This is a genomic window from Bradyrhizobium diazoefficiens (assembly GCF_016612535.1).
Taxonomy (GTDB): Bacteria; Pseudomonadota; Alphaproteobacteria; order Rhizobiales; family Xanthobacteraceae; genus Bradyrhizobium; species Bradyrhizobium diazoefficiens_C.
This window is the reverse complement of sequence record NZ_JAENXS010000001.1, coordinates 1,179,032-1,235,791: the sequence shown is the minus strand read 5'-3', so window position 1 is coordinate 1,235,791 and position 56,760 is coordinate 1,179,032. Positions and strand designations below refer to the sequence as shown.

General features: G+C 63.2%; 51 protein-coding genes, 1 tRNA gene and 1 pseudogene (1 of these 53 running past the window's edge). 24 read left to right on the top strand and 29 right to left on the bottom strand.

Annotated elements, in window-relative coordinates; genetic code table 11:
- From JJE66_RS05895 to JJE66_RS05885, 3 genes are all read right to left on the bottom strand, one after another.
- Window positions 1–101, bottom strand: the 5' end (the start) of a protein-coding gene (locus tag JJE66_RS05895) for a tripartite tricarboxylate transporter substrate binding protein (RefSeq protein ID WP_200513145.1). It extends 865 nt beyond the left edge of the window; the window shows 101 of its 966 coding nt (coding positions 1–101); it begins with the start codon at window positions 99–101; its stop codon lies beyond the left edge, outside the window.
- Between the two features lie 77 nt (window positions 102–178).
- Window positions 179–961: a histidinol-phosphatase gene (hisN, locus tag JJE66_RS05890; protein WP_200513144.1), complete on the bottom strand. Its 783-nt coding sequence runs from the start codon at window positions 959–961 to the stop codon at window positions 179–181.
- Between the two features lie 530 nt (window positions 962–1,491).
- Window positions 1,492–2,382: an N-formylglutamate amidohydrolase gene (locus JJE66_RS05885; protein ID WP_200513143.1), complete on the bottom strand. Its 891-nt coding sequence runs from the start codon at window positions 2,380–2,382 to the stop codon at window positions 1,492–1,494.
- Window positions 2,383–2,766: 384 nt separating this feature from the next.
- Between JJE66_RS05885 and cpdR the strand changes: the two genes are divergently transcribed.
- The 3 genes from cpdR (at window position 2,767) to JJE66_RS05870 (ending at window position 3,863) form a co-directional block, all read left to right on the top strand.
- Complete coding sequence (gene cpdR / locus JJE66_RS05880; RefSeq protein WP_007597092.1) at window positions 2,767–3,126, top strand: cell cycle two-component system response regulator CpdR; 360 nt, start codon at window positions 2,767–2,769, stop codon at window positions 3,124–3,126.
- Window positions 3,127–3,200: 74 nt separating this feature from the next.
- Window positions 3,201–3,275, top strand: a tRNA-Val gene (locus JJE66_RS05875).
- A 450-nt stretch (window positions 3,276–3,725) separates the two neighbouring features.
- Window positions 3,726–3,863, top strand: coding sequence for a hypothetical protein (locus JJE66_RS05870; protein WP_200513142.1), 138 nt, complete (start codon window positions 3,726–3,728; stop codon window positions 3,861–3,863).
- A 160-nt stretch (window positions 3,864–4,023) separates the two neighbouring features.
- Here JJE66_RS05870 and JJE66_RS05865 read toward each other — a convergent pair whose 3' ends face one another.
- The 6 genes from JJE66_RS05865 to JJE66_RS38590 form a co-directional block, all read right to left on the bottom strand.
- Window positions 4,024–4,608 carry a hypothetical protein gene (locus tag JJE66_RS05865; protein WP_200513141.1) on the bottom strand — a complete coding sequence of 195 codons (585 nt, stop codon included), beginning with the start codon at window positions 4,606–4,608 and terminating at the stop codon, window positions 4,024–4,026.
- Window positions 4,609–5,287: 679 nt separating this feature from the next.
- Window positions 5,288–6,094 (bottom strand): shikimate dehydrogenase, encoded by an 807-nt coding sequence (locus JJE66_RS05860; protein WP_200513140.1) that lies wholly within the window; start codon window positions 6,092–6,094, stop codon window positions 5,288–5,290.
- A gap of 4 nt (window positions 6,095–6,098) precedes the next feature.
- Window positions 6,099–6,926, bottom strand: a complete 828-nt coding sequence (locus tag JJE66_RS05855) for a carbohydrate ABC transporter permease (RefSeq protein WP_200513139.1) — start codon at window positions 6,924–6,926, stop codon at window positions 6,099–6,101.
- The gene (locus JJE66_RS05850; RefSeq protein ID WP_200513138.1) at window positions 6,923–7,819 is read right to left on the bottom strand and encodes a carbohydrate ABC transporter permease; all 897 of its coding nucleotides are present in this window, start codon (window positions 7,817–7,819) and stop codon (window positions 6,923–6,925) included. Before JJE66_RS05850 ends, JJE66_RS05855 begins: the two co-directional genes overlap by 4 nt.
- A complete protein-coding gene (locus tag JJE66_RS05845) occupies window positions 7,816–9,180 on the bottom strand; it encodes an ABC transporter substrate-binding protein (protein WP_200513137.1) in 1,365 nt (454 codons plus the stop codon). The genes JJE66_RS05850 and JJE66_RS05845 overlap by 4 nt, the downstream gene beginning before the upstream one ends.
- A 28-nt stretch (window positions 9,181–9,208) precedes the next feature.
- Window positions 9,209–9,964, bottom strand: coding sequence for a FadR/GntR family transcriptional regulator (locus JJE66_RS38590; protein WP_200513136.1), 756 nt, complete (start codon window positions 9,962–9,964; stop codon window positions 9,209–9,211).
- Window positions 9,965–10,124: 160 nt separating this feature from the next.
- Between JJE66_RS38590 and JJE66_RS05835 the strand changes: the two genes are divergently transcribed.
- Window positions 10,125–11,552, top strand: coding sequence for a sulfatase-like hydrolase/transferase (locus JJE66_RS05835; RefSeq protein WP_311979828.1), 1,428 nt, complete (start codon window positions 10,125–10,127; stop codon window positions 11,550–11,552).
- Between the two features lie 161 nt (window positions 11,553–11,713).
- Here the strand turns inward: JJE66_RS05835 and JJE66_RS05830 are convergent, their stop codons facing one another.
- The 4 genes from JJE66_RS05830 to JJE66_RS05815 all read right to left on the bottom strand — a co-directional run bounded on the left by JJE66_RS05830 (window position 11,714) and on the right by JJE66_RS05815 (window position 16,071).
- Complete coding sequence (locus JJE66_RS05830) at window positions 11,714–12,805, bottom strand: enolase C-terminal domain-like protein (protein ID WP_200513135.1); 1,092 nt, start codon at window positions 12,803–12,805, stop codon at window positions 11,714–11,716.
- A 140-nt stretch (window positions 12,806–12,945) separates the two neighbouring features.
- Entirely contained in the window at window positions 12,946–14,169 is a 1,224-nt protein-coding gene (locus JJE66_RS05825; RefSeq protein WP_200515278.1) for an ABC transporter substrate-binding protein, read from the bottom strand.
- A 319-nt stretch (window positions 14,170–14,488) separates the two neighbouring features.
- Complete coding sequence (locus tag JJE66_RS05820; protein ID WP_200513134.1) at window positions 14,489–15,424, bottom strand: alpha/beta hydrolase; 936 nt, start codon at window positions 15,422–15,424, stop codon at window positions 14,489–14,491.
- 149 nt (window positions 15,425–15,573) lie between these two features.
- Window positions 15,574–16,071 (bottom strand): hypothetical protein, encoded by a 498-nt coding sequence (locus tag JJE66_RS05815; protein WP_200513133.1) that lies wholly within the window; start codon window positions 16,069–16,071, stop codon window positions 15,574–15,576.
- A 328-nt stretch (window positions 16,072–16,399) separates the two neighbouring features.
- On the opposite strand from JJE66_RS05815, the gene JJE66_RS05810 reads away from it, so the two are divergent.
- From JJE66_RS05810 to JJE66_RS05800, 3 genes are all read left to right on the top strand, one after another.
- On the top strand, window positions 16,400–21,082 hold the full coding sequence (locus JJE66_RS05810; RefSeq protein ID WP_200513132.1) for a GAF domain-containing protein: 4,683 nt from the start codon (window positions 16,400–16,402) through the stop codon (window positions 21,080–21,082).
- Between the two features lie 297 nt (window positions 21,083–21,379).
- A complete protein-coding gene (locus JJE66_RS37895) occupies window positions 21,380–21,556 on the top strand; it encodes an ABC transporter substrate binding protein (RefSeq protein WP_246756104.1) in 177 nt (58 codons plus the stop codon).
- 276 nt (window positions 21,557–21,832) lie between these two features.
- The gene (locus tag JJE66_RS05800; protein WP_200513131.1) at window positions 21,833–21,973 is read left to right on the top strand and encodes a hypothetical protein; all 141 of its coding nucleotides are present in this window, start codon (window positions 21,833–21,835) and stop codon (window positions 21,971–21,973) included.
- Here JJE66_RS05800 and JJE66_RS05795 read toward each other — a convergent pair.
- A pseudogene (locus tag JJE66_RS05795) lies at window positions 21,970–22,143 on the bottom strand (ATP-binding protein); the annotation flags it as partial. The gene JJE66_RS05800 and the pseudogene JJE66_RS05795 sit on opposite strands and share 4 nt — an antisense overlap.
- Before the next feature lie 89 nt (window positions 22,144–22,232).
- The gene (locus tag JJE66_RS05790) at window positions 22,233–23,060 is read right to left on the bottom strand and encodes a LysR substrate-binding domain-containing protein (protein WP_200513130.1); all 828 of its coding nucleotides are present in this window, start codon (window positions 23,058–23,060) and stop codon (window positions 22,233–22,235) included.
- A gap of 170 nt (window positions 23,061–23,230) precedes the next feature.
- Between JJE66_RS05790 and JJE66_RS05785 the strand changes: the two genes are divergently transcribed.
- The 4 genes from JJE66_RS05785 (at window position 23,231) to JJE66_RS05770 (ending at window position 26,120) form a co-directional block, all read left to right on the top strand.
- The gene (locus JJE66_RS05785) at window positions 23,231–24,292 is read left to right on the top strand and encodes an amidohydrolase family protein (RefSeq protein ID WP_200513129.1); all 1,062 of its coding nucleotides are present in this window, start codon (window positions 23,231–23,233) and stop codon (window positions 24,290–24,292) included.
- Between the two features lie 15 nt (window positions 24,293–24,307).
- Complete coding sequence (locus tag JJE66_RS05780; protein WP_200513128.1) at window positions 24,308–25,420, top strand: amidohydrolase family protein; 1,113 nt, start codon at window positions 24,308–24,310, stop codon at window positions 25,418–25,420.
- Between the two features lie 7 nt (window positions 25,421–25,427).
- A complete protein-coding gene (locus JJE66_RS05775) occupies window positions 25,428–25,841 on the top strand; it encodes a Rieske (2Fe-2S) protein (RefSeq protein ID WP_200513127.1) in 414 nt (137 codons plus the stop codon).
- A 72-nt stretch (window positions 25,842–25,913) separates the two neighbouring features.
- Window positions 25,914–26,120, top strand: coding sequence for a hypothetical protein (locus tag JJE66_RS05770; RefSeq protein WP_014491844.1), 207 nt, complete (start codon window positions 25,914–25,916; stop codon window positions 26,118–26,120).
- A 9-nt stretch (window positions 26,121–26,129) separates the two neighbouring features.
- Here JJE66_RS05770 and JJE66_RS05765 read toward each other — a convergent pair whose 3' ends face one another.
- Entirely contained in the window at window positions 26,130–26,975 is an 846-nt protein-coding gene (locus tag JJE66_RS05765; protein ID WP_200513126.1) for an SDR family NAD(P)-dependent oxidoreductase, read from the bottom strand.
- Window positions 26,976–27,161: 186 nt separating this feature from the next.
- Between JJE66_RS05765 and JJE66_RS05760 the strand changes: the two genes are divergently transcribed.
- The 3 genes from JJE66_RS05760 to JJE66_RS05750 all read left to right on the top strand — a co-directional run bounded on the left by JJE66_RS05760 (window position 27,162) and on the right by JJE66_RS05750 (window position 30,543).
- Window positions 27,162–28,658: an aldehyde dehydrogenase family protein gene (locus tag JJE66_RS05760; protein WP_200513125.1), complete on the top strand. Its 1,497-nt coding sequence runs from the start codon at window positions 27,162–27,164 to the stop codon at window positions 28,656–28,658.
- 119 nt (window positions 28,659–28,777) lie between these two features.
- Entirely contained in the window at window positions 28,778–29,905 is a 1,128-nt protein-coding gene (locus JJE66_RS05755) for an alkene reductase (protein ID WP_200513124.1), read from the top strand.
- Between the two features lie 131 nt (window positions 29,906–30,036).
- Window positions 30,037–30,543, top strand: a complete 507-nt coding sequence (locus JJE66_RS05750; RefSeq protein ID WP_200513123.1) for a GFA family protein — start codon at window positions 30,037–30,039, stop codon at window positions 30,541–30,543.
- Here the strand turns inward: JJE66_RS05750 and JJE66_RS05745 are convergent.
- Complete coding sequence (locus tag JJE66_RS05745; RefSeq protein ID WP_246756102.1) at window positions 30,497–30,919, bottom strand: TfoX/Sxy family protein; 423 nt, start codon at window positions 30,917–30,919, stop codon at window positions 30,497–30,499. The two genes, JJE66_RS05750 and JJE66_RS05745, sit on opposite strands and share 47 nt — an antisense overlap.
- A 145-nt stretch (window positions 30,920–31,064) precedes the next feature.
- Between JJE66_RS05745 and JJE66_RS05740 the strand changes: the two genes are divergently transcribed.
- Window positions 31,065–32,726 (top strand): thiamine pyrophosphate-binding protein, encoded by a 1,662-nt coding sequence (locus JJE66_RS05740; RefSeq protein ID WP_200513121.1) that lies wholly within the window; start codon window positions 31,065–31,067, stop codon window positions 32,724–32,726.
- A gap of 196 nt (window positions 32,727–32,922) precedes the next feature.
- Here JJE66_RS05740 and JJE66_RS05735 read toward each other — a convergent pair whose 3' ends face one another.
- Entirely contained in the window at window positions 32,923–34,302 is a 1,380-nt protein-coding gene (locus JJE66_RS05735) for an LLM class flavin-dependent oxidoreductase (RefSeq protein ID WP_200513120.1), read from the bottom strand.
- Between the two features lie 282 nt (window positions 34,303–34,584).
- Here JJE66_RS05735 and JJE66_RS05730 point away from each other — a divergent pair, with 282 nt between their 5' ends.
- The 6 genes from JJE66_RS05730 (at window position 34,585) to JJE66_RS05705 (ending at window position 40,315) form a co-directional block, all read left to right on the top strand.
- Window positions 34,585–35,970 carry a M20 family metallopeptidase gene (locus JJE66_RS05730; RefSeq protein ID WP_200513119.1) on the top strand — a complete coding sequence of 462 codons (1,386 nt, stop codon included), beginning with the start codon at window positions 34,585–34,587 and terminating at the stop codon, window positions 35,968–35,970.
- Window positions 35,971–36,067: 97 nt separating this feature from the next.
- Window positions 36,068–36,979: an amino acid ABC transporter substrate-binding protein gene (locus JJE66_RS05725; RefSeq protein ID WP_200513118.1), complete on the top strand. Its 912-nt coding sequence runs from the start codon at window positions 36,068–36,070 to the stop codon at window positions 36,977–36,979.
- A gap of 130 nt (window positions 36,980–37,109) precedes the next feature.
- The gene (locus JJE66_RS05720; protein ID WP_200513117.1) at window positions 37,110–37,841 is read left to right on the top strand and encodes an amino acid ABC transporter permease; all 732 of its coding nucleotides are present in this window, start codon (window positions 37,110–37,112) and stop codon (window positions 37,839–37,841) included.
- Window positions 37,842–37,845: 4 nt separating this feature from the next.
- Window positions 37,846–38,538, top strand: a complete 693-nt coding sequence (locus JJE66_RS05715; RefSeq protein WP_200513116.1) for an amino acid ABC transporter permease — start codon at window positions 37,846–37,848, stop codon at window positions 38,536–38,538.
- A gap of 8 nt (window positions 38,539–38,546) precedes the next feature.
- Window positions 38,547–39,278: an amino acid ABC transporter ATP-binding protein gene (locus tag JJE66_RS05710; protein ID WP_200513115.1), complete on the top strand. Its 732-nt coding sequence runs from the start codon at window positions 38,547–38,549 to the stop codon at window positions 39,276–39,278.
- 176 nt (window positions 39,279–39,454) lie between these two features.
- Complete coding sequence (locus JJE66_RS05705; RefSeq protein WP_200513114.1) at window positions 39,455–40,315, top strand: D-amino-acid transaminase; 861 nt, start codon at window positions 39,455–39,457, stop codon at window positions 40,313–40,315.
- 127 nt (window positions 40,316–40,442) lie between these two features.
- On the opposite strand, the gene JJE66_RS05700 is transcribed toward JJE66_RS05705, so the two are convergent.
- The 3 genes from JJE66_RS05700 to JJE66_RS05690 form a co-directional block, all read right to left on the bottom strand.
- Complete coding sequence (locus JJE66_RS05700; RefSeq protein WP_200513113.1) at window positions 40,443–40,904, bottom strand: carboxymuconolactone decarboxylase family protein; 462 nt, start codon at window positions 40,902–40,904, stop codon at window positions 40,443–40,445.
- Window positions 40,905–40,932: 28 nt separating this feature from the next.
- Entirely contained in the window at window positions 40,933–42,552 is a 1,620-nt protein-coding gene (locus tag JJE66_RS05695) for an MDR family MFS transporter (RefSeq protein WP_200513112.1), read from the bottom strand.
- Window positions 42,553–42,668: 116 nt separating this feature from the next.
- The gene (locus JJE66_RS05690; protein WP_200513111.1) at window positions 42,669–43,820 is read right to left on the bottom strand and encodes an HlyD family secretion protein; all 1,152 of its coding nucleotides are present in this window, start codon (window positions 43,818–43,820) and stop codon (window positions 42,669–42,671) included.
- Window positions 43,821–43,960: 140 nt separating this feature from the next.
- Between JJE66_RS05690 and JJE66_RS05685 the strand changes: the two genes are divergently transcribed.
- The gene (locus tag JJE66_RS05685) at window positions 43,961–44,872 is read left to right on the top strand and encodes a LysR family transcriptional regulator (RefSeq protein ID WP_200513110.1); all 912 of its coding nucleotides are present in this window, start codon (window positions 43,961–43,963) and stop codon (window positions 44,870–44,872) included.
- Here the strand turns inward: JJE66_RS05685 and iaaH are convergent.
- Both iaaH and JJE66_RS05675 read right to left on the bottom strand, forming a co-directional pair.
- Window positions 44,856–46,298, bottom strand: coding sequence for an indoleacetamide hydrolase (iaaH, locus tag JJE66_RS05680; RefSeq protein WP_200513109.1), 1,443 nt, complete (start codon window positions 46,296–46,298; stop codon window positions 44,856–44,858). The two genes, JJE66_RS05685 and iaaH, sit on opposite strands and share 17 nt — an antisense overlap.
- Window positions 46,299–46,374: 76 nt before the next feature.
- On the bottom strand, window positions 46,375–49,824 hold the full coding sequence (locus JJE66_RS05675; protein WP_200513108.1) for an indolepyruvate ferredoxin oxidoreductase family protein: 3,450 nt from the start codon (window positions 49,822–49,824) through the stop codon (window positions 46,375–46,377).
- Window positions 49,825–49,976: 152 nt separating this feature from the next.
- Here JJE66_RS05675 and JJE66_RS05670 point away from each other — a divergent pair, with 152 nt between their 5' ends.
- Window positions 49,977–50,432, top strand: coding sequence for an Lrp/AsnC family transcriptional regulator (locus tag JJE66_RS05670; RefSeq protein WP_200513107.1), 456 nt, complete (start codon window positions 49,977–49,979; stop codon window positions 50,430–50,432).
- A gap of 22 nt (window positions 50,433–50,454) precedes the next feature.
- Here JJE66_RS05670 and JJE66_RS05665 read toward each other — a convergent pair whose 3' ends face one another.
- The 3 genes from JJE66_RS05665 to JJE66_RS05655 all read right to left on the bottom strand — a co-directional run bounded on the left by JJE66_RS05665 (window position 50,455) and on the right by JJE66_RS05655 (window position 52,330).
- Window positions 50,455–51,294, bottom strand: coding sequence for an MFS transporter (locus tag JJE66_RS05665; protein WP_200513106.1), 840 nt, complete (start codon window positions 51,292–51,294; stop codon window positions 50,455–50,457).
- A gap of 73 nt (window positions 51,295–51,367) precedes the next feature.
- Window positions 51,368–51,871: a hypothetical protein gene (locus JJE66_RS05660; protein WP_200513105.1), complete on the bottom strand. Its 504-nt coding sequence runs from the start codon at window positions 51,869–51,871 to the stop codon at window positions 51,368–51,370.
- A gap of 57 nt (window positions 51,872–51,928) precedes the next feature.
- Window positions 51,929–52,330, bottom strand: a complete 402-nt coding sequence (locus tag JJE66_RS05655) for a hypothetical protein (RefSeq protein ID WP_246756100.1) — start codon at window positions 52,328–52,330, stop codon at window positions 51,929–51,931.
- Window positions 52,331–52,417: 87 nt separating this feature from the next.
- On the opposite strand from JJE66_RS05655, the gene JJE66_RS05650 reads away from it, so the two are divergent.
- Window positions 52,418–53,338 (top strand): LysR family transcriptional regulator, encoded by a 921-nt coding sequence (locus tag JJE66_RS05650; protein WP_200513104.1) that lies wholly within the window; start codon window positions 52,418–52,420, stop codon window positions 53,336–53,338.
- 1 nt (window position 53,339) lies between these two features.
- Here JJE66_RS05650 and JJE66_RS05645 read toward each other — a convergent pair whose 3' ends face one another.
- From JJE66_RS05645 to JJE66_RS05635, 3 genes are read right to left on the bottom strand one after another with little or no spacing between them, the layout of a single operon-like run.
- The gene (locus tag JJE66_RS05645; RefSeq protein WP_200513103.1) at window positions 53,340–54,125 is read right to left on the bottom strand and encodes a fumarylacetoacetate hydrolase family protein; all 786 of its coding nucleotides are present in this window, start codon (window positions 54,123–54,125) and stop codon (window positions 53,340–53,342) included.
- Between the two features lie 15 nt (window positions 54,126–54,140).
- Entirely contained in the window at window positions 54,141–55,508 is a 1,368-nt protein-coding gene (locus JJE66_RS05640) for an LLM class flavin-dependent oxidoreductase (RefSeq protein ID WP_200513102.1), read from the bottom strand.
- 21 nt (window positions 55,509–55,529) lie between these two features.
- A complete protein-coding gene (locus tag JJE66_RS05635) occupies window positions 55,530–56,582 on the bottom strand; it encodes an Ldh family oxidoreductase (protein ID WP_200513101.1) in 1,053 nt (350 codons plus the stop codon).
- Between the last annotated feature and the right edge of the window lie 178 nt (window positions 56,583–56,760).

The window sequence follows — 56,760 nt, the reverse complement described above, 5'->3', positions numbered from 1 at the left end:
GGCACGATCAGCTTGATCGGCTTGGCCGGGAAATTCTGCGCGGAGGCGATGGTGGGAAACAGAAGTAGGTTTGCGAGGAAGAGCTTACGCCAGTTTTTCATACAAGCTCCCTGAAGCATGATCCGGAAAAGTGTGCAGCGGTTTTCCGATAGGATCATGCGCGAACAAATAAGTCGGCCTATCCGTTGAGCAGTTTCAGTGCTTCTTCGTGAACTCTTGCGTCGCCGGCCGCGACGATACGGCCGCCGCCCTGGGCCGGCTTGCCTTCCCAGGTCGTGACGACGCCGCCGGCGCCGGTCACGATCGGGATCAGCGCTGCGATGTCGTAAGGCTTCAGCTCGGTCTCGACCACGAGATCGACATGGCCGGCCGCCAGCATGCAATAGGAGTAGCAGTCGCCGCCGTAGCGCGACAGCCGCGCACCCTTTTCGATGCGGCCGAAAATGGCGCGATCGTGCTCGTTCATCAGCAGCGGGCTGGTGGTGTAGGTGGTTGCTTCCGACAGCGAGGCGCAGCGGCGGACCTGGAGCCGGCGCTCGCCGGAGGGACCTTTATAGTTGGCCGAGCCGTTGTCGCCGGAGAAGCGCTCGCCGATGAAGGGCTGGTGCATCATGCCGTACACCGGCGCGCCCTTGTGCAGGAGCGCGATCAGCGTGCCCCAGATCGGAAAGCCGCCGATGAAGGATTTCGTGCCGTCGATGGGATCGAGCACCCAGACATAATCTGAGTCCTCACGCTCATTGCCGAATTCCTCGCCGACGATGCCGTGCTGGGGGAAGTTGGCCTTGATCAGCCGCCGCATCACGGCCTCCGCGGCGCGGTCGGCTTCAGTGACGGGATCGAAATCCTTGGTCTTGCTCTTGTCGTCGATCGACAGCGAGGTACGGAAGAACGGCAGGATTGTTTCGCCGGAGGCAGTGGCGAGCCGTCCGATGAAGGCGGAGAAATCGATCACCGTCACGGCGTATCCTCAAAACGAAAGTCGGGTGAAGCTCACATCTGCCTAGCTCAAATCGCCTCACGCGTGCAGCGCTGTGTTGGATTTGCGCCCTGGTATTTTGCATGCGGATGCCGGCTGCCTCATCCAAGCCATATGCTGGCCAAATATCGATCATTGAGTTGAATACTTAGTTCCGAGGATGCCTCGTTGGTATGCAAATGACTATCAACCCATTGAATTTCCTTATCAAAGAAACTGAATCTGGGTTTCTCTATAAGCAAATGAGCCATGTGCGTTTTGCATGGGAAACGGCTCAAAAGCCCTTGCACTTTGTGCGGCGCGGCCGCATATTGTTGCGGTGCGGTAGCGCTTCTCGCGTTACCGCTGCCCTCCTTGGGCGTTTCCTCCCTAGACTTGGGCCGCTTCTTCATCAGAAGCGGCCCTTTTTTCTTATGTCGCCTGTTTTCAGTTTTGCGCGCGATACGTCGCGAAGCGAAAACGCATTCGCGCCAATCGCAGACGACGCGATCGTTCGAAGAAAAAGCTTTCGTCTATTCCGCCGCAGCCTGGAACGGGCCGAGATCGCCGAACGGGATCGTGGTCGCCAGCACGTCGGCGAGGATGCCGAAGTCGCTTGCCACTTGCGCAAAGCGTGGGCCGCGCTCGCGCCGCCGTTCGTCCATGTAGATCGCGCGGTTGAGCTCGAGCTGGACCGCGTGCAGGCCGCTCGCCGGGTTACCGTAATGTTCGGTGATGAAACCGCCGGCGTAGGGCTTGTTGCGGCCGACCGAATAGCCGAGCGCGGTCATGGTTTCCTCGACCCTGTCAGGGAGGAGCGGTGTGCAGCTCGTGCCGTAGCGGTCGCCGATCACGATGTCCGGCCGGCGCGGCTCGTCGCGCGAGACCCCGACCGATGGCATCGAATGGCAGTCGACCAGCACCACGGTGCCGAACATCTGGTGCACCTTGTTGATCAGCCGGCGCAGCGCGCGATGATAGGGCTTGTACAGCGTCTCGATCCGCGCCAGCGCGTCGTCGACCAGGATGCGGTCGCGGTAGATCTCCTGGCCGTCACCGACCACGCGCGGAATGGTACCAAGGCCACCCGCGACCCGCATTGAGCGGGTGTTGGCAAAGCTCGGCAGCCGGCCGGTGAACATGCGGGGGTCGAGCTCATAGGGCTCGCGGTTGACGTCGACATAGGAGCGGGGAAAGTTGACCCGCACGGTCGGAAAGCCGCGTTCGCTCAAATGGCCGATCAGCTCGTCCATGAAGGAATCTTCCGACCGCCGCAGTTGCGGCAGGTCGATCCGCGAGGCGCTCAGGAATTCGTCCGGATAGGTCGAGCCGGAATGGGGCGAGTTGAAGATAACAGGCGCGCGCCACTCGGCGGGCTCCACGATCTCGAAGGCTGGCGACATGGCGCCGTCAAACCGGGTCATCTTCTCAGGCTTCGTCCCATCTTCTCAGGCTTCGTCCCATTACGCCCCGAGATCCGGCGCCGCGAGATCCAGAAAGGGTCCGGCAAAAGCCCGTGCCGATTGATTCGGCCGATCGAGCGGCTCTTATGTGTCGTCATTGTCCGGAATCGCAACCATTCTGCCAAGCGAAAAAGTGCGATCGTCGCTGGAACATGTCTTAACCCTGCGGGCATCGAGATGGGGACCGGTCCGCGTGACTTGATTGATTCGAGCCGCGTTCGGGTTCACAAGGGGACCGCGCCGGTCGGGCGAGGGTAAAGATTTTCACCCGAAATTTACCCTCTGTCGGGCTTAGTGACCTCTGCTGATGCCTTGTGACTGCCTTGGGGATTCGACGTTCCAGCCATGCCAAAAATCCTGCTCGCCGAAGACGACAACGACATGCGCCGTTTCCTGGTCAAGGCGCTGGAAAACGCCGGTTTTCAGGTTTCGTCCCATGACAACGGCATGGCCGCCTATCAGCGGTTGCGCGAGGAGCCGTTCGAGATGCTGCTCACCGACATCGTGATGCCGGAGATGGACGGTATCGAGCTCGCCCGCCGGGCCTCGGAACTCGATCCCGACATCAAGATCATGTTCATCACGGGCTTCGCCGCGGTCGCCCTGAACTCGGATTCGGACGCTCCCAAGAACGCCAAGGTGCTGTCGAAGCCCGTTCACCTGCGCGAATTGGTAAGCGAAGTGAACAAGATGCTGGCTGCCTAAATCGGCCCCCATCCGTCCTTGCACCGGCTCTCCTGAGCCGTTATAGGGACCCGACCCGATCTAGACGACATCTAGGGCGCGTAGCTCAGCGGGAGAGCACTACCTTGACATGGTAGGGGTCACAGGTTCGATCCCTGTCGCGCCCACCATCCTTCGGTCGCGAAGCGAGTGAAGGATGCGCTCCATCCTGACTACGCTTCTCCATAGTGCCACTCACGTCAGCGGCAACAAATGCTCCGGGATCGGCACGGGGGCTGCTGGCACACAGCGAGGCGACAGAGACGTGCGGCCAGGTCAGGCCGTTGAAATCCAGCATCACCTTCTGCGAATACTGGATCTGTGTCGTCGCCACCCGGACCCGGCCGCCGGCAAAACCCTTGTTGGGCACGAACGGAAGCGTGGCGACGAAGCTCGGCACCAGCGGCACCGCGCCACTCTGCAACGGCTGAAGGATGATCGGAGGCTCCCCGGTCGCGATGCGCGGCACGTCGATGTCGTAGATCACCGTCTCGATCCAGAACACGGCATCCATCTGGAACGCGTTGGAGTTGGAGCCTGCACCGCCCGGTGGCGGAGCGGGCACGCCCTGGAGGAACGCGATGTTTGCGGTGCCGCCGGCGAAGTTCGGCGCCTTCGGATGCGGCCCGGCGGCAGGCACGGCCGGCAAGGGTCCGCCGGAGAGCGGCGAGCCGGGCTTGGTCGAGGTCTCGATGATGATGGTCTGGCTGATGGTCTGATGCGCGATCTGGTTGCGAAGCACCGTGTTCGGATCGGTGATCATGGCCTGGGTCAGCTTGCCGGAAGCGATCAGCGCGGTCAGATCCTGCGGCAGCCTGCGTGTCGTCTTGTTGGCAGCGGTCTGGTTCTGGAAGGTGAATTTGTTGGCCGGATTGCCGTTCAGGAACGGCGTGATGTCGACCGCCGCGATGGTCGGTTTGCCGGGGACGGGCGGCAGCGCGGTGCCTTGCGCCGTGATCGTCGTGCCATGCGGGATCGAGGCCATGCGCGCGGATTGGTGGAGGCCGGCACCGCCAGCCAGATGCCCGGCTCGAAGTGAATGCCGACCGGCGTCCCCGTGGTGACGTCGTTGATGGTCTGGAGATACGGCACGCCATTGAGGAACGCGTCCGCCTGCGGCCCCGAGCCGCGATTGGGGATCGAGCCGAGATTGTTCGAGAACGACATCGTCTCGTCGGTGAGGTTCAGCTCCAGCACGTTGTCGGCTGGGTCGGTGGTGTTGATCGGACCCGGCAGCTGTGTCGGCGTCGCCGCGCTGTCGGGACGGAAGATCGTGTTGAATCCCTGTCCGGTGAATGTGCCGGCGAAGGCCGACAGCGGCCCGAGCGTGGGCGGCAGGGTGAGCGGCACGGCAGTCGGGACGGCCGCGGCATGCGCGGCGGCCCTGAACACGCTGTCGACCTGGTGGATGGAGAAGTTCGCGGTCTTGTTGAAAGCGCTGGAGAGCGGCTTGGGTTCGTCCACGGGGCGTTCCTTTCGATGGCTGCAAGCGCAATCGTCGATGCCGGCGCTGTTCCGGGCCGGCACTCCGGGCTGATCAAATGCATGTCCCCGTCAGGCCGTGCCGGGCGCAATCGCGCGAACGCGCGAGGCGACCGTCGCATCGCCCGGTTCGGCGAGTCGTCGGAATTTTCGAATCCGATCGCGATCTCTTAAGTGGTCTTCTTGGCCCGTCGTCCGTCGCAGAGGGGCGTCCGCCTCACTCCGCGCGAAACGACGCTCTCAAGGGGCAGCACTTGGGATGAGGAGCAAATCTGCGATCGATGCGCGACGGCAAAAGGCGAGCACCGAGGATTGAGCAAAGCATTGCCTACTCCAACTCTGTGTTCGAGAATGAAATGATCGAAATATGAAGACGGGTCGTACGCCCCGTCCGCCTTGGTTACATCGCCGACACGATACAACTTAAGCGGTGCTTCAAGTGTGTTCCAGTTCACAAGGCGAAAGAGTCGCAGTGCATGGCGGTACGCAAGAAAATCCCCGGCGCGGAGGCGTGGTAGCCGCTAGCCGGTCAGGCCTCGCTGTCGCTCCATATTCCGTCATTGCGAGCGTAGCGAAGCAATCCAGAAATCTCGCCGCAGAGAGATTCTGGATTGCTTCGTCGCAAGAGCTCCTCGCAATGACAACGTGGGAGCACTCAGGATCACGGGGCTGAGACCGACGTCGTCGCATTCCAAAACGCCGTTTGCAGCGGCAGCTGATGCCGGATCATCGCGACACCATCGAGGACCTTCAAGCCGCGCGCGGCGCAGGCTTCCATGAAGCCGGTGCGCCGGGCGGCGATGATGTCGAACATCGCGCAATCCTTCGGCAGCTTCTTCGGATCCATCGGCAGTGCATCTGTCGCATGCAGGCCGAGCGATGTCGCATTCACGCAGAGGCCGGCATCGTCGAAGCGCTCATCCAGGCTGATGTCGAGATCCGGAAATTGCCCGCGCAGCTTGGCGCTGAGCGCCTCGACCGGGCCAGGCACCTCGTTGAGGATGCGCAGGCGCCTCACACCGGCCGCGGCCAGCGCGTGGCAGATCGCGCGGCCGGCGCCACCGGCGCCGATCACGACGGCGCGGCGCTCGGGATCGAAGATGCCGGCCTCGCGCGCGGCGTTCAGGAAGCCGCCGCCGTCGAAGGACTCACCGACGAGTTTTCCATCGGTCTCGATCCGGATGGTATTGACCACGCCCTCGAACTTCGCGGCAGGCCCGACCGCGTCGCAGAGCTCGAACGCAGCCGGCTTGTGCGGCATGGTCAGGTTGAAGCCAGCCGTGCTCGGCGACTTCGCCAGCGCGCGGATCGTCTCGGCGAGATTGTCAGGATGCACGTCCATCGCCACCATGTGCCAGTTCAGGCCCTGCTCCCAAAAATAGGGTGTGTAGTAGCGGGGGGCAGCGACATGGCCGGCGGGATGGGCGAAGATGAAGACGGTGCGCGCTGCGCCGGCGGGAAGCCCCATGATGTCAGCCCTTGACCGCCCCTGCGGTGAGCCCGGAGACGAGATAGCGGCGTACCGCCAGCGAGAAGATCAGCACTGGCGCCATCACCAGCGAGCCCCCGGCGGCGATCTTGCCCCATTCCCAGCCTTCGTAGTTCATGAAGTTGACGACGGCGACCGGTGCGGTGCGCGCATTGGTACGGGTCAGGATCAGCGCGAAAAAGAAATCGTTCCAGGCGTAGAGGAAGCAGAGGATCGCGGTCGCCGCGATGCCGGGCGTCACCATCGGCAGCACGATCTTGGTGAATACCGTGCGCGTGCGCGCGCCGTCGACGAGGGCGGCCTCCTCCAGCGACGCCGGGATGGTGTCGAAGAACGGCTGCATCATCCAGATCACCAGCGGCAGGTTGAAGCTGGTGTAGACCAGCACCAGGCCGGTGATGGTGTCGAGCAGCCCGATCCAGCGGTAGAACAGGAAGAAGGGAATCGTGAACGCGATCGGCGGCGCCATGCGCGTCACCAGGATCGCGAACGAGAGCGCGTGCTTGCCGCGCCCGGCCCAGCGCGACAGCGCGTAAGCCGCCGGCACCCCGAGCAGCAGCGCCAGCGCAGTCGACAGCGAGGCGCTCAAGAGGCTGTTGACGAAGGAGGCCGAGAACGCGCTGTGCCAGAGCGAAATGTAGTTCTCCAGCGTCGGCGTGAAGATCAGCGGCGGCGGGAATTGCAGGATCTGGTCGTTGGACTTGAAGCTCATCTGCAACAGCCAGAGAAATGGCGAGAGCAGGATCAGCAGCGTCACCGAGATCGCGACCAGCCGGCCCGGCGTCGCCTTGCGCAGGGACGACTCGCTCATGCCAGTGCTTCCCGGCGGCGCCCCATCCAGACCAGGCCCAGGCTGATGCCGCAGACCAACAGCAGCATCACCACCGTCACCGCGCTGGAATAGCCGATCTCGTTGGTGTCGAAGGCGAGAAGATACGCATAGTAGTTCGTGACCTCAGTGAGCGTGCCCGGGCCGCCGCTGGTCAGCAGGAAGATCAGCGGAAACGCCTTCACGCTGTCGATCAGGCGAAACATGCCGGAGATGACCAGGATCGGCATGATGAAGGGCAGGGTGACATACCAGAAGATCTGCAGCTTGCTGGCGCCGTCAACGAGGGCTGCTTCCGAATATTCGTCGGGAATCGTCTGCAGCGCCGCCAGCACCATCAGGAAGGTGAAGGGCAGCCATTCCCAGGTGTCGGCGATGACGATCGCGGTCAGCGCGAAATCGACGCTGGAGGTCAACGCCGGCATGGTGAAGTGCAGGGCTTGTGCGGCGTAATAGAGCGGGCTGATGTCGGGCGTGTAGATCAGCTTCCAGATCACCGCGACCACGATCGGCGGCAGCACCATCGGGATCAGAAAGAAGGTGCGGGCGAATTCGACGAAGCGCGAGGGCACGTTGAGGAGCAATGCGAGCCCCATGCCGATCAGCACCTGGAACAGCACGCTCCAGAACGAGAGCTTGGCCTGCACGAGGAGCGAGTTGACGAAGCGCGGATCGCCCGGCAACAGGCCGTAATTGCGCAATGGCGAACTGAAATCAGTCGCCGAGCCCGGATTCGTCAGCTGGAACGGCGTCAGGCTCGTCACGACGAGATAGATCGCCGGCAGCACGGCGATCGCAAACAGCACGATCAGGCTCGGCGTCAGCGCCCAGACATTGAAGCTGCGGCGCTCCGCGTCAATTCCGCTCTCGCTCAAAGCTGCGTCCCGGCGCGGCGAAGCGCGGCGACGGCCTGGTCCTGCGCTGCGTTCATCGCGTCCTTTACCGGCAGTTGGCCGGTCGCGACCTGCTCGAACGCCTTGTTGAGGACGTCGCCGACGATCGGGAACTCCTTCACGGTGCGATAGGCCATGTAGTTCTCGCCCTTGCCCGGCAACTCCAGCACTTCGAGATAAAGCGCGCCGAGGTCCTGGCCGTTGACCGTGTTGAGCTTGCGATAGGCCTCGCTGGTGATGATCGAGCGGCGGCAGATTGAGGAATGACCGTGCTCCTTGACGAGCCGCATCGAGATGTCAGGCGAAAGCGCCCATTTGATGAATTCCCATGCCGCCTTCTTGTTCTTGGCGTTCTTGGGAATGCCGAGGCCCTGGCTGTTCGAGGCCGGATAATCGTGCACGGGGCCCGCCGGAGAGCGCACCACGCGCGAGGTGTCCTTCACCTTGCTCTCGTCGGAGAGCAGGATCGGCGTCACCCAGGAGCTGGAATGGATGAAGATGTTCGAGCGTCCCGTCAGCAGCGATTGCCGTGCCTGGTCCTCGGTGTAGGTGAGTACGCCCTTCGGCGCGCTCTTGAGCAGGTTGGCGTAGAACTCGATGCCTTGAATCGTCTCCGGCGTGTTCAGCGTCGGCATGATGTCGCCGGGCGGCTTGCGGAAGATGTTGCCGCCAAAGCCCTGGATGTAGGGCGGCAGGTTCCAGTGATGCAGCTGGAACGAGGTGATGCCGCTGACCCCGTCGGTGCCGTTGATCTCGGCGCAGACCTGCTGGAGCTCGGCGAAGGTCTTGGGGATCTTCAGCCCCTTCTTCTCCATCAGGTCCATGCGCGACAGCCCCATCAGCATCGCGCCGCCTTCCCAGGAGTAGCCGTAGGTCGCCCCCTTGGCGTCGCGATAGGGCACCTGCGCGCCATCGACGAAGTCCTTGGGATTCCATTCGGCCGGCGTCAGGTTCGCATCGCCGGTGAACTCGTCGAGATTGGCGAGCAGGCCGGCGGCGACCCAGCGCGCGGCGAGAATGAAGGTGACGTTGACGAAATCATAGGCCGAGCCGCCCGAGGACAGTTCGAGATTGGCCTGCTGGTTGTAGACCGGGAAAGACGAGAGCTGGAGGTCGACCTTCATGCCGGTCTGGTCCTCGAACTCGGGAATGTATTTCTGCAGCAGCGTGAAGAAGCGGTGCTGGAACGAGGCGCCGTGCAGCGTCACGCCGGCAAACGGCTTTGTCTGCGCGATCAGGGGTGCGGGGAATGCGGCGAGTGCCGCGCTCGCGGCGCTGGCCTTCAGCAGTTTGCGGCGGGTGATCGAGCTGGTGATCGAGCTCTTGCGCGATGCGTTCTTCATCTTGTCCTCCCTCAATATTGTTTGGGCTTCAACGCGTCCGTCTGGTGCGGACGTTCTCGTCCTCGGCGTCTTTCCGTTTTTGGCGCGACATGGCCGTGACGATGTTCTGTTCGGTGAGATCCATCAGCTTGTGCATGGCCTGGCGCGCGCCATCGGCGTTGCGCGCCCAGATCTCGTCGAGCACGGCGCGGTGATAGGGCAGGCTTTTCCGCGGCGCGCCGGGATTGGTGCTCGAGAGATTGAACGACATCCGCAAGGCGGCCGCGACCGTCGCGCCAAAGGCGATCAGGAAATCATTGCCGGTGGCGATGAGAATGCCGCGGTGGAACTGCAGATCTGGCTCGGCATAGGCGACGCGGTCCATGCCGGCCGCGTCCATGCCGCGATAGGCGCGTTCGATCCTGGCAAAATCCTCGTCCGTGCCGCGCGCCGCGCAGAGCGCGCAGGCCTCGGGCTCAACGATTCTGCGGACCTCCATGATCTGCTTGGCGAACTCCTGCGTCGGCAATGCCGCCAGGGTCCAGTTCAGCAGCTCCTCATCGAGCATGTTCCAGTCGAACCGCGCCCGGACATGCGTGCCGGCCTTCTGCTTCGAGGCGATCAGCCCCTTGGCCTTGAGCAGCGACAGCGCCTCGCGGATCGAGGCGCGGCTGACATCGAAGCGGGACGCAAGCTCGATCTCGCGCGGCAGGGTCGTGCCCTCGCGCCAGACGCCCGTGAGGATCAGCCGCGCCACTTCGCGGGCGATCGACTGCGTGCTGTCGTTGCTGTCCGTCTTGGCCACGTCGATCCGGATCGTTGCAGTTAAATGTCTGGTTTATTGGAGGTGCGAACGTAAAATATTACTTCCTACATGAAGGATAATCAGATCACTTGCGGTTTGACAAGAATTATTATGTCAGACATATTTTCTCCCAGCCAACGCCGCGCAGGACAAATCAATCGTGACAAAGCCCCATATCGTCCTGGTCATGACCGACCAGCAACGCTTCGACACGATCGCGGCCACCGGCCATCCCTATATGAAGACGCCGAACCTCGATCGTCTCGTGAGCGAGGGGGTCTATTTCGACAATTGCTTCATCAACGCGCCGAGCTGCGTGCCCTCGCGCGCGGCGCTGTTCTCCGGCCTCTATCCGCACGCCTCGGGCGTGCTGAAGAACGGGCAGCACTGGCAGAAGACGTGGGTCAGCAATCTCGCCGAAGCCGGCTATCACTGCGTCAATGTCGGCAAGATGCACACGATCCCCTATGACGCCAAGGCCGGCTTCCACGAGCGCTTCGTGGTCGAGAACAAGGATCGCTTCCTGGAGGGACGATGGTTCGCTGACGAGCTCGACAAGGCTTTTGCCGCGCACAAGCTGACAAAACCGTCGCGCGCCGGCTATCGCAGCCTGCCGGATTACGGCGACCGCATGGGCGCGTTCACCTGGGAGATGCCGAAATCGCTGCATCCGGACATCTTCGTCGCCGAGACCGCGATGTGGTGGCTTCAGACCCGTCCGAAGCCCGACGCGCTGTTCATGCAGATCGGCCTGCCCGGGCCGCATCCGCCTTATGATCCCTTGCCGGAATATCTGGAGCACTATCTCGCGCGCAACGATCTCCCGGTGCCGCAGCCGACCGAGGCCGAGATCGAGGGCCTGCCGGCGTACCTGAAAGAGAAGCGCCGCCACGACACCGAGGTCGACCACGACGCAGTGTCCTGGAAGCTCGCACCGACGCACGAAGAAATGCGCCGCCTGCGCGCGCATTACTATGCCAACGTCACCATGATCGACGAGCAGATCGGCCGCCTGCTGCAAACGCTGGAAGACAAGGGCTATCTCGACAATTGCGTCGTGATCTTCATGTCCGACCACGGCGACAATCTCGGCGAGCATGGCCTCAGCCAGAAATGGTCGATGTACGAGCCCGTCACCCGCGTTCCGCTGCTGTTCTGGTCGCCCAGCCTGTTTTCCGGCGGCCGCCGCATCCGCGAAAAGTGCCAGCTGTTCGATCTTGCGCCCACCATTCTGGATCTCGCCGGCGCAGAGCATCCAAAGCCGTTTCAGGCCCGCAGTCTGCTTCCAGCGCTGAAGGGCGAGGACTGGTCCGGCCGCGATTTCGTGTTCTCCGAGCAGGCCGGCGACGTCGCCATGACCGGCGCGCGGCTGATCACCATGGTGCGCGATAGCAGGTGGAAGGTCGTCTTCATTCACGGCGCCGAGGACGGGCAATTGTTCGATCTCGCGAGCGATCCACTCGAGCAGCACAATCTCTGGGGCGTGCCCGAGCACGCCGGTGAGATCAACCGCCTCAAGGACGCCTTCATCGACTGGCGCCAGAACAGTTTGCTTGAGACGATGGATCTGAACGCCGCGGCGCGGTGATGGCTGCTCTTCACCTCGCCCCGCTTGCGGGGAGAGGTCGAATTTGCGCGAAGCGCAATTCGGGTGAGGGGGAGCCTCCGCGAGTCCAGCTGTCAGCGCATCTGCGGAAGCGGCCCCTCACCCCAACCCTCGCCCCGTAAGAACGGGGCGAGGGAGCGCACCTACCCCACCAAATACTTCCTCACCGCCGCCTCGTCCCACGCAAGCCCGTTGCCCGGCTCCTCGCTCGGCAGCACAAAGCCGTCCTTGATCTTCAATCGCGTCGCCAGCACCGCATCGGCCCAGTCGACATACTCCAGCCAATGCGCGGTCGGCGTCACGCAGAGCAGATGCGCGCTGACCTCCGAGAACAGATGCGTCGACATCTCGACGCCGGCGGCATGCGCGAGCGCGGCGGCGCGGAGCCAGCCGGTGACGCCGCCGATGCGCTGCACGTCGGGCATCAAATAGTCGCACGCCTCCGCCGACAGCGCAGCCTGCATCGAAAAGGCGCTGTCGAAATTCTCGCCGATCTGGACCGGCGTCCGCAGCGCATCCGCAATGCGGGCGCAGCCGTCGTAATCGTCGTGACGGATCGGCTCCTCGATCCAGGTCAGCCCTTCGTCGTCGAGCATCTCGCCGCGGCGGATCGCTTCAGTGACCGTCAGCGCCTGATTGTAATCGCACATCAGCGCCACCTCATCGCCGACGGCCTTCCTCACCGCGCGCACGACGGCGAGATCCTCCCGCGCCTCGGGTCGGCCGACGCGGATTTTTGCGGCGTGAAAGCCCTCGGCCAGCAGCTTGTGGGCTTCCTCAACCGTGGCACCCACAGACATGATGCCGAGCCCCTTCGAATTGTAGGCCTTGACCGGCTTCGGCGCGCCGCCGAGCAGCCGGGCCAGCGGCAGGCCTCGACTGCGCGCCAGCGCGTCCCACGCCGCCATATCGATGCCGGATTGCGCCAGCCGTTGCAGGCCGGCGAGCCCCAGCAGCGTGAAGCGCTGGGTCAACTTGCGTTCGATCTCGAACGGCAGCAGTTCGTCGCCTGCGATCAGCTCTGACATTTCCGCGACCGTCGCAGTCAGCGGCTTCAAGGCCGACGGCGTGATCGCGAACAGATAGGCATGCCCGACCGCGCCCTGGTCGGTCTCGCAGTCAATCAGCACCAGCGGCGCTTTCGTGATGGCCGCGGTCGCGGTCTGGAGCGGCAAACTCATCGGCACGATCACAGGGCGTGCGACAAAGCGTTTGATGCGGATGGTCTCGGTCATGCGGAGGATCCTCCCGGCAGAGTGAATGCAGGCTCATGCCGATCTTAAACATTTGCCATGAAACGAAAAGACGCGTTCCCGCGCCCGCTGTAAAATGGGATGGAGAGCGCGCTGGCCTGCTCAAGCCGGCGTGAGTTTCCTCACCGCGCCGCGCCTTCCGTAAATGCAGTTTCGATCACGGCGCCGAACGGTTGCCAGGAACGGCCGTCGAACTGGACCAACCGCATCTGCTTGATCGGCAGATAGCTATCGGGCGAGGTATTCATCCTGATATTGGGCAGCGCCACAGAGGGCTGAAAATTCTTGAGTGAAGCGGCTTGACGCATGATGTTCTCGCGCGACAAATCGTCGCCGCACTGCCTCAGCACCTTGGTCAGCGCCTCCGCCGCGGCGTAGCCGTAGAGCGCCGCGCTATTGTTGGTGCTTTCGACCTGATGATACTTGTCCATGAAAGCGAACCAGGCCTTCATGGCGGGATCGTCCTTCCAGGCGGGATCGCTCGGATCCTTCAGAAACGCCGCCGAGATGACGCCGGATGAATTCTCCAGGCCCGCGGGCGCCATCGCATTGGCGATCGAGGCGGAGGCATCGTTGACGATGATGACCGGGTGCCAATTCAGCGATGCCGCCAGCTGGATCACCCTGGACGCCGTCGACGGCACGCCGAGAAAGACGAAGATGTCGGCGCCCGCGCGTTTGAGAATCGAGACGTGCCCTTCGAGATGCTCGTCGGTGAGATCGAAGGCGACGTCGACGAGGACGTTACGGTTCAGATCGCCGAGGCCTTCCTGGATGCCCTTGTAGAGCATGCGGCCGAACTGGTCGTTCTGCCAGAGCACAACGATCTTCTTGCGGGGATAATAAGCCTGGAGGTAGTTGGCGTAGATGCGTCCCTCCGATCGGAACGGCGGCTGCCAGCCCATGGTCCACGGAAACGCCTTGGCCTGGCTCAACTCCTCGTCGCCGGAGGCGACAAACAGCTGCGGGATTTTCTTCTGGTTCAGATACCAGCGCGTGGCGAGATTGCCGGGCGTGCCGAACGAGCCGAACATCAGGAGCACGTCGTCCTTCTCGACCAGATTGCGGGTCAGCTCCAGCGCTGCGGTGGGATCGGAATTGTCGTCACGCGTGATGAAGCGGATTTTGCGGCCGTTGATGCCGCCGCGATCGTTGACCATGTCGAAATAGGCGGCCTCCGCCGTGCCGATCGCGCCGAATTCCGAGAGCGGCCCCGAATAGGGCACGATATTGCCGATGCGGATTTCGTTGTTGCTTGTGGGTTGGTCTGCGCGTTGCTCGGACATCGCGCCCAGTGACGCGAAGGCGACGATCGAAGCGAACAGCAGTCTGCCCGTGACGCGCATGCTCGACACCTTGTTGTTGGCCCCCAACGAGGTCGTCTCATTCTGCACCGAGGCTGCTTGATTTAGGTCAAGCGTTTGTCAATCCTGTGGCTGAGTGGCCCGGTTCAATGCGGCGCATGGCAGCCCGAACGAAACGGCAGCCGTATTGACCCGCCACAAGAGGCCGTCATGCCCGGGCTTGTCCCGCCTGCGCGGCCGAAGCCGCTTCGGCGAGGCGAAGGCCCGGGCATCCACGTTCTTTGTGTCTCGGGGAAAGGCGTGGATGGCCGGGACAAGCCGGCCATGACGACGGAGCGCTGGCGTGTCCAACGCGCACCGGCTACGGCAGCCCCCGCGCCTCGAGCTGATGCACCAGCAGCAGCGTCGGCTCGGCGAGGCTGTTGCCGGAGCCGTCGAGGCCGAAGGCGCTCGCGATGCCGTCGTGGCTGCGCAGCACCGTCGTGCGCGGGCAATGGCCGGCGCCGCACAGCGTCTTCTTCAGGGTCTCGCCTTGCGCGACCAGGTTCGCGGAGTCGTTCGCGGCCCAGGCCAACAGGATCGGCTCGTCGACGTTGAGGATGCCGGGAAACACCGACCGCTTGTCATATTGAGCGGCGTCAGTGCCGAGATAGGCCTTCACGCTGTCGCTGGCGTCCTTGCCGGCGCGATAGATGCCGGATACCAGCACCACGGCCGCGACATCGGCGCGGTCGGTCTGGAGTTCGGGATGCGCCAGCAGGGTCGCGACATGGAAGGCGCCGGCACCATAGCCGACTGCGACGATCTCGCGGGCGTCGCCGTTGAACAGGTCGATATTGCCGTGGATCCAGGACAGCGCCGCCGCGACGTCGGTTGCGCCCATCGGCCAGGTCGCTGCCGGCGCCAGGCGGTAGTTCACGCGCACCCCGATCATCCCGTTGCGCGCGGCAAAGCACATCGCCGCGTCCTGGATCTCGCGGGACAGGTCGGGCGCCCCGCGGTCGCCGGTGAAGGTGTCGCCCGCCACGAACAGCAGCACCGGCCGCGGCGTGTCCGCCCTGGTGGCCTCGCTGGTCGCGACGTCGAGCACATTGGCTTCGCTGTCGCCATAGCGCAGGCCGCGCGAGAACGTGACCTGCTCGCACAGCCGTGCAACACCGCCAGCGGTGGTGTCGTTGCCGGTGAGGCCGACGGGAATGAGATCGGACGGCGCTGTGAGCCGCGCGGGCAACGGACCATGCGCGAAGGCCGTCGTCGCGGTCAGAAGCAGGAAAACAGCGAGATAATTTTTCGTCATTTTGGTGCCGGCCTTGCTCGCCCAGACTTGCTCGCCCAGATATGGGAGCGCCGGCTTGGCCTGTCTTTTCAATTCGCCTTATTGGTTGGTCTTGTCGGTCCATCTTGCGGCGATTTCGCGGCACCTCGGGTCCGCGTTTCAACCCCGGCTCAATTCCCCGGCTGGAACATGCAATCCGCCCCGCTGCCGTCCTTCTGCCTGATCGCATTGGGGTCGATCGTGCAGCTCAGTCTGCTCAGGCTCTCGAAATTCGATCCCGCCGCGCCGTCTGGGGGAATGCCGGCCAGCGCCTCCGTCGCGAAGATCTCGTTGGCCGTGGGCCCGTTCACGTTTCTGACTTTCTTGCCGAAGGTGACCTCGCAATTGCGCAAGGTGATGTCGACATTGCTGGTGCGGCAGACGATTCTATCAGCGGTCACCGCGATCGGCTTCTTGTAGGGAATGTCGGCGTTGGCGGCGAACAGCGTCGCTACCGCCTTCTTTTCGGCGCCCGACAGGAGCGGCGACAGCGGCGCGATCACGCCCGCGAGCGCCAGCGCCGTGGAGCCAGAGATTTTTGCGGGCGTGGCGCCCGACGCGCCCACGACCTGGGAGGCGCCGGCCACGAGCATTGCACTGGCGAGGCAGGCCGGTATCGTGAGTTTCATCGGCGTCTCTCCTCGAAGGTCACGGCTTCGCCGCTACAGGGCGCGCCGAGCCTATGACAGATGTCCCGTCTTGGGGAAGGCTCTGGATGCGGCCGGACGAACGCGGCCTGCGTGGTTCGCCCGGCGAGGCAGAGCATCGTCCGGAGACGCCCGCCTTGGCGGGCTCCTCATCCCGAGGGTCCAATATCTCGGACATGGCATTTCGGAAGCCATTGACCCATCAGCGACGACATCAGTCGGCCAGTCCGCGACGAGCGACAGAGGCCAATCCGCCCTTCCAGAACGATACCGTCACCCGATAAGATGCCCCTTCTGATCAGGGGTGGATATGGCGCGGATATCGAAGGCGGGCGGTGAGAAGACCAAGGCGAAAGCCCGCAAGGCGAGTCCGGCAAACGGCCGGAAGACCGCCAAGACCAAAGGTCGGAAGACCCAGGTCGCCGCGCCGCGCAAGGGTCGGTCGATCGTCGAACTGACCAAAGAGCTGGACAAGGCGCTCGCCCGTCAAGACGCGACGGCGGAAATCCTGAAGGTCATCAGCGCTTCGCCCACGGACGTAAAATCGGTATTCGACGCCATCTGCGCTACAGCGGCGCGATTGTTCAACTGCGACCTGACGGGCGTGTTCTGGATCGAAGGCGCCACGCTGACAGCTATCACCGGGGCGTTTGCCGACAGGCTGTTTGAACAACACGAACACGCACCCGATATGCCGCTGGCAGCGGATCACAACTTTCCGGCCATGGCGGCCGTCGAAAAGCGGACAGTGCATGTCCCCAACTATCTGGCTACCCAACTGCCCGCTCACGAGCAATACATCTCGGATCGCTACGGCATCAAATGCGGCCTCTATCTGCCCTTGCTGCGCAACAGCGAATGCATTGGCGTCTTCGTGCTGACGGCGAGCAAGCCCGATCATTTCAGCGGGCAAGACATCGCGGTCGCGGAGTCGTTCCGCGATCAGGCTTTGATCGCGATCCAGAACGCGCGGCTGTTCAACGAGACCAAGGAGGCGCTGGAGCAGCAGACCGCTACTGCCGAGATCCTCAGCGTCATGAGCAGTTCGCCGACAGACGTCACGCCTGTCTTCGAGGCGATTGCCGAGCGCGCCCGAGAGCTGAGCGGCTCGCGCATCGGCTCCGCCGTTCGCTTCGACGGCGAGTTGCTGCACATGATCGCGTTTCGCGGCTCTTCGCCGGAAGCCGAAGCGGCGATGCACGCGGCTTTTCCGATGAAGCCGGGGAATGGTTCGCTCAACGCGCGCGTCATCGCTGGACTTGTCCCGCTACAAATCCCGGACATTGATCTTGACCCGGCCTATCAACTTGGCGACGTCGCCAAGAAGGGGGACTATCGCGCGCTTCTTGCCGTTCCCATGATTCACGAGGGGCGTGCGATCGGCGCTATCGGCATTGGTCGTGACGAACCAGGGCTCTTTCCGGAAAAGATCGTGACGCTGCTGCAGACTTTTGCGAGCCAGGCCGTGATCGCCATCGAGAACGTGCGGCTGTTCAACGAGACCAGGGAGGCGCTAGAGCAGCAGACTGCGACCGCGGACGTGTTGAAGGTGATCAGCCGCTCCGCTTTCGATCTCGATTCCGTGATGCATGCGCTCGCACGCTCCGCCGCGGAACTGTGCGCGGCCGGACTGTGCGGATTGTATATCCGGGAGGGGGATTTCCTGGTCTGTCGGGGTTACACCACGATCAGCAAAGAGCAGGAAGACTTCGTCCGACAGGCACGAATTCCGGCTCATGATCCCAATTTTGCCACGACCCGGGTCCTGTCGTCGGGTGAAATTGCCAATATCGGCGATTTCAAAAACGATCGCTCGGTGGCAATGCAGGCCTTTCGAGAGAAACTTGGCTTCAAGTCGCTCCTCATCGTTCCCTTGATGAGGGAGGGCCAAGGCATCGGCCTGTTCATTCTGGGGCGCGACCGCGTCGGGCAATTTTCGCCGCGGCATGTCGAACTGGTGCAGACCTTCGCCGACCAGGCGGTGATCGCGATCGAAAACTCGCGGCTGTTTGATGAGGTGCAGGCCAGGACTCGCGACCTCAGCGAGGCGCTCACCTACCAGACCGGCAGCGCCAACATCCTGAACGTGATCGCCTCGTCGCCGACCGACGCGGCCCCGGTGCTGAAAGCGATCGTCGAGAGCGCCTGCGAGGTCTGCGAGGCCTATGACGCGGCGGTGCTGCTGCGCGACGGCGACGACCTGCGCTTCAGCGCCCATCACGGGCCGATCCCGATCGGGCTGGAGAAATGGCCAATCAACCGCCGCTGGACCGCGGGACGCGCCTTCGTCGACCAGCAGCCGGTCCATGTCGAGGACCTCCGTGACGAAAAGCACGCGGACTTCACCGATGGCCGCGAACTGTCGCTGAAGATGGGTCATCGCACCATCGCCAGCGTTCCGTTGCTGCGCGACAAGGAGAGCGTCGGGGCCATCGTGCTGCGCCGTGTCGAGGTGCATCCGTTCAGCGGCAAGCAGATCGCCCAGTTGCAAACCTTCGCCGACCAGGCGGTGATCGCGATCGAAAATGTCCGTCTGTTCGACGAGGTTCAGGCAAAGACCAGCGACCTCGAGGAATCTCTACAGCAGCAGATCGCGACCGCTGACGTTCTCAAGGTCATTAGCCGGTCAGCCTTCGATCTGCAGACGGTGCTCGAGACCCTGACGCGCTCCGCCGTGGAATTGTGTAGTGCCAATCGCGGCATCGTCCTGCTGCGTGACGGGGATATGTTCCACTTTCGGGCGCATTCTCACCCTCACGAGAACCCGGACTGGATACAATTCCTAAGGCAGCATCCGCAGAAGGCCGGACGAAATTCAGCCAGCGCCCGATCCATCCAGAGCGGGCAAACGGTGTGCGTACCTGACGTGTTAGCCGACCCGGAAATCGACATGCCGGCCACTGCTCTTGCAGGTATTAGGGCGGTTCTCGCCGTACCACTACTCCGAGAAAGCAAGGTTGAAGGCCTCATGGTGCTGTCGCGCCGAGTCCCTGGGCCGTTCAATTCCCGGCAGATCGATCTGGTCCAGACTTTCGCCGACCAGGCCGTGATCGCCATCGAGAACACGAGACTGTTCAACGAGACCAAACAGGCACTGGCTTACCAGACCGGGAGCAGCAACGTTCTGAGAGTAATCGCCTCTTCGCCCACCGATGTCGAACCGGTTCTCAAAGAGATCGTCGAGAGCGCGCGAGAGCTTTGCGAAGCCAATGATGCAGTCGTCTTGTTGAAAGACGCAGAACATCTGCGCTTCAGCGCGCATTCCGGGCCCATCCCCGTCACGCTCGACAAATGGCCGATCAGCCGCAATTGGACCGCTGGACGCGCCTTTGTGGACCAGAAGCCTGTGCATGTTCACGACATGCTATCAGGGGAAGGCGCCGAGTTTCCGGATGCCAGATCCATGGGCCAAAGCACAGGCGCGACCATTCATACCGTTCTGTCCGTGCCCCTGCTGCGTGGCAACGAGAGTATCGGTGCGATCCTGCTGCGCCGTACCGAAGTGCGTCCGTTCAACGACAAGCAAATCAATCTGCTGTCGACCTTCGCGGATCAGGCGGTGATCGCAATCCAGAACGCGCGGCTGTTCAATGAAACCAGAGAGGCGCTGGAGCGCCAAACGGCGACAGCCGACATCCTCAAGGTGATCGCCAGCTCACCATCTGATTTGCAGCCTGTGTTCGAAGCGATCGCCGAGCGCTCGAACCGGCTGGTCAGTGGCCTGTCGACCACCGTGCTCAGTATCGTTGATGATACCATACACTTGTCGGCGTTTACACGGACCAATCCGAAGGCTGACGCGGCGCTCACGGCTTCGTTCCCGAGACAACTCTCCGCGATGCCCTTTGGCGAACCTATTCGTCAGGGTGCGATCTACAGCCTTACGGACACGGAGACTGAACCAGTGCTGAGAGACCTGGCACGGATGCGCGGCTACCGCAGCATGCTGTTCGTTCCGCTGCTGCGAGATGGGACGCCGATTGGCATGATCGGCCAAACGCGGGTTGAGCCCGGCCCATTCGCAGTTAATCACATCCAACTGCTCAAGACCTTCGCCGACCAAGCGGTCATTGCCATTTCAAATGTCCGACTATTCCAGGAGGTTCGGGAACGCACCCGCGAACTATCCCAGTCGCTCGACGACCTCAGAACCGCGCAAGATCGTCTGGTGCAGACGGAAAAGCTGGCATCGCTCGGTCAGCTCACCGCCGGCATTGCCCACGAGATCAAGAACCCGCTCAATTTCGTCAATAATTTCTCGGCGCTGTCGGTCGAACTCATCGACGAGATGACCGACATATTTGAAAGTCCGACGCTCGACGAGGCCGGCAGGCGGAAGGAACTGGATGAAATCCGCGAACTGCTGAAAAGCAACCTCGAAAAGGTCGTTCAGCACGGCAAGCGCGCCGATTCCATCGTCAAGAACATGCTGTTGCATTCCCGGGAGGGCTCGGGCGAGCAGCGGGCGGTCGATATCAATGCGCTGTTGGAGGAGAGCCTCAATCTCGCCTATCACGGCGCCCGCGCCGAGAAACCGGATTTCAATATCACGCTGCAGCGCGACCTGGATCCGGACGCCGGCGTGGTAGAGCTGTTCCCGCAGGAGATCACCCGCGCCTTGCTCAATCTGATCTCGAACGGATTTTATGCCGCGAGCAAGCGTGAAGCCGACAACGATGAGGCGGATTTCGAGCCGGTGCTCGGCGCTGCCACCAGAAATCTCGGCAACCACATCGAGATACGCATACGCGACAATGGTACCGGCATCCCGCCCGACGTGAAGGAAAAAATGTTCAATCCGTTCTTCACGACCAAACCGGCCGGAGAGGGCACCGGGCTTGGTCTTTCGATGAGCCACGACATCATCGTGAAGCAACACGGCGGCTGGATAGAGGTGGATACGCAGCCTGGGCAATTCACCGAGTTCACGATTGTGTTGCCGCGGGCGGTCGCCCCTGCAAACGACAGACCTGCAAACAACAGAAAAGCCTAGAGGTCGATGCGGCGGTATTAACGCGCTCATTGATCCGCTTGGACTTGTGTCGATATTTGCCCACTCTCTGCTTCTAAGGAAAGCGATTAAGATCGGCCATGAAGCGACGCGAATTCGCGCTCTCCGTCGTGGACTCCACCGCCATGGACGGCCTCGTGATCACGGACGCCAATGCATTTGTTACCAACTCGTCGCTGGTCGCGGCGCTTGTTGACAAGTGCCGCGTGCCATCCATTGCCGCGCCATTGTCGCTTCCCGCGGCGGCGCCCTGGCAGGCTACGGGTGGACTTCACCGCAATGTTTCGTCGCGCCGGTGTTTTCGTCGACAGAATATTAAAGGGTGCCAACCCGGCCGACCTTCCGATCGAGCAGCCGACGCAATTCAAGACGGTCATCAACTTGAAGACCGCCAAGGCGCTCGGCGTCGAGATACCGCAGTCGTTATTGCTGCGCGCGGACGAGGTCATCGAATAGCAGCGGCTAATATGCTTATATCGCATGAATCCACTTCTAGGATGCAATCGGATTTTGCGACGCAAGATGCCGCATGCGTGGCGATTGCGCGGTGCGGCGGCTTTGCCGCGTCGGCTCAAATGGTTGCGGAGCGCGACCCCGCCTCTTCCTTGCGAGGTCGTTCTACTGTGCATGGGGTTGTTTTCGACTTTTTTGCTGTTCCGCGCGTCCGTGACGGAACCTTATGGCGGCTGATGCGACTTACCTATGACACGGGGAAACACGTGTGAGGCAGTCATGGCACAGAAGCATACCGCCGATCCGGCAGAGATCATGCGGGCGACCGGTCATCCCGAGCTGGAATACGCCGCCGGCTGGACCATCGCCGGCCTGATCACCATCGGCACCATCGTCGCCGCCTGGGTGTTCGCGATCTAGGCGACGGGGAATTGGAGTTCGAAGGCTGCGCCCTCCTCGGAGAGCTTGAGCCTGATCGAGCCGCCATGGCTCGCCATCACCGCGCGCGCGATCGCGAGCACCGTGCCGGTGCCGCCCTGGTCGCGGCGGGTCGTGAAGAACGCGTCAAAGATCCTGTCGCGGTTCGGCGCGAATTGGCGGTAGTCCAGTTCGCGGTGCAACCAGAATTCGTAACCCGCGACCTCTTCTGCAAGGCGACGTCGGATGCTGTGCGCGTCGGCTAGCTCAACTCCGCAGCCAGGAAGTTGATCAACGCGCGGACCTTGGTCGATGGTCGGGGGCCTGCCGGAAACACGGCGTAGACATCGACCGGCGCGAGCTCGTAGCTCTTCAGCACCGGCACCAGAGTGCCGGACTCGATCTCTGCGCCGGCCATGATCGGCGACATCATCGCGATGCCCAGCCCCGCCAGCACGCTCGCGAACACGCCGGGGCCGGAATCGGTGGTGATGCGGCCGCGGACATCGACGGAGGTCTCTGCACTGTTGCGGGTGAACGACCATGTAGTGCGGCCGAACAGGCCGGGACCGAAGATGCAATCATGCGAGGCGAGATCGGCCGGTGTTTTCGGTGTGCCGCGTTCGGCCAGATAGGATGGTGCGGCGACGAGAAAGCGCGACAGGGTCGCGAGCTTCCGCGCGCCGAAGCCGGAGTCGTTGAGCGGACCGAGGCGGATGGCGACGTCGGTACCTTCCACAACGAGGTTCTGCCGTTCGTCGGCGACGGACAGTTCTACGCGCAAGAGGGGATGCAACCCAAGGAATCTGGGCAGGCGCGGGATGATGTTTCGCGTGCCGTAGACGATCGGGATCGTGATGCGGAGCGTTCCGCGCAAGGAATCGACGCCGCGCGCGGCGTCTTCGGCATCCTCGATGTCGGCCAGCACGTCGCGCGCACGGGTGAGGAATAGCGCTCCGGCGTTGGTCATTGTGATGCGCCGCGTGGTCCGCAGCAGCAGCTTGACGCCGAGTCGTGTTTCGAGCTCGCCGATGACGCATTGGGCGGTGGATGCCGAAGCATCCGCCGCCAGCGCCGTATGATTCACCATCGAGGCGTCACCGCGCGTGATGACCGCAGAGACTCATATCGCGCCTGCGAAATGCAACCGAGCCATGACGGATCGCGCAGGCCTGCGCTCTTGCGCCACGGCATCGGTCGGAGCAGTCTACGCAGGCGGTGCAAAGAACGCCGCCAATAAGATTGCCCGAGGAAGCATCCATGGCGGTGACGCGGATCGACTGCGACATCCACCCGGCGGTTACCGGCACGCGCACGACGCTGTTGCCGTATCTGAGTGATCACTGGAAAGAGCAGGTGGTGAGCCGCGCAATCGATGGCCTCGATCTCACCTCCTATCCGCCGAGCATGCCGTTCTCGGCCCGGGCCGACTGGCGGCCGGTCAACGGCACCAAGCCGGGCTCGGATCTCGCCATGGTGCAGAAGGGCGCCTTCGATCAGTTGGGCGCGAGCCACGCCATCCTCAACGTGCTCTACGGTGCCCAGGCTGTGTTCGATTCCTACATGGCCGCAGACTTCTGCAAGGCGATCAACGACTGGATTGCCGCCGAATGGCTGGCGCGCGATCCACGCCTGCGTGCCTCGATCGTGGTGCCGATGCAGGCGCCTGATTTGGCAATCGAGGAGATCGAGCGCCGCGCCGGCGACAACCGCTTCGTCTCCATCCTCGTGCTGGCGCAGGGCGAGACGCTGCTCGGCCGGCGGCATTTTTGGCCGGTCTATCAGCTCGCCGAGAAGTGCAAGCTGCCGCTTGCGATCCACGCCGGCACGCAATATCGGCAGGCGCCGAGCTCGGCTGGCTGGCCGTCGCACCGCTACGAATATTACTTCGTCGAGGCACAGGCGTTTCAGGCGCAGATTTTGAGCCTGATCTACGAGGGCGTATTCGGCAAATACCCCGATCTCAAGATCGTGCTGATGGAGTCGGGCGTGAGCTGGCTGCCGGCCTTTATGTGGCGGGCCAACAAGACCTGGCGCGGCGTCCGTGTCGAGGTGCCCTGGGTCGAGCGCGAGCCGGCCGCCATCATTCGCGACAATTTTCGCGTTACCATGCAGCCGTTCGACGCTCCAGGCGACGCGAGAAGCGTCGAGGAGATCATCGACCAGATCGGCTCTGAAAAGATGTTCCTGTTCGCGTCCGACTATCCGCATTGGCAGTTCGACGGCGACGATCCGATCCCGCCGAACCTGCCGAAGAGCATCATCGCAAAAATGTGCGTCGACAATCCGCTGGAGACGTTTCCGCGGCTGTCGATGAATTGATCATTGGAGGTTGGCATGAGTGAAATCATCGACCGTCCGCTGCATGACGACGAGAAACCTGCTGCGAGCCGGCTCCGTATCGTCGATTGCGATGTGCATCCGAGCCTGCACTCGACGGACGATCTCAACGAGTTCCTGCCGAAGCGCTGGCAACAGCACCTGAGGGAATATGGCAGCCATCTGCGCACGCCCTATCTGTTCACGACGCCCTATCCGCGCTCCTCGCCGCTGATCGCGCGCCGCGATGCCTGGCCGCCGACCGGCGGGCCGCCCGGTTCCGATCTCGCTTTCATGCAGAAGCAGCATCTCGATCCGCTCGACGTCGAGTTCGGGATCCTGCAGGTGCTGGATCTCTTCATCTTCTCGCAGCAGAACCTCGAATTCGGCGCCGCGATTCAGCGCGCCATCAACGACTGGCAGCTAGCGTTCTGGTCGCACCGCGATCCACGCCTGAAGGCTTCGATCCTGGTCGGGCAGGACGGCATCGATCTTGCGATTGCCGAGATCGAGCGCTGCGCCAAAATCGGCGAATACATCCAGATCAACGTGTCGCCGCGCGCCAACGAGCCGCTCGGCCGCCGCCGTTACTGGCCGATCTACGAGCGCGCGCAGGCGCTCGACCTGCCGCTCGGCATCCATGTTGGCGGCTATGGCGGCCACGCACCAACCGGCGGCGGCTGGCCGTCCTATTATGTCGAGGAGCATCAGTCCAACGCCCACACCATCGCCGCGCAGCTTGCGAGCCTCGTGATCGAGGGTGTGCTGGAGCGCTTTCCGAAGCTCAAGATCGTCTTCATCGAGGGCGGTTTCGGCTGGATCCCCTCGGCGGTGTGGCGCATGGACCAGCATTTCGCGCGCTTCCGCAGCGAGGTACCGCATCTCAAGCGCAAACCGTCGGAATATGTCCGCGAGCATTTCTGGTTCACGACCCAGCCGATCGACGAGCCGGACGAGGCGCGGCATCTGCGGTCGCTGATCGAATGGGTCGGCATCGACCGGTTGTTGTTCTCGTCGGACTACCCGCATTGGGATTTCGACGATCCACGCTTCGCCATCAAAACCCCGCTCACGGAGGCCGAGCGGAAGAAGATCTTCAGCACCAATGCGCGAGCAGTCTACAAGTTCTGAGACCAGCATGACCCGCCACATCGTCGCCCGCACCACAGAGATCCCGCCCGGCGGCAACAAGGTCGTCGATATCGCGGGCCGCGATATCGTCGTGTTCCATGTCAATGGCGAGTTCTTCGCGCTGTTGAACCGCTGCCCGCACGAGGGCGCGCCGCTGGAGAAGGCGGCCTGCGTGGCGCGGCTGACCTCGCCGGAGCCCGGAATCTATCAGCGCTCGCGCGTCGGCGAGATGTTGCGTTGCCCCTGGCATGGCTGGGAATTCGACATGCGGAACGGCCAGTCCTGGTTCGACCCGAAACGGGTCAAGATCCGGTCATATCCCGTTGCGGTGGAGCGCGGCGACGAATTGCAGAAGGGACCGTATGTCGCCGAGACCTTTCCGGTACACGTCGAGGACAGTTATGTGATTGTCGAGGTTTGAGCCGGTATTGCCGATTGAGATTCGAAGGCAGGTGCGATATGGCTCTCGCGCTTTCAGAGGCGGAGACGAGCTTTGTCGAAACAATCCCTGCGTGAAGAGGCCGAGCGCCTGATCCGCGAATCGATGGAAAAGAAGACCATCGTCGTGAAGCAGGGCTCGACCCGCATCGAGGCCGTCTGCGGCAAATGCGGTGCGCCGAACCGGGTTCAGGCGGAAAAGGGCCAGAGCCGCGTCAAATTCGCCTGCAAGAATTGCGGGCACCAGCAAGAGACGCTGTAGGCGTTTCGCCTACTTCTCCTTCACGAATTTCGTGAACGCATCCGCATAGTCCGGATGCCAGCGCGACAGCGGCGGGCGGTTCTCGACGATATCGCCGGCGGCCCACAGCATGCGCTTCTCGTCGAGCGCTCGCGGCACGTCATTGTCCGAGCACAGGATGTAGAAATCGCCAGCCTCCAGCCGCGCGATCATGAAATCCACGGTCTGCTCCGGCGTCCACGCGCCGGCTGGCTTCTCGGTGCGGCCCTTGGCCGTGAGCCCGGTGAAGACGAAGCCGGGAATCAGCAGGTGCGCGGTGATGTGGCAATCGCTGATATTGCGCAGCTCGTGCTGAAGCGCCTCGGTGAATGCCTTCACGCCGGCCTTGGAGACGTTGTAGGCGGGATCACCGGGCGGCGTGGTGATGCCCTGCTTGGAGCCGGTGTTGATGATCAGACCGGCCTTGCCGCGCGCGATCATGCCGGGGGCGAAGATGCGCGCGCCGTTGATGATGCCCCACATGTTGACGCCGATGATGCGCTGCCAATTGTCCGGCTCGCCGAACAGCGTGCTGCCCGGCTGGATGCCGGCATTGTTCATGAGCAGGTCGGTGCCGCCGAAATGCGCGCCCACGGCGCGTTCCAGTTCCGTCACGTTTTCTGCTAGGCTGACATCGACCACGGACGTCATCACATTCGCCGCGCCCGCGACAGATGACAGTTTTGTTGCGGCCTGCGTCAGCCCGCCTTCGTCAACGTCGACGACGCACACCTTCATTCCGGCGCTCGCGAAAGCCATTGCGGCGGCAAGACCAATGCCGGATGCGCCTCCAGTGATCACGGCGACATTGCCCTTGGCGATGACAGGATGCGACATGGCTATTCTCCGGTAGAGGGGCTCTATCGAGCTATAACATGGCGCTCGCGCGACCCTGCACAAGTCGGCATGGGAGGTCCTCGTTTGACGCCGACTTTACGCCCTTCCGGCGCCGCTGTATTCTGTTTGACCTAACGATCCCGCCCAGATCGAACCCAATCAATGACCTACCTAGGGAGTGCAGCCATGGCTGTGTCGCAGGCTATTCCAATCACGCGCCATCCGTTCGCCAACGGGGCCTACAAGCAGATGCTGATCGACGGGAAGTGGGTCGATGCTGCTTCCGGCAAGCGCTTCGAGACGCATAACCCCGCCACCGGCGAACTGCTCGCAACCGTCGCCGAAGGTGACAAGGAAGACATCGATCGGGCGGTCGCGGCCGCCCGCCGTGCTTTCGAGGGTCCGTGGAGCAAGGTCAAGCCGTTCGAGCGGCAGAACCTGCTGCTTAGGCTTGCCGACCTCGTCGAGAAAAATTTCGACGAATTGTCGCAGCTCGATACGCTCGACATGGGCGCGCCGCTCAGCCGCACCCGCGCTTATCGCCTGCGTGCCGTCGGCATGCTGCGCTATTACGCCGGCCAGACCACCGCGATCCACGGCGAGACCATCGAGAACTCGCTCCCTGGCGAGATCTTCTCCTACACGCTGAAGGAGCCGGTCGGTGTCGTCGGCGCCATCATTCCCTGGAACGGCCCACTGACCGCCACGCTCTGGAAGATCGGTCCGGCGATCGCGACCGGCTGCACAGTGGTGCTCAAGCCCGCCGAGGAGGCGCCGCTGACCTCGCTGCGCATAGCGGAGCTGGCGGTGGAGGCGGGCGTTCCGCCGGGCGTCGTCAATGTCGTGCCCGGCTATGGCGAGACCGCGGGCGCGGCGCTCGCCTCGCATCATGACGTCGACAAGGTTGCCTTCACCGGCTCGCATGTCACGGGTCAGTCGATCATCCGCGCCTCCGCCGGCAATCTCAAGCGCGTCTCGCTCGAGCTCGGCGGCAAGTCGCCGGACATCGTGTTTGCCGACGCTGATCTCGATGCGGCCGTCCCCGGCGCGGCAATGGCGGTGTTCGCCAATTCGGGCCAGATCTGCAGCGCCGGCACGCGCCTGTTCGTCGAGCAGTCGATCTACGAGGAGTTCGTCGGCCGCGTCGCCGAGTTCGGCAAGAAACTACAGGTCGGCAACGGCCTCGATCCGAACACCCAGATCGGCCCGCTGGTGTCCGAGCAGCAGCTCGAGCGCGTCACCAGCTATCTCGACATCGGCCAGAAGGAAGGCGCGCGAGCGCTCGCCGGTGGCGGCCGCGTCACCGAAGGCGCACTGTCGAAGGGCTTCTTTGTCTCGCCGACGGTGTTCGCCGGCGTGCAGGACAACATGCGCATCGCGCAGGAAGAGATCTTCGGTCCCGTCATCTCCGCGATCGCGTTCAAGGACATGGACGAATTGGTTAAGCGCGCCAACAACACCACGTTTGGCCTCGGCTCCGGCTTGTGGACGCGCGACGTCAGCAAGGCGCATGCGGTTGCGAAGTCGTTGCGCGCCGGTTCGGTGTGGGTGAACTGCTACCAGGCGATGGATCCGGCGGTCCCGTTCGGTGGCTACAAGATGAGCGGCTACGGCCGCGAGTCCGGCAAGCAGCACGTCGAAGAGTATCTCAACGTAAAGGCCGTCTGGATCAAGACGGCGTAGGACCTGTCCTCTCCCGCGTTCCGCGCGAGGGAATATCTGCTTTTATGGGGGCGGCGCCTTTTCCAGGTGCCGCCCCGCGCTGTATGATCCGCATCCTTTCATAGACATCCGGGGCTCCCATGAAATTCGAGGCGTTGTTCAAACCGTTGCAGGTCGGTCCGTACAAGCTCGCGCATCGGGTCGCGATGGCGCCACTGACCCGCATGCGCGCCGAGCGCGACAGCTTTTCGCCGCGCCCGCTCAACGCCGAATATTACGGCCAGCGCGCCACGCCGGGCGGCCTGCTGATCGCCGAAGCTTCGCCGGTGCTGTCGCACGGCCGCGGCAACCCGGCGACGCCGGGCATCTATTCGGAAGCCCAGATCGCAGGTTGGCGTAAGGTGGTCGATGCCGTGCACGCCAAGGGCGGCATCATCTTCCTCCAGCTCTGGCATGTCGGCCGCGTCTCGCACTCGTCCTACCATGGCGGTCAATTGCCGGTGTCGGCCTCGGCAATACGGATCAAAGCCGAGGGCATGAAGGCGATGACCGCCGACGGCAAGATCGCCGACTACGAGACACCTCGCGCGCTGGAGACCGACGAGGTCAAAGACATCGTCGGGGCATTTCGACAAGGTGCGAAGAACGCGCTCGCCGCCGGCTTCGATGGTGTCGAGATCCACGGCGCCAATGGCTATCTGCTCGAGCAATTCCTGCAATCGCACAGCAACCAGCGCACCGATCAATATGGCGGCTCGATCGAGAACCGCGCACGGCTGCTGCTGGAGGTCACGCGGGCCGCGATCGACGTCTGGGGCACCAACCGCGTCGGCGTCCGGCTATCGCCCCATGGTATTGCCAATGATTCCGGCGAGCCCGACCCGATGCCGCTCTACACCCACCTGGTGAAGGCGCTCGACACGCTCGGGCTTGCCTATCTGCACTTCATCGAGCCGCGCTCCAGCGGCGCCGGCCGCGCCGACGTCAACTGGCAGAACGTGCCGTCCGCCATGGTGCTGTTCCGCCCCTACTACAGTGGCGTGCTGATGACCGCGGGCGGATTTACAGGCGAGAGCGCGAATGCCGCGATCGCCGACGGACACGCCGACATCATCGCCTTCGGCCGCATCTTCATCTCCAACCCCGATCTGCCGCAGCGGCTCGAGCACGACTACCCGATCACGCCGTACAACCGCGCGACGTTCTATGGCGGCGAAGAGAAGGGGTATACGGATTATCCGGCGTATAACGAGCTGACGCCGGCGTAACGCCATACGCGTGTAGCCCGGATGGAGCGCAGCGAAATCCGGGTTCTCGCTCCGAACGCAGTCTTCCCTCGGATTGCGCTTCGCTCCATCCGGGCTACAAGACTATGCTGCGCGTGCAAGGAGCATCGCCCATGGCCAAAGCCGCCGCCGCCGCAGGCATAGCTACAGGCCAATGCCTCTGCGGCAAAGTCGCCTTCGAGATCGACATCCCGGCGCGCTGGGCCTGGCACGATCATTCCGCCGCTAGCCGCCGTGCCCACGGCGCGGCCTATGCCACCTATGTCGGCAGCTGGAAGAAGCGCTTTCGCATTATGTCGGGCAAGACTGCGCTGACCCGCTACGAGGACAAGGCGACCAAGACCGCGCGCAGCTTCTGTTCCCATTGCGGCACGCCGATCGCCTATGAGCGCCCGCGCGGCCCGCACATGGTCAACATTCCCCGCGCGCTGTTTAGGGAGCGCACTGGACGTCAGCCGCTCTATCACATTGCGATCGAGGAGCTACAGGAATGGGCCTATACCGGCGAGCCGCTGGTGTCGCTGAAGGGTTTTCCCGGCGTGGTCTGGCAGCGCTCGAAAAAGAAGAAGCGATCTAGCGGCGAAGACCCGTTCGAACTCGGCCGCGAGGAGGCGCTTTAGCCTTCGTGCTCGTCGGGCCTGCCTTGCGCGCCTTCTTCGCCGGCGGCTTGGCGGGCATCGTTGCCACGAAATCCAGCGCGCGCTTGACCCAAGCCCTGAGCCCGGCCTCGGTTCGCGTGCCCTCATCAGACACCCGGACGAACCCGGTCATGATGCGCCCGCGCATTTCCATTGGGCTCGTGTGTGGCTTTTTCAACATGCTCGCATGTGCCTCCGGGCCAACACGAAACAGCATGCCGCCACGGCCACTTATGGTGCAGCACATGACGTTGTCCACCATGAAGCAAAGGCCGCCCATCATCTTCTTTTCCGCGACCTGGCGTTGGCTTGCCAGCAACTTGCGAACCCGTGCGGCGGTGCCTTCATCGTAAGCCATGACGGTCCTCCAGCTTTGGCCCATCTTCCCAGCTTCTCCTCATGCGTGCAAGGCAGCCATGACCGCGGTCCATTGCGCGTGTCCTCCGACTTCGTCCATCATGTGTCGCGTCCTTGCGGCAATGTCCGCCGGGCCTGGAGGAAACATGAAGAACAAGATCACCGGCCGCTCCGCCTTTCTCGCGCTGCTCAAGAACGAGGGCATCACGCACCTGTTCGGCAATCCCGGCACCACCGAGCTGCCGATCATGCATGCGCTGAAGGACCATCCTGATCTCACTTATGTGATGGCGATGCAGGAGAGCCTGGTGGTGGCGATCGCGGACGGTTACAGCCGCGCCTCCGGCAAACTCGTCGCCTGCAACGTCCATGTCGCGCCCGGCCTCGGCAACGCGATGGGCTCGCTCTACAACGCCCAGTTCACGGGCACGCCGATGATTCTGACCGCGGGCCAGCAGGAGCAGGGCCACGGCCTGATGGAGCCGGTGCTGTATGGTCCGCTGGTGCGTATGGCCGAGCCGCTGGTGAAATGGGCGGTCGAGGTGACGCGGCTTGAGGATCTGCCGCGCATCGTGCGTCGCGCTGCCAAGGTCGCGATGACGCCGCCGACCGGACCGGTGTTCATCTCGCTGCCCGGCGACATCCTCAACAGCGAAGCCGGTATCGATCTCGGCCGCTCCACGCGCATTGACGCGCGCACAAGACCATCCGATGAGGCGCTGAGGGCATTTGCCGCGCGGCTGCTGAAGGCCGAGCACCCTGTCATCGTCACCATGGACGAGGTGGTCAAGAGCGATGCGCTAAAGGAGACCGCCGAACTTGCCGAGCTGCTGGGCGCCGCGGCCTATCAGTCCTCGACGCCTTACGGCTCGCACTTCCTGTCGGAGAGTCCGAGCTTCGTTGGTACGCTGGCCCGCGCGCAGAAGGTCGCGCGCGATACGCTCGCGCCCTACGATCTCCTGATCGCGCTCGGCGGCGATCCCCTGCGGATGTCAGTCTATAGCGAGGTCGACGCGCTGCCGGACGGTCTCGGCATGGTGCAGGTCGGCCTCGTCGATTGGGAGATCGCCAAGAATTACGGCGCCGAGATCGCGCTCAAGGCGGATCTCAAGGAAACGCTGCGCGCGTTGATCCCGATGCTCAAGGAGATGGGCGGCGCCGCGCTGGCGCGGCGCGCCAAGCAGCGCCTCGCCGAGCTTGCGCCGAAGAACTGGACTGCGCGGCGCGCCGCGCTGGTGGAGCAGATCGGCAAGAGCGCCGGCCGCACGCCGATCGATCCGGACTGGCTGGTGTTACAAATGGTCGAGGCGATGCCCGGCAACGCCATCCTCGTCGACGAAGGCCTCACCTCCAGCCGCCAGATCACGGCGCTCCGCGCGCATCGCGACCGCTTCGGCTATCACGGTCTCGCCTCCGGCGGCATCGGCTGGGGCCTGCCGGCGTCAGTTGGCGCCAGCATCGCCAATCCGGATCGCCCCGTCGTGTGCTTCTCGGGCGATGGCAGCGCCATGTATTCGATCCAGTCGCTGTGGACGGCCGCGCATCACAAGCTGCCGCTCAACGTCGTCATCGCCAACAACGGCGGCTATCGCATCATCAAGCAGCGCCTGCTCGCCTTCCATGGCGACGACAATTACGTCGGCATGGATTTCGTCGATCCGCCCGTGGACTTCGCCGGCGTCGCCAAGGCGCTGGGATGCGAGGCGATCAAGATCAGCGATCCCCGCGAGCTGAAGGCGACGCTGGCGTCGGCGTTTGGTCGGCCGGGGACCAAGCTGATCGAGGTGATGGTGGACGGGAAGGTGTAGACGCACACGGCTTTCCAGTGTCGTCCCGGCCTAGTGCGCAATTGCGCACGGGGGGCCGGGGCCCATACCGCGTGATCTATCGATCGCGGGTGATGCTAATCCCGAACAACGAGCCTTCGCCAAACCACTCCCTGTGGCTACGGGTCCCGGCTTCCGCCGGCTTCGGCCGGGACGACACCGATGATGTGGCGCTGTCTTACTCCGTCTTTCCCACCCGATACCCCGCAGCCGGATGCGGAGTGCCGAGCCTTGCGCGGCCGTGGCCAAACAGCTTCTCCCGCAGTGTGCCTTTCGCATATTCCGGCTTGTACCGCCCGCGCTTGGTCAGCTCCGGCACCAGCATGTCGGCGATGTCCTCGAAATCGCCGGGCGAGATCGCGAAGGCGACGTTGAGGCCGTCGACGTCAGTCTTCTCGAACCAATCCTCAATCTTGTCGGCGACGCTCTCCGGTGTGCCCACCACGACCGGACCGGCCCCGCCGATGCCGACATGTTCGATGACGTCGCGCACGGTCCAGACGCGATCGGGATCAGCGCGCGTGACGTTGTCCAGCGCGCTGCGGCCGGCGTCATTCTGGACGTGGCGGACCTGCTGGTCGAGCTCGTAGCCGGAGAAGTCGACGCCGGTCCAACCCGACATCAGGGCGAGGGCGCCTTCCGGACTGATATGCGATCGGTAGTCGGCATGTTTCGCCGCCGCTTCGGCTTCCGTGTTGCCGAGGATGATCGTCATCATGTTGAACATGAGGATCTCGGCTGGGTTGCGGCCGAGCGCGGCAGCCTCCTGGCGGATCGCGGAGACCCGCGGCGCAATGATCTTGGCCGACGGTCCCGACATGAACACGCATTCGGCATGCTTCGCCGCGAACTGCCGCCCGCGCGGCGAGGTGCCGGCCTGGTACAGCACCGGCGTACGCTGCGGCGACGGTTCGCTGAGGTGGATGGTGTTGTTGATGCGGTAATGCTCACCCTCGTGGTTGACGCGATGAACCTTGCTGGGGTCGGTGAAGATGCCGCGCTGGCGGTCGCGCTGCACCGCGTCGTCCTCCCAGCTGCCTTCCCAGAGTTTGTAGACCACCTCCATGTATTCGTCGGCGATGTCGTAGCGATCGTCATGCCCGACCTGCTTCTCCTTGCCAGCGCCGCGCGCGGCGCTGTCGAGATAGCCGGTGACGACGTTCCAGCCGATGCGGCCCTCGGTGAGATGATCGAGCGTCGACATCCGCCGCGCGAACGGGTAGGGCGGCTCGAAAGAGAGGTTGCTCGTGACGCCGAACCCGAGATTTTGCGTCACCGCCGCCATCGCCGAGAGCAACAGCAGCGGCTCGTTCGATGGCGTCTGTGTTGCATTGCGCAAGGCTGCGTCAGGGCTGTTGCCATAGACGTCATAGACGCCGAGCACGTCGGCCAGGAACAGCCCGTCGAAACGGCCGCGTTCCAGCGTCTTGGCGAGGTCGATCCAGTAGGGCAGGCGGTTATACTCGGCGGTGCGATCGCGCGGATGGGTCCACAACCCCGGTGATTGATGCGCAACACAATTCATCGCAAACGCGTTGAGCCTGATCTGCTTGGCCATGCTGGTCCCCCGGCGCCCTGTACCGGGCGCTCTTCGAATGATAGACGTGCGCCCCAATCTGGCGAAGTTCTTGCACAATCTGGCGAAGTTCTTGCATATGATTGGCCCTTTGCAATGGCCAATCCTAGAAAGGCTTGACGTTGGCAAGGCCAAAATCGGTGGGCTACAGCCCTTGGCAAGCCAATCTCAAGAGAGCAAGAACGAAATCGCAAGTCCCGCCACTTTCGAACGCCTGCGTGGCTCGCTACGCTGCCTCGTTCCAAGACGTTGAAAACGATACCAATGACCAGAGCCGACGCCATCGCCCGCGCCCGGGACGACTTCAAATCCGGTGCGTTTCTCGCTGAACTCGACCGCCGCGTCGCCTTCAAGACCGAGAGCCAGAATCCGTCGCGCGGCCCTGAGCTGCGTGCCTATCTGGAACAGGAAATGCAGCCTGCTTTTGCTGCGCTCGATTTTACCAGCCGCCTGGTCGAATCCCCGAGCGGCAAGGCGCCGTTCCTGTTTGCCGAGCATCATGAGAGCGCGTCGGCGCCGACCGTGCTGATCTACGGCCATGGCGATGTCGTCGACGGCATGGAGGGCGAGTGGCGCGACGGCCGCGATCCCTGGCGCACGACGACGGCAGGCACGCGCGTTTACGGCCGCGGCACTGCCGACAACAAGGGGCAGCACAGCATCAACATGGCCGCGCTCCGCGCAGTGCGCGAGGCCCGCGGCGGCAAGCTCGGCTTCAACGCCAAGTTCATCGTCGAGATGGGCGAGGAGATCGGCTCGCCCGATCTCGGCAAGGTCTGTGATCTCAATCGCGACGCGCTCAAGGCCGATCTGTTCATGGCCTCCGACGGACCCCGTTTGTCAGCGGATCGGCCGACGCTGTTCCTCGGTTGCCGTGGCGGCATCCGCATCCATCTCGACGTGAATCTGCGCGATGGCGGGCATCATTCCGGCAATTGGGGCGGCGTGCTCGCCAACCCCGCGACCATTCTGGTCAACGCGATTTCGACGCTGGTCGACGGCCATGGCCGCCTCCAGCTCGAGGCGCTGAAGCCGCCGCGGCTCACCAATCAGATCCGCAGCTATCTTGCCGATGTGCAGGTGGTGCCGACTGAAGACGAGCCCGCGCTTGCCGAGAATTGGGGCGAGGAAGGGCTGTCCGCGGCCGAGCGGCTCTATGCCTGGAACACGCTCGAAGTGCTGGCGATGTCATCGGGCAATATCGGGAAGCCGGCGAACGCCATTCCCGGTCACGCCAATGCCGTGCTGCAACTGCGTTTCGTGGTTGGGACCAAGGTTGATGGCCTGATCGACGCCGTTCGCGCGCATCTGGTCGGACGCGGCTTTCCGATGGTCGAGGTGCGGTCGGCACAGAGCTTTGCCGCCTCGCGCACCGACTTCGACAGCCCCTGGATCAAATGGGCTGCGGATTCGGTGAGGGAGACCACCGGAAAGGTGCCGGCGGTGCTGCCGAACTTCGGCGGCTCGCTGCCGAACGACGTGTTTTCCGAGATCCTCGGCTTGCCGACCATCTGGGTCCCGCACTCGTATCCCGGCTGTTCCCAGCATGCGCCCAATGAACACATCCTGCTGCCCTTGACCGAAGAGGCCTTGACGGTGATGGCCGGGCTGTTCTGGGATCTCGGGGAATTGCCCAAGCCACTCACCTGAGCCGTTAACCTGAGCCGCTATCCCGCCGAAAGTTACATTCTAATCCGGCCTGATTTGTGCTTGCATCCGGCCGCATCATCCTGAAAGGGGAGAAAAAGTGAAACATTTCCGTCACGTCGGCCTCGCGCTCGTCGCGACCTTTGCCATGAGCCAGGCTGGGGCCGAGGAGCTCACCGGCACGCTGAAGAACATCAAGGACACCGGCGCGATCACGCTCGGCTTCCGCGACTCGTCCATCCCGTTCTCTTATCTCGACGACAACCAGAAGCCCATCGGGTTCGCGATGGACATCTGCTACAAGATCGTCGACGCCGTGAAGAAGGAGCTCAAGCTCGACAAGCTCGAGGTGAAGCTCAATCCGGTAACCTCGGCAACGCGTATTCCGCTGATGGCGAACGGCACCATCGACCTCGAATGCGGCTCGACCACCAACAATGCCGAGCGCCAGAAGCAGGTCGCCTTCACCAACACCCACTTCCTGACCGCAAGCCGCTACGTCTTCAAGAAGTCGAGCGGACTGAAATCGATCGACGACCTCAAGGGCAAGACGGTGGTTTCCACCGCCGGAACCACCAACATCAAGCAGCTGACCGAGGCCAACGTCGCGAAAGGGCTCGGCGCCAATATCATACCGGCCAAGGACCACGCCGAAGCCTTCCTGATGGTCGAGACCGACCGCGCGGTCGCCTTCGTCATGGACGACATTTTGCTCGCGAGCCTCGTTGCCGGTTCGAAATCGCCGAGCGACTACGTCATCTCCAAGGATGCGTTCTCCAAGCCCGAGCCCTACGGCATCATGCTGCGCAAGGACGACCCCCAGTTCAAGAAGGTGGTCGATGCCGCGACCGCTGCGCTCTACACCTCCGGCGAGGGCGAGAAGATCTACGACAAATGGTTCATGGCCAAAATCCCGCCGAAGGGGTTAAACCTCAACACGCCGATCTCGCCCGAATTGAAGCACGAGTTCGCAAAACCTTCGGACTCGCCGAACCCGGACGACTATAAGTAAGATCAAACCTCGATCCCTGGGATCGAGATCATGTCCGGCCGCTCTTGACACCAGAGTGGCCGGACATTTGCATAGGCGCCCAAGACCTATTTCACGACATCTGTGATGGGCGCGTTCGCGCGGGGGACACGTGAACTACCATTGGAACTGGGGAATTTTCTTCGAGCCGAACCCGATGGGGACCGGCACCTATCTCGACATGCTGCTGTCGGGACTGGTGCTGACCCTGAAGACGGCGGCGCTTGCCTGGATCATCGCGCTGATCTTCGGTACGGCCATCGGCGTGCTGCGCACGCTGCCATCGAAGACCGCGTCCTGGATCGGCTTCTGCTGGGTCGAGTTCTTCCGCAACATGCCGCTGCTGGTGCAGCTGTTCCTGTGGTTCTTCGTGCTGCCGGAATTGCTGCCGAGGAGTGCCGGCCTGTGGCTGAAGCAATTGCCGAACGCACCATTCTGGACCGCCGCGATCGGCATAGGCTTCTTCATGTCGGCCCGTGTCGCGATACAATTGCAGGCCGGAATCGGCTCGCTGCCGCGCGGGCAGAGGATGGCGGCGACCGCGCTCGGCCTGACCACGTTTCAGGGCTATCGCTACGTGTTGCTGCCGATGGCCTTCCGCATCATCCTGCCACCGCTGACGTCCGAGTTCCTCAACACCATCAAGAACACGGCGGTCGCCATCACCATTGGCCTGATCGAGCTGACCGGAGAGGCGCGGTCGATGCAGGAATTTTCGTTCCAGGTGTTCGAGGCCTTCACGGCCGCGACCATCCTCTATCTCCTCGTCAACGCCGTCGTCGTGACAGCGATGCGCTTCCTCGAGCGCTGGGTCGCGATCCCCGGCTACATCACGGGGAAATAGAGCGATGTTCGGTAATTTCGATTTCGACGTCATCATCCGTGCGCTGCCTTATCTGTTCAAGGAGGGCATGACGTTCACGCTGATGCTGACGGCGCTGGCGGCACTCGGCGGTCTCGTCTTCGGCACCGCGATCGCCCTGATGCGGCTGTCCGGCTACAAGACGCTTGGGCGCATCGCCGGCGTCTATGTCGACTTCATGCGCTCGCTGCCGCTGGTGCTGGTGATCTTCTGGTTCTACTTCCTGGTGCCCTATATCGGGCAGTGGGTGACGGGTGCGTCGCGGCCGATTAGTGTCGGCGCCTTCGCGTCCTCGCTGATCACCTTCATCATGTTCGAGGCCGCCTATTTCTCCGAGATCATGCGCGCCGGCATCCAGTCGATCTCGCGCGGCCAGCCCGCCGCGGCCAACGCGCTCGGCCTCACCTATGCCCAGACCATGCGCTACGTCGTGCTGCCGCAGGCGTTCCGCAACATGTTGCCGGTGCTGATAACGCAAACCATCGTGCTGTTCCAGGACACCTCGCTGGTTTATGTGCTGTCGATTACGGATTTCCTCGGTGCGGCCAGCAAGGTCGCGCAGCGCGACGGCCGTCTGGTCGAGATGTACCTGTTTGCTGCCGTCGTCTACTTCACCATTTCCTGCATCGCGTCCTTTGGCGTCCGCCGCCTCCAGGCGCGCATCGCCATCCTTCGCTAGGGCCCGTCATGATCGAAATCAGCCACGTCGATAAATGGTACAGCCCGACCTTCCAGGTGCTGACCGATTGCACCACCAGCGTCGCCAAGGGCGAGGTGGTGGTGGTGTGCGGTCCGTCCGGTTCGGGAAAGTCGACGCTCATCAAATGCGTCAACGCGCTGGAGCCGTTCCAGAAGGGCGACATCAGCATCGATGGCATCAAGGTCAATGACTCAAAGACCAATTTGCCGAAACTGCGCTCGCGCGTCGGCATGGTGTTCCAGCACTTCGAGCTGTTCCCGCATCTCAAGATCATCGACAATCTTTGCCTCGCACAGCAGAAGGTGTTGGGCCGGCCGCGTGACCAGGCATTGGAGAAGGGAATGCAGCTCCTCGACCGGGTCGGCCTGAAGGAGCAGGCACAAAAATTCCCAGCGCAGCTCTCCGGCGGTCAGCAGCAGCGCGTTGCCATTGCCCGCGCGCTCGCCATGGACCCCATCGCCATGCTGTTCGACGAGCCGACCTCGGCGCTCGATCCGGAGATGATCAGCGAGGTGCTCGACGTCATGGTCGATCTCGCCCGCGAAGGCATGACCATGATGGTCGTGACCCATGAAATGGGTTTTGCCCGCAAGGTCGCCAACCGCGTGATCTTCATGGACCGCGGCGAGATCGTCGAGGACGCGCCGAAGGATGATTTCTTCGGCAAGCCGCGCAGCGACCGCGCGCAGAAGTTCTTGTCGAAGATTCTGTCGCACTAGCTCTGCTGTCATTCCGGGACGCGCTCTTGGCGCGGGCCCGGAATCCATCACCACCATCGGGAGCATGGATCCCGGGCTCGCGCTCCGTGCGCCCCGGGATGACGAAGAGCAGGGTTTATCGGGCTGGCCAAATCCCCTATACCGGGTCAATCCCCATTTCCGCCAGGAGACCTGCCTTGGACTCGATCGCCTACGTCAACGGCTCATTCGTTCCGCTCTCGGATGCCAAGATCTCGGTTCTCGACCGCGGCTTCCTGTTCGCCGACGGCATCTACGAGGTCTCGGCCGTGCTCGACGGCAAGCTGGTCGACAACGCCTCCCACCTGGCGCGGCTGGAGCGTTCGGTCGGCGAGATCAGCTTGAATCTGCCGGAGAGGGTCGAGCGCATCACCGAGATCCAGAAGGAGCTCATCGCGCACAACAAGCTCGAAAGCGGCCTCGTCTATCTCCAGGTGACGCGTGGCGCCGACAAGGGCCGCGATTTCCCGTTCCCCAAGGGTGACGTCAAGTCGAGCCTGGTGATGTTCACCTCCGAAAAGGACATCATCAACGCCGCCTCGGCCAAGACCGGCATCAACGTCATCACGGTGCCCGACATCCGCTGGGAGCGCCGCGACATCAAGAGCGTGGCGCTGCTCGCGCAGGTGCTGGCGAAGCAGGCCGCGGCCGAAGCCGGCGCAGGTGAGGCCTGGATGCTGGAAAACGGCTACGTCACCGAGGGCGGCTCGTCCTCCGCCTTCATCCTGACCCAGGACGACGTCATCGTCACCCGCAAGAATTCCAACGCGATCCTGCCGGGCTGCACCCGCAAGGCCGTGATCGCGCTCGCCGAAGAACGCCAGCTCCGCGTCGAAGAGCGGTCCTTCACGGTCGCCGAAGCGCTCGCCGCCAAGGAGGCCTTTGCCACGTCGGCCTCGCTGTTTGTCCAGCCGGTGGTAGCGATCGATGGAAAGAAGGTGGGCGACGGCAAGCCCGGCCCGATGGCGGCGCGGCTGCGCGAGATCTATGTGGAGTTTGCCAAGGCGACGGCGGTTTAGGCCGCGCGCTCCGCTACCGTAGGGTGGGTTAGCGAAGCGTAACCCACCATCTTGTTCAACGCGGAGGAACCGATGGTGGATTACGCTTCGCTAATCCACCCTACGCGATTTGCCGGCGAGCCGCGGCCTACGCCACCGATGCCTTCACCTTCACCGGATGCACCGCGCGGAACGCGATCGCCAACCTGTTCCAGGCGTTGATGGCCCCGATCAGCGCGGTCAGGTTCACAGTCTCTACCTCGGAGAACTGCGCGCGGGCTTCGGCGTAGACATCATCGGGTGCGCGCGTCTCCGCGATCAGCGTCACCGACTCGGTCCAGGCCAGCGCGGCGCGCTCGCGGTCGGTGTAGAGCGGGGACTCGCGCCAGGCGTTGAGCAGATAGATGCGCTGCTCGGTCTCGCCGCGCTTGCGGGCATCCTCGGTGTGCATGTTGATGCAGAAGGCGCAGCCGTTGATCTGCGACGCCCGGATCTTGACGAGCTCGATCAGCGATTTCTCCAGGCCCGTCGACTGGATCTGCTCTTCAAGCGCCATCAGCGCTTTCATCGTGTCGGGCGCGGCCTGGTAGAAATTCATGCGGGGTTTCATGGTCGTTCTCCTTTTGCTGGGTTAGAGATCAGTGGGCGCCATCGGCCGAGACCTGGCCGGGCTTTTTCAGGAACATGGCCGCGACGAAGGCTACGATCAGCGCCAGGCCGAGCAGATAGAAGGTGTCGCTGAAGGCAAAGATATAAGCCTGCTTCTGCACGACATGGCCGATCGCGACATAGGCGCGATGCGCGGCATCGGCACGGTCGAGCACGCCGTGATTGATGAAATACTGCGTGAGCTGCTCCAGCCGGGTGCGGGTGGCCTGCTCAAACACCGAGACCGACTGCATCAGCACGTTGGAATGATACTGCTCGCGCTTGGTCAGTACGGTCTGGAGCAATGCGATGCCGACGGCGCCGCCGAGATTGCGCATCATGTTGAACAGGCCGGAGGCCGAGCCCGCATTCTCCGGCTCGATGCCGGCGGTGGCGACCGCCGACAGCGGCGCCATCACCAGCGCCTGGCCGATGGCGCGGACGACGTTGGGCCACAGCAGCTGGTCGGCTGCGTAGTCATTGGTCATATAGATGTTCATGAAGTTGGAGCCTGCGAACAGCACGAAGCCGATGCCGATGATGATCCGCGCGTCGAATTTCTGCATCAAGCGCGGCACCAGCGGGATCAGCAGCAGCTGCGGCAATCCGGTCCATGCCAGCACCATGCCGATCTGTTCGGAATTGTAGCCCTGGATGCGTGCCAGATATTGCGGCAGGATGAACACCGAGCCGTACAGCGCGACGCCGAGCAGGAAGTTCGCGAGCATGCCGAAGCCGAAATTGCGGCGCACGAGCAGGCGCAAATTCAACAGCGGCTTTCTCACCGTCAGCTCGATGATCAGAAAAGCGGTCAGCGCCACAACTGCGATGATTGACAGCTTGACGATAAAGGGCGAGCCGAACCAGTCGTCCTTGTTGCCTTCCTCCAGCACGGTCTGAAGCGCGGACAGCCCGATCGCCATGGTGATGATGCCGGCCCAGTCGCCCTCACCGAGCAGCGACAGCTTCATCGGCTTGGCGTCGAGCGCGTACCAGAGCATGCCAACCATGATCGCACCGGGCGCAAGATTGACGTAGAAGATGTACTGCCAGCCAAAGTTCTCGGTGAGATAGCCGCCGATGGTCGGGCCGATCGCGGGTGCAAACGTCGCCGACAGCGCGAACAGGGCAAGACCAACCGGCTGCTTGGCACGCGGCAGCAGCGTGATGATGAGGGTGAACGCCATCGGAATGAGCACGCCGCCGGTAAAACCTTGCACGGCGCGCAGCACGATCATCTGCGGCAGGTCCTGCGCCAGTGCACAGGCCGCTGAGAGAACCAGGAACAGGATCGCGTTGGTGAGCAGATAGATCCGGATCGAGAACACCTGGGCGAGCCAGCCGGACAGCGGGATCACCACGATTTCGGCGATCAGATAGGAGGTCGAGATCCAGCCGCCGTCATCGATGCCGGCGCCGATCGCGCCCTGGATGTCGGCGAGCGAGGCGTTGACGATCTGGATGTTCAGCACCGCCATGAAGGCGCCGAGCGTGGCGCCGATCACCGCGATCCAGGTCTTGGCGGAAACGGCAGGCGTTGTGGGAGCCGCGGCCGGGGCGGCGAGGTTGGCGGCGGAGGCGGCGTTGACGGTCGGGTGAAGCGTGCTCATGGAGGCCTCGTCTCGGTTACGGAGACAGGATGCGTTACGTGGACGGTTTCGATAATCAGGGAAGTCTGGGAAGGATCATCCGGCAGAACTTGATAATCCTGCCGGGCCTTTCCGTGTCAGCCGCCGTTCGGGTGCGGCGCGTTTTCGACAACGCGCTTGGCTGTCTCGCGCTCGGCCACCACGGTCGCCTTGGTATCGACGGTCGGCACCGCCGACATGCCGGGCCGCAGCAGGCCCGTCAGGCTGTGGTCGTCGAGCACGATCTTCACCGGCACGCGCTGTACGATCTTGGTGAAGTTGCCTGTGGCATTGTCGGGTGGCAGCAGGGCGAATTCCAAACCGCTCGCCGGCGACAGGCTGTCGACATGGCCGTGGAGGGGCTTGTTCCGGAAACTGTCGACGTAAAGCTCGACCGGCTGGCCGGCGCGGACATGGGTGAGCTGAGTCTCCTTGAAATTCGCCACCACATAGACTGCATCGAGCGGCACCACCGCCATCAACTGCGTGCCCGCCTGGACATATTGGCCGATGCGCAAGCTGCGAGCGCCGACCGTGCCGTCGACCGGCGCGGTGATCTCGGTATAGGACAGGTTCAGCTCGGCTTGATCCGCGACCGCGCGGGCGCGGTCAAGCTGCGCCGTGGCCTGGGCGCGCTGGGTGGTCAGCACGTCGACCTTGCGCTGCGCGGCCACCAGGCCCGATTTGGCGTGCTGCAATTGCGCGTTGCTGGCGCGGAGCGCCGCATCGGTCTGCTGCGCGCGCTGGATCGTGCCGGAGCCCGACTTCATGAGGTCGTCGTAGCGGGCGCGCTCTTCCTGCGCGAATTTCAGATTGGCATCTGCCGCCGCAACGTCGGCCGTGCTCTGCTCGATGATCGGCTGTTGCAGTTCGAGCTGGGCATCGAGGTTGCGGACCGAGGCTTCGGCGGCGGCGACATCGGCGCGGGCCTGGCCAAGCGCCGCCTTGAAGTCGCGGTCGTCGATCTTCGCCAGCACCTGGCCCGCCTTAACCTTTTCGTTGTCGCCAACCAGCACCTGGGCGATGTAGCCCGAAACCTTCGGTGCGATGATGGTGGAGTCGGCCTTCACATAGGCGTCATCGGTGGATTCGAGGTAGCGGCCGGTGGTCAGGTAATTGTAGCCAAAGTCGCCGGCGGCGGCGACTCCAAGGGCCAGCGCCAGGCCGATGGCCGCCCGCTTGACCGCCTGAAGGGACGGGCGCAGGTTTATTTTCTCATTTTTGTCAGTAACATAAGTCGCATTCGACATAGCATCCTCGACATTCCCAGCCGTCCCGGTTCAAACGGTGCGCTGCTGATGGCCGTAAGATGCGCTGTCTCCCCGCTTGTGATAATCCCGGAAGAAATGGAAGCATTATCCAGCGAGAGCGGATAATCGGAGCTTGACCTATGGACCGCTTTACCAGCCTCACGGCCTTTGTCCGGGTGGTCGAAAACGGCGGCTTCTCGGCTGCGGCCCGGCGGCTCAACATGTCGACGACCATGGTGAGCAACCATGTTCAGGCGCTGGAAGACCGGCTCGGGGCGCGGCTGCTCAACCGCACCACGCGCAAGGTGAGCCTCACCGAAATTGGCAAGGCCTATTACGATCGCTCGACGCAGATCCTCGCCGATCTCGAACAGGCTGACGACATCGCCGGCGAGTTGCAGTCGGTGCCGCGCGGCACGCTTCGCATCCACTCTGCCACGCACATGGTGCCCTTCGTCGCGACCGTGGTGGCCAAGCTCCTGTCCACCTATCCGGAGGTCAAGGTCGACCTGCGCATGGGGGAAGGTGATATCGATCTGATCGAGGAGGGATACGACGTCGCCCTGCGAATGACGCCGCCGCCGGATTCGAGCCTCATTGTCCGCAGCCTTGCCACCTGGCGTCATGTGCTGTGCTGCTCACACGGCTATATCGAGAAGCATGGCCGGGTCCAGCAGCTCGCCGAGCTCTCCGGGCACAATTGCGGCCGCCACCTGAACTATCCGTTCGGGGACGAGTGGCGCTTCATCGATCGCAAGGGCGTGCCGGCCTCAGTGCGCATTTCCGGCAGCCTTGTCACCAACAGCGGCGAAGCGTTGCGGAAGATGGCGCTGGAGGGCGCCGGCGTCTGCCTGATGGCGGGATTTCTGGTGCAGGACGATCTCGAAGCCGGCCGGCTCGTCCGCCTGCTGCCCGAATATCGTACGGTCGAAATTTCCATGAACGCGGTCTACCCGCATCGCCATCATCTCTCGGCCAAGGTGAGGACCTTCATCGACATGCTCGTGCATCACAGCGCTGAGCAGCAGAAGCTGATCAACCCGTATTCGTGACTCGCAAGGGGGGCGGCAGCCGTCCGAACAGTTCTTCAAGCGCCATGCCGATCGCAAGCAAGTGGCGATCGCTACCCGCGGGGCCGTCGAGCTCCAATCCGATCGGCAATTTGCTGGTCTCGCCGAGCGCGATTGGAATCTGGATGCCGGGAATGCCGGCATTGCTGCCGGGATCGGTGTTCTGGATGAACAGTCCGAAATTCTCGAGGCTGCTGGACTCCGGATTGGACGCGATCGCAACCCGCGGCGTGGTCGGGAAGACGATGGCGTCGAGCCGGTTGTTTGCAAAGGCCTGCTGGTAGAGCGCCTGGAGCGCGGGCCTCGCGACATTGATGGCTTCGTCGTAAAGCGGCTTTGCATCGACAAAGCTGCCGTCGGACGCCGGCAATTTGCGCGGCAGCACCAGGCCCTCATAGGTGCCCTTGACGTCGGGGCTCGCGATTTGCGCGACCATGGCCTCGATGGTCACGCCTGTGCCGGTGTGCTTGAGATAGGCGACCATGTCGTCATAGGCCTCGTAGAGCGCGACCGGAAATCCGACCTGGCCGTTGAGCTGGGCCAGTTCCGGCATCTCGATATCGATCACGGTCACGCCTTGCGCCTTCAATCGGGCGAGGGCGGCAGGGAAAGCGGCTTCCGTGTCCCCGTCGAGGTTCGTCAGCATGCTGTTCACGAGGCCGAGACGGACCTGTTTGAGATCGGCCGGTCCGATCGCATCGCCGCCGGCAATGATGCGGTCGAGCAGCGCGACGTCCGCCATGGTGGCCGCCATCGGGCCTGCGGTGTCGCGGGTATGCGAGATCGGCGCGATGCCGGCTTGCGGATAGCGGCCGACAGTCGGTCGCAGCGAGGCGCATCCGTTCAGCGCGGCGGGAACGCGTACCGACCCGCCGGTGTCGGTGCCGAGCCCGCCCGCCACGATCCTGGCACCGATCGCCGCGCCTGTGCCAGAAGACGAGCCGCCGGCGATCAGCGAGCGGTCATAGGCGTTGCGCACGCCGTATTCGGGGCCGGTCTTGAACCCGGCATTGTAGCCGGAGATGCCGAAAGCAAGCTCGTGCATGTTGGTTTTGCCGATGATGACCGCGCCCGCGGCACGCAGCTTCGCCACGACAGGCGCGTCAGTGCGCGGAATGAAAGTCTTCAGCCCCGGCGTTCCAGCGCTGCAGGGCAGTCCGGCGACTTCGATGTTGTCCTTGATCACGATGGGGACGCCGCCGAGCGGCCCGCCCGCGGCGCCTGCGCCCTGTGTATCGAATGCGACGGCAGCCTTCAGCGCGCCCTCTTCATCCAGCGTAACGAAGGCGTTCAGGTCGGCGTTGGCCTTGGCACGGGCGAGGGCCTCGGAGGTGAGCGCGTGGCTCGTGATTTTTCCGGCCGCGAGCTCGGCCGCGGCCCGGGTCAGGGTCAACTGGTCGAAATTCATGATGCGCCACCCGATTGCCAGGCTCCATGAGGGAGCCTCTTCCAATTGGGGAGGCTGGAGCCTCGCTGGCGCGACGTCAACCATAGGCCTGCATCTTTGGCGATGCCGACCTTGCCAAATCCGTGAGCAGCGTCTCAGTCTCCGATCGTACCTTCGTGACCGCGGCATCCTTCACCGGGCCATAGCCGCGAATATCCATCGGCGCCTTTGCGATAGTGATGAGATCGGGCAGATGGGCCGCGTTGAGACCGTCGAGCATCCGTTCGATCAAGCCTTCATACCAGACGATCAGCTCCCGCTCGGCCCGCCGGTCGGCTGCATAGCCGAACGGATCGAACGGCGTCCCGCGCAGTGCCTTCAGCCGCGCCAGTATGGCGAGCGGCCTCTGGATCCACTGACCGAAGGCGCGCTTGCGCGGGCGGCCGCGGGCGTCGTGCTTGGATGGCAGGAACGGTGGAGCGAGATGGTATTGGACGCTGAAGCCTTCCTCGAACTCGCGCTTTAGCTCGTCGAGAAAGCCGGTCTGCATGTGTAGGCGCGCGACCTCGTACTCATCCTTGTAGGCCATCAGCTTGAAGAGAGCGCGGGCCACGGCCTCGGTAAGGGCCTCGCTGTTGAGGACAGCTTCGGCAGCACGAACTTTTGCGACCAGTGCTCGATAGCGCGCCGCATAAACCCCGTCCTGGTAGGCCGTGAGAAAATCGGCACGGCGGGCGATCAGCTGGTCGAGCGTTTCGGCCTCGGGCGCATGGTCCGCTTTCGGCAGAAAGTCCGGTTCAGCGGCGGCGATGCGGCCCCAGGCAAAAGCCTGCTGATTGCGTTCGACAGCCACGCCGTTCAACTCGATCGCGCGTAACAGCGCTGGTAACGAGACTGGCACCAAGCCGCGTTGCCAGGCAAAGCCGAGCATGATGATGTTCGCATAGACGGCATCGCCGAGCAGGCGTTCGGCCAGCGCGTTGGCGTTGATGCTGTCGAGATGGTCGGTGCCGATGACGTGACCGATCGCGCGCAAGCGAGAAGCAGAGGCGAGATCGGCATCGCGGAAGCGGACGACGTCGCCGGTCGGCATCTCAGCGGTGTTGACCGCGGCACGCGTGCCGCGCCGATAGGTGCCGGACGCTTTTGGCGAGGAGCTGACGACGAGGTCGCAACCGATCAGCGCATCGGCCGCGCCCTGATCGATGCGGACCTGGTGCAGCGCCTCGGGTGACGCAGCCAGCCGGATATAGCTCAGCACAGGCCCGAACTTTTGCGCAAAGCCGGTGAAGTCCAGCACCGAGACGCCGCGCCGTTCGAGATGTGCGGCCATGCCGATCAGCGCGCCGACCGTGATCACGCCGGTGCCGCCGACGCCGGTCACAAGCAGGTCGTAGGGGCGGTCGAGCGCAATGGGAGCTGGCAGAGTAAGCGCAGCCGCGCGGCCGACCGCGTCGATCTGGCTCGCGCTCTTCTTCCGGCGCGTCGCACCTTCAACGGTGACAAAGCTCGGGCAAAAGCCGTTGAGGCAGGAAAAATCCTTGTTGCAGGCGGATAGGTTGATCTGGCGCTTGCGGCCGAACGGCGTCTCCTTCGGCTCGACGCTAAGGCAATTGGATTCGACCGAGCAGTCGCCGCAGCCCTCGCAGACGAGGTCGTTGATATAGGCGAAGCGTTTTGGATCGGCCATCTCGCCACGCTTGCGTCGGCGCCGTTTCTCTGTCGCACAGGTCTGCTGATAGATCAGCACCGAGACGCCGGAGACATTACGCAACTCGCGCTGCACGGCGTCCATCTCTTCGCGCGGATGGATCGTGGCGCCGATGGGAAGGTCCGCCGGCAAGAATTGCGCGGGATCGTCCGACACCAGCGCGACGCGCGTCACCCCCTCGGCACGGACACTATGCGCGATGGCATGCACGCTGACGGGGCCGTCCACCGGCTGGCCGCCGGTCATGGCGACGGCGTCATTGAACAGGATTTTGTAGGTGATGTTGGCTTTGGCCGCGATCGCCTGGCGGATCGCCATCGAGCCGGAGTGATAATAGGTGCCTTCGCCGAGGTTCTGGAAGATATGCTTGTGGCCGGTGAATCGTGACGAGGCCGCCCAATTGACGCCTTCGCCGCCCATCTGGATCAGCGACGAAGTCTCCCGGTCCATCCAGCTCGCCATGAAATGGCAGCCGATGCCGGCCAGTGCTTTCGAGCCCTCCGGAACCTTTGTGGATGTGTTGTGCGGACATCCCGAGCAGAAATACGGCGTGCGCGTCGCGCCTGTGACGTTGACCGTGCGATCGGCCTCGGGCAGCAACGCGGCTGCGCGCGCCGCGAGATTGAGGCCCGGAAACATCGGATCGAGCCGCCGTGCCAGCACGGATGCGAGCGCACGCGGCGACAATTCGCCGGTCCAGGAGATCAGCCGCGCGCCGGTTTCGTCGTGCTTGCCGACCATGCGCTCGGGCTTCGCGCCCGGATAATCGTAGAAATATTCCTTGAACTGGCTCTCGATAATGCCGCGCTTCTCTTCGACGACCAGGATCTCGCGCTTGCCCTTCACGAAATCCATGGCGTCATGCAGCGCCAGCGGCCAGACCATGCCGACCTTGTAGACGTCGATGCCGATGTTGCGGCAGGCGGCTTCATCCAGCCCCATCAGCCGTAGCGCCTCCATCAAGTCGAGATGTGCCTTGCCGGTGGTGACGATGCCGTAGGTGGCGCCTGGGATATCGTAGATGTGGCGATCGATCGGATTGGCCTTCGCGAAGGCATAGACCGCGTGCTTCTTGGCTTCCAACCGCTCCTCGATCTGCGGACCGGGAAGGTCGGGCCAGCGATAGTGCAGGCCGCCTGGCGGCGGTGTGAAGTCGGGCGTGCGAAACAGCCGCGGCGGGCGTAGTGCGACGGAGCCACCTGATTCCACGATCTCAGAGATCGCCTTGAAGCCGACCCACATGCCGGAGAAACGGCTCAGTGCGTACCCATATTCGCCGAATGCCAGATATTCGCCGACATCGGCCGGATGCAGCGTCGGCATGAACCAACTCATGAAGGCGACATCGGATTGGTGCGGCATGGAGGACGACACGCAGCCATGGTCGTCGCCGGCGACCACTAGCACGCCGCCATGCGGCGAGGAGCCGTACGCGTTGCCGTGCTTGAGCGCGTCACCGGAGCGATCGACACCGGGGCCCTTGCCGTACCAGAGCCCGAACACACCATCGACCTCGCGGTCAGGTTGGGTTTCGACCTGTTGCGAGCCGAGCACGGCGGTTGCCGCGAGATCCTCGTTCACTGCGGGGAGGAATTCGATGTGGTCCTGCTTCAATTGCTGCTGGATGCGCCACAGTTCGAGATCGACGCCGCCGAGCGGCGAGCCTCGATAGCCGGAAATGAAGCCCGCGGTGTTCAGCCCCGCGGCACGATCGCGCCTGATCTGGTCGAGCGCGATGCGAACGATGGCTTGCGTGCCCGTGAGGAAAACACGGCCCTCCTTGCGGTCGTAGCGGTCGGAGAGCTCGTAGGCGTCGAGTGACGGAATGGCGTCCATAGCGGACCTCGCGCGGCATCCTGCCGAATAGGCCAAGGTTAGGCTTGGGGCGCTGGTAGGTCTTACCTATTCATCCCGTGATGAACGTCAGTTCGGTCGTATTTTGCAGAATAGGTCGAATTTTGGTAGATTTGATCGATTCGAGGCTATCGATGATTGAAGACCAGGACGCTCGGATTCTTGCTCATCTCCAGAAGGACGGCCGGGCCACCAATCAGCAGCTTGCCGACGAGGTCGGCATGTCCACCTCGGCCTGCTGGCGCCGGGTGCGTGCGCTCGAGGAAAGCGGCGTCATCCACGGCTATGCGGCGCTGGTCGCGCGCGAGCAGGCGGGCTTCGCGATGTCCGCCATCCTCCACGTCTCGCTGGAGCGGCACGACGCCAAATTCGTCGACGAGTTCGTCTCCCGTGTCACCACGCGCCGCGAGGTGCTGGAGTGTTTTGCGACGACGGGTGACGCCGATTATCATTTGCGCGTCGTCGTGCAGGACATGGCCGCCTACAACAGGTTCTTGGACGAGTTCATGTTCCGCATTCCCGGCATCCGCTACGTCCGCAGCAATGTCGTGCTGAAGGAGATCAAGACGAGCGTGGCGCTGCCGTTTTGAGATGGCCTCGAGCAGCTGTCTTTCACATTGCCTCCGCCCGATTGCGCCGGAGCAATTGGCGTAGCGACAGCACGTGCAACAGGATCGAGCTTGGCACGACGAAGGCTGGGGTCAGCACATTCGGGAAGGTATCGACCGCCATGCCCGGGCCATTCGGAACGATCAGCTGGAACGGGCCGGGCGACATGATCATTCCCAGGGCGATCGCAGTGGCCAGGTCGGCGAGGCCGAACATGTTCCAAAGGATCGCCGTTTTCCGCCCCTGAGCCGTTCCGGTCGCCAGGGCGATCGCTGCCGGCAGAGCGAACAGGCCGGTTAGCACGTCGCCAGTCCCAGCCGGCAATGCCCACAGGCCCGGCATCATCCCTCGCAGCCAGTAAACCAGCCATTGGCTGCCAAAGATGCGGTAAAGCTGAAGCGCGATGAGCCATGTCGTCGGCATTGCATCGAGCAACTGTCCGACCCGCTTCGATAACAGCAGCACGGGCGTCCCGACGATCACTGGCAGCAGGATCGCCGCAGGAAGCAGCGGCAACGAGGAAGCACCGGTACGGAATACGCTATTGATGGCTGCCGTCCAGGCGGCGGAAGACCAAAGCGTAAAGGGGACCATGAAGACCAGCCAGGTCGTCTGGCGTTGTCTTGGTGTCAACTCGATGTTTTCGAGAGCCAGCCACAGGCCAAGCGCAATGAGCCCATGGGCCATCAGCCGAACGGCCAGGGCCGGAAAGCCGCTGTCCGAAAGTGCGGGCAGCGCGTAGATCAACCAGGTCCACAGCGCCGTGAAGGAAACAGTCCACATGAGGCTGAGCCAGGCGGGACGCGGGGCAATCTCGACAACGAAAACGGAATCGGTGTTCATCGGCGTTCCTTTATGAGGGCGTCGCGATAAGCCTCTCTGTCGGCGCGCAGCAGATTGCGGTCCACCTGTTGCGTCACGATCTCTGTGCTTCCGATCCGGGCCTCAGCAGAAGCATGAAAACGAGAACATGGCCGACCAGCAGCAAAGGCACGTAAAGGGCCGGGATATAAATGCCGGCGCCGAACAGGCCGGGATTCTGAATCTTCGTTGCGCCCGCGTAATACGCATTCAGGAGATCGAGCGCACCCCAGACGTTGAAGATCCAGACCATCGGAATGGCGATCGACCATCGCCTGGAGAGCGCCGCCATTGAGATGAGTGCGAGAGTGGCGGCGATGAGATCTCCCCATCCGACTTCGCTGGCGAAGTTCGGGTCCAAGTCCGGGGAGACGAACCCGGCGACCATGAAGTTCATCCCGAGGAAGCGGAACGCGTGGAAGGCTGCCAGAAGTCTCAGGGCGTCGTGGCGCGGCATCGCGCGGACAAAGGGCCAAACATAGACGGAGGCCACCACCGCGCTGGTCAGCAAGGCGCCTGCGACACTGAGGACGAATGGAAGGTTGAAGCCCGGTGGCACGTTCGGATGTCCTTGTAATGGTTGGTCCGGTCGGATGGGGCCGGGGCCTGCGGCCGGTCAGGGTTTTGTCATGAGCAGGCGGAGCGGCATGAGCGGGCCCACGGCGATGTATTCGTGGTCGATGAGATCCTGCCTGGCGAGCGGCAAGGCATCCATGATCGCGTGCGCTTCGGCATCATCCTTGGCATCCAGCAGGAAGACAGCGCCCCGCCCATCGGACCGCGAATACCATTCACGAACTTTTCCGGTGAGATAGAGCTGGACGGTCTGCCTGATTTCATCAGGCATGACGGCCATGATCTGTTCGCGCGGGATGCCAGCCTTGACGGTCAGGATGACCATGACCCCGGTGGTCGTGGGTGACGGCGCTTGTGCTTGGGCAGCGGATGGTTCGGTCATGGCGGTAACACCTGTCAGTGTGAGGGTAAGTGCCAGGATGACGTTGCGGATTGCCTTCATCGCTTCGCTTCTCCGGTGCGGCTCATTTGCTATTCGGATGTAAGGCCGCTTTCCGCGCGCGACTATCCGCGATAATGTTGACGGGGTATGAAGCAAAACTTCACAGTCAGGCACGGCGCGCTGGACGGCCTAGAGGCGTTCCTGAGTGTCGCCCAACACCGCAGTTTCCGCCGGGCGGCCGCTGAACTCGGCGTAACGCCATCGGCTATCAGTCAGGCGGTGCGCGCGCTCGAGGCGCGCGTCGGCGCCGCGCTTTTCATCCGTACGACCCGTAGTGTCGGTTTGACTGAAGCTGGCGAAAGATTTCTTGCGCGCGCAAGACCTGCCTTCGAGGAACTCGTCGCGGCAAGTGGGGCCGCGCGCGAGCTTGGACAGCGACCGGCCGGGCTCTTGCGTCTCACCGTACCGCGCTCGGTCGTGCCGATCCTGTTGGAGCCGCTGGTCGCGTCGTTCTGCCGGGCGTTTCCCGAGGTTGAGGTGGAGCTCGCCGCGAGCGAAGAACTGGTCGATATCGCAGCCGAAGGTTTTGATGCCGGCATCAGGATGGGCCAGTTCATCGCCCCCGACATGGTCGTGGTGCGTCTGACGAAGCCGCTGCCCCTCATTGTCGTCGGCAGCCCGGACTATCTTGCTCGTTGCGGCCGGCCCGAGCGGCCGGACGATCTGCGTGAGCACGCGTGCTTGAGATTGCGACGATCGAATGGTGCAATCGCCTCATGGTCCCTCAACGATGACGGTCGTTCGATCGAGATTGCAGTTTCGGGGCCTTTCATCGCCTACGACTTTCCGACGATGCTCGGAGCCGCCGTCGAAGGTGTGGGTCTTGCGCAAGTGCCCGCACCGCTGGCCGCCGGCGCCATAGCGACAGGAAAACTCGTTCAAGTGCTGGAGCAATTCGCGCCAATGACACCGGGCGTGTTCCTGTATTACCCCGGCCACCGACAAATCATGCCGAAGCTTCGAGCCTTTATCGACCATGTGAAGGGCCGCTCAGCGGTTACCATTTAACCTACTGCCCCTCCCGCACAAACCGATTGCGCAGCGTGCCGATTCCGGTGATGTCGATTTCCACGACATCGCCATGCTTGATGTCGGGCGAGGCGCCATCGGTGCCCATCCAGATCACGTCACCCGGCCATAGCGTAAAATACCTGGTCAGCTCGACCAGGAACGGCACCACGCCAAAGATCATGTCGCAGGTCGCGAAGCGGTTGGTCTCCTTGCCGTTGACCCGGACGATCGTTTCCATCTTTGCAAGATCGGCGTCCGTCTCGATCCAGGGTCCCATCGGCTTGAACGTGTCGGCGTTCTTCGAACGCCATAGGCTGCGGTCTGCCTTCTGCCAGCTGCGCTCGCTGACGTCGTTGCCGATGGTGTAGCCGAATACACAATCCATCGCGTTGGCTTCGGTGAGATGCTTTACTTTCTTGCCGAGGACGACGGCGAGCTCGCCCTCGTAGTGGATCTTCTCCGTCGCAAAGGATGGGATCACGACATCCTCGTCGTGTGCGATCAGCGCATTTTGTGCGCGGTAGCCGATCTCGGGACGGTCAGGCACAGCCGGCACCTCGCCACGCTTGTCGGCGGCTTCCTTCAGGTGCTTCAGGTAGTTCAGGCCGACGCAATAGAAGGTGCGCGGGATCAGCGGCAGCTCGATTTTGACGTCGCGAAGCGAATGCGTGCGCAAGGTGCGCTGCCAGTCAGCGAAGGGATCGCCATCGACCGCGATCACCTGGTCGCCCTCAACGATCCCCCAGGATGTTTTGCCGGAGGCGGTGAATTTCAGCCAGCGCATGTCTTGTCCTCGTTGCTATTCCGCGGCGTCGCGCGGCTGTACTTTCCAGGCGCCGGCGGCCGGCCGCTTCAGCCCGAGATTTTCCCGCAATGTCTTGCCGCGATACTCCTTCTGGAACAGCCCGCGCCGCTGCAATTCCGGCACGATATGTTGCACGAAGTCCGCATAGGAGCCGGGCACATAGGTCGCGGCGATGACAAAGCCGTCGCAGCCGCGTTCGACGAACATTTCTTCCAGTCTGTCCGCGATCTCCTTGGGGCCGCCGACCATGGCGTCATGCACCTGGCCGCGGCCGGAGAAGGTGACGAAGTCGCGCGCGCTCGGATTGCTCTTGCCTGAGTTCTTCAGCACGCCGTCGCGGATGCCGAGAATGCCTTGCATGCTCTTCAGCTCGTCCGTCGTCAGCGGCTCGTCGAGATCCTTGGAGGCGAAATCGTAGTTGAGCGCTTCGGCGAGCAGTGACAGCGCGTCGATCTCGAGCGGCAGCTTGTTGATCAGCGCCATCTTGTCCTCGGCCTCGGCCTTGGTCGCGGCGCAGACCGGCGTGGTCAGATTGCAGAGGAACATCTGATCGGGATCGCGGCCGGCTTTCGCGGCCTCGTTGCGCACGGAGGCATAGCCTTCCTTGGCGCCGGCGAGATTGCGCGCGGCGGTGAAGATCACTTCGCCCCAACGGCCCGCGAAGCGCTGGCCACGGCCGGAGGCGCCGGCCTGGATGATAACGGGGTGGCCCTGGTCCGAACGCGGCACGGTGAACGGTCCGCGCGACTTGAAGGCCGCTCCCTTGTGATCGAGCCGCTTCACCTTGCTCGGATCGGCAAAGCGGCCGCTCGTCTTGTCCATGATGAGGGCCCCGTCCTCCCATGTGTCCCAATGGCCGAGCACGACCTCCATGAACTCGTCGGCCTTGTCATAGCGGGAATCATGTTCGGGATGGGAATCCCGTCCCATGTTGAGCGCTTCGCCGTCGTTGAGCGAAGTCACGACATTCCAGCCTGCGCGTCCACCCGACATCAAATCGAGCGTCGCGAAGCGGCGGGCGATGTCGAAGGGTTCGAAATAAGTGGTCGAGCCGGTCGCGCCTAACCCAAGCTTGTCGGTGACCATGCCCATCGTGGTCAGCACGATCAACGGGTCCATCTTCACGCAGCGGATGCCGTATTCGACGGTGTGGGCGTGGTCGTTGCCGTAGCGATCCGGCATCGCGAGACGATCGTCGAAGAAAGCCATGTGGAATTTGCCGGCCTCGAGGATCCGCGCGATCTCCTGATAATAGTCCGCCGACATCGAATCGGCGCGCGAGTCCGGATGCCGCCAAGAGCTCGGCAAATTCGTGCAGTTCTGCGCCTGAAGGAAGCCGACCAGGACCATCTGCCGATTCATGCTGCTGTTCTCCGAATTGCCTCAGGCCAGGTCGAGGACGGTGTCGATCCTATATTCGCGCGCCAGCGCGCGCAGCTTGTCCCAGGTCGCATCTTCGACCTCGATGCCGTCGCGCCGGCGTTGCTGCTCGCGCACGCCCTCGATCTCGCCGGGATAGTAGACGCCCTTGCTGCCCTCGGACGGCGGCGTCGATTTCAGATAGTGCGCGAATTCGGCGACCTCGCGCTTGAATTCCTTCAGCGGGCGGAATGCGGCGACATTGAACACCGCCATGAAGCATCCGTCATTGTGCCGCCCCGTAGGCTCGACGCCAAAGCCGAGCCCGGTGAGCAGGCCGCAGAGCACCTCGACCATCGCGGCGAGCCCGCTGCCCTTGTAGCCCTCGGTGCCGCCCAGCGGCAGCAACGCGCCGCCTTTGCGATATTGGGTGGGATCGGTCGTGTGCCGTCCCTCGGCATCGATGATCCAACCGGTCGGGATCTCCTCGCTGCGGGCGACCGCGAGCTGGATCTTGCCGGCGGCGACCGCCGAGGTCGCCATGTCCAGATAGAACGGCGCTTCGAGATCGGATGGCACGGCGATCGAGATCGGGTTGGTGCCGAGCCGCGCCTCCTTGCCGCCGAATGGTGCGACGTGCTTCGGCGAGCGGCCGGAGTCGGCTGTGGCGATGCCAATCATGCCTTCGCGCATCGCCATCAGCGGATAGGCGGCGAGGCGGCCGACATGGCTCTGCCGGAACACGGTGCAGGCGGCGACGTTCGCCGTCTTCGCCTTCTCGATCGTCAGCGCCATCGCCTTGGCATTGACGTGGAAGCCGAAGCCCCAATGGCCATCGATCACGGTCGTGGTCGGCGATTCCTGGACGATGATCCATTTGGCGCCGGGGACGATGTGACCGGCCTTGATGCGGTCGATATAGGTGGGAACCGCAATCACGCCGTGGGAATCGTGGCCGGTGAGATTGGCGTTGACGCAACCGGCAGCGACCGCGTCGGCTTCTTCCTCGGAAGCTCCGGCGGCACGGAGCAGCGCAGCGGCGACGCGCGTGAGGCGGTCGGCCTTGACGATCGGCATGGCGTTTCCTCGGCTTGGTGCCCTTAACGGGCTGCGTGTTGGAAGCCATCGTCTCAAAGCGGAGCTGCGATATCAATCTCCCGTAAACCAATACAGGGCTGCAAATTCGTAAAGAGAGCGTGCCTTTGGTCGTAGATTCCTCCCGCGCGGCGGTATTCCCGGTAGTTTTGCGCTCGTC

Excerpts from the sequence above, each read along its gene's own strand:
- JJE66_RS05885 (WP_200513143.1), bottom strand. The coding sequence starts at position 2,382 with ATGACCCGGTTTGACGGCGCCATGTCGCCAGCCTTCGAGATCGTGGAG.
- cpdR (WP_007597092.1), top strand. The coding sequence starts at position 2,767 with ATGCCAAAAATCCTGCTCGCCGAAGACGACAACGACATGCGCCGTTTC.
- JJE66_RS05870 (WP_200513142.1), top strand. The coding sequence starts at position 3,726 with ATGTTTGCGGTGCCGCCGGCGAAGTTCGGCGCCTTCGGATGCGGCCCG.
- JJE66_RS05860 (WP_200513140.1), bottom strand. The coding sequence starts at position 6,094 with ATGGGGCTTCCCGCCGGCGCAGCGCGCACCGTCTTCATCTTCGCCCAT.
- JJE66_RS05855 (WP_200513139.1), bottom strand. The coding sequence starts at position 6,926 with ATGAGCGAGTCGTCCCTGCGCAAGGCGACGCCGGGCCGGCTGGTCGCG.
- JJE66_RS05845 (WP_200513137.1), bottom strand. The coding sequence starts at position 9,180 with ATGAAGAACGCATCGCGCAAGAGCTCGATCACCAGCTCGATCACCCGC.
- JJE66_RS05830 (WP_200513135.1), bottom strand. The coding sequence starts at position 12,805 with ATGACCGAGACCATCCGCATCAAACGCTTTGTCGCACGCCCTGTGATC.
- JJE66_RS05825 (WP_200515278.1), bottom strand. The coding sequence starts at position 14,169 with ATGCGCGTCACGGGCAGACTGCTGTTCGCTTCGATCGTCGCCTTCGCG.
- JJE66_RS05820 (WP_200513134.1), bottom strand. The coding sequence starts at position 15,424 with ATGACGAAAAATTATCTCGCTGTTTTCCTGCTTCTGACCGCGACGACG.
- JJE66_RS05815 (WP_200513133.1), bottom strand. The coding sequence starts at position 16,071 with ATGAAACTCACGATACCGGCCTGCCTCGCCAGTGCAATGCTCGTGGCC.
- JJE66_RS05810 (WP_200513132.1), top strand. The coding sequence starts at position 16,400 with ATGGCGCGGATATCGAAGGCGGGCGGTGAGAAGACCAAGGCGAAAGCC.
- JJE66_RS37895 (WP_246756104.1), top strand. The coding sequence starts at position 21,380 with ATGTTTCGTCGCGCCGGTGTTTTCGTCGACAGAATATTAAAGGGTGCC.
- JJE66_RS05800 (WP_200513131.1), top strand. The coding sequence starts at position 21,833 with ATGGCACAGAAGCATACCGCCGATCCGGCAGAGATCATGCGGGCGACC.
- JJE66_RS05790 (WP_200513130.1), bottom strand. The coding sequence starts at position 23,060 with ATGGTGAATCATACGGCGCTGGCGGCGGATGCTTCGGCATCCACCGCC.
- JJE66_RS05785 (WP_200513129.1), top strand. The coding sequence starts at position 23,231 with ATGGCGGTGACGCGGATCGACTGCGACATCCACCCGGCGGTTACCGGC.
- JJE66_RS05780 (WP_200513128.1), top strand. The coding sequence starts at position 24,308 with ATGAGTGAAATCATCGACCGTCCGCTGCATGACGACGAGAAACCTGCT.
- JJE66_RS05775 (WP_200513127.1), top strand. The coding sequence starts at position 25,428 with ATGACCCGCCACATCGTCGCCCGCACCACAGAGATCCCGCCCGGCGGC.
- JJE66_RS05765 (WP_200513126.1), bottom strand. The coding sequence starts at position 26,975 with ATGTCGCATCCTGTCATCGCCAAGGGCAATGTCGCCGTGATCACTGGA.
- JJE66_RS05760 (WP_200513125.1), top strand. The coding sequence starts at position 27,162 with ATGGCTGTGTCGCAGGCTATTCCAATCACGCGCCATCCGTTCGCCAAC.
- JJE66_RS05755 (WP_200513124.1), top strand. The coding sequence starts at position 28,778 with ATGAAATTCGAGGCGTTGTTCAAACCGTTGCAGGTCGGTCCGTACAAG.
- JJE66_RS05750 (WP_200513123.1), top strand. The coding sequence starts at position 30,037 with ATGGCCAAAGCCGCCGCCGCCGCAGGCATAGCTACAGGCCAATGCCTC.
- JJE66_RS05745 (WP_246756102.1), bottom strand. The coding sequence starts at position 30,919 with ATGGCTTACGATGAAGGCACCGCCGCACGGGTTCGCAAGTTGCTGGCA.
- JJE66_RS05740 (WP_200513121.1), top strand. The coding sequence starts at position 31,065 with ATGAAGAACAAGATCACCGGCCGCTCCGCCTTTCTCGCGCTGCTCAAG.
- JJE66_RS05735 (WP_200513120.1), bottom strand. The coding sequence starts at position 34,302 with ATGGCCAAGCAGATCAGGCTCAACGCGTTTGCGATGAATTGTGTTGCG.
- JJE66_RS05730 (WP_200513119.1), top strand. The coding sequence starts at position 34,585 with ATGACCAGAGCCGACGCCATCGCCCGCGCCCGGGACGACTTCAAATCC.
- JJE66_RS05715 (WP_200513116.1), top strand. The coding sequence starts at position 37,846 with ATGTTCGGTAATTTCGATTTCGACGTCATCATCCGTGCGCTGCCTTAT.
- JJE66_RS05710 (WP_200513115.1), top strand. The coding sequence starts at position 38,547 with ATGATCGAAATCAGCCACGTCGATAAATGGTACAGCCCGACCTTCCAG.
- JJE66_RS05700 (WP_200513113.1), bottom strand. The coding sequence starts at position 40,904 with ATGAAACCCCGCATGAATTTCTACCAGGCCGCGCCCGACACGATGAAA.
- JJE66_RS05695 (WP_200513112.1), bottom strand. The coding sequence starts at position 42,552 with ATGAGCACGCTTCACCCGACCGTCAACGCCGCCTCCGCCGCCAACCTC.
- JJE66_RS05690 (WP_200513111.1), bottom strand. The coding sequence starts at position 43,820 with ATGTCGAATGCGACTTATGTTACTGACAAAAATGAGAAAATAAACCTG.
- JJE66_RS05685 (WP_200513110.1), top strand. The coding sequence starts at position 43,961 with ATGGACCGCTTTACCAGCCTCACGGCCTTTGTCCGGGTGGTCGAAAAC.
- iaaH (WP_200513109.1), bottom strand. The coding sequence starts at position 46,298 with ATGAATTTCGACCAGTTGACCCTGACCCGGGCCGCGGCCGAGCTCGCG.
- JJE66_RS05675 (WP_200513108.1), bottom strand. The coding sequence starts at position 49,824 with ATGGACGCCATTCCGTCACTCGACGCCTACGAGCTCTCCGACCGCTAC.
- JJE66_RS05670 (WP_200513107.1), top strand. The coding sequence starts at position 49,977 with ATGATTGAAGACCAGGACGCTCGGATTCTTGCTCATCTCCAGAAGGAC.
- JJE66_RS05665 (WP_200513106.1), bottom strand. The coding sequence starts at position 51,294 with ATGAACACCGATTCCGTTTTCGTTGTCGAGATTGCCCCGCGTCCCGCC.
- JJE66_RS05655 (WP_246756100.1), bottom strand. The coding sequence starts at position 52,330 with ATGAAGGCAATCCGCAACGTCATCCTGGCACTTACCCTCACACTGACA.
- JJE66_RS05650 (WP_200513104.1), top strand. The coding sequence starts at position 52,418 with ATGAAGCAAAACTTCACAGTCAGGCACGGCGCGCTGGACGGCCTAGAG.
- JJE66_RS05645 (WP_200513103.1), bottom strand. The coding sequence starts at position 54,125 with ATGCGCTGGCTGAAATTCACCGCCTCCGGCAAAACATCCTGGGGGATC.
- JJE66_RS05640 (WP_200513102.1), bottom strand. The coding sequence starts at position 55,508 with ATGAATCGGCAGATGGTCCTGGTCGGCTTCCTTCAGGCGCAGAACTGC.
- JJE66_RS05635 (WP_200513101.1), bottom strand. The coding sequence starts at position 56,582 with ATGCCGATCGTCAAGGCCGACCGCCTCACGCGCGTCGCCGCTGCGCTG.